This window comes from Streptomyces sp. NPDC031426 (assembly GCF_055581585.1).
The window spans coordinates 170,322-222,598 of sequence record NZ_JBVIJE010000013.1 but is presented as its reverse complement, the minus strand read 5'-3'; the positions used below and the strand labels follow the sequence as shown (position 1 = coordinate 222,598).

Here is a 52,277-nt window from a genome sequence, read left to right as displayed (position 1 = left end):
GCGGGGTCGTTGCCGTAGCCGCCCTGGTAGAGGGTGACCTTGCCGTCGTCCCAGACGACGATCAGGTCCATGTGACGGGTGCCGCCCGCGGAGTCACCGGCGTAGTAGCCGGCCGTGATCTGCACGGCGTGCTTCCACGGCGCGGCCGCGAAGACGGGGGCGTAGGCGACCTGCTGGACCCAGGAGGCGAGGTCGTCGACCCGCGCGGCCACCGCCCCCGTGCGGGTCTCCGCCGGATCGGCGCCCAGGCAACCGCCCTGCCAGGACAGACTGCTGACACCCACGATGGCTCCGGTGGCGCTCAGCACCCCACCGCCGGTGTCGCCCTTGCAGACCGCCGCGCCGTCGGATTTGCCGGCCAGGTCGAGGGTGGTGGCGGCGGTGTCCTGGACGGTGAACGCGGCCGCGTGGACCTGGTCGGGCACCCACTCCTCGTGCGTCCGCCCGAACCCGGCGGCCTGGACCTCGTCCCCGGCCACGGGCGCGGCCCCGGCCACCGGGATCGGGGTGATACCGCTGACGGGCTTGGCCAGTTGGGCCATCACCACGTCACGGTCCGTGCGCGGCACCAGGCTCACCACCTGCTGGGCGCCACCGCCGATGGTGGCGGTCGTCCTCAGCTTCGGCGCACCCGAGGCGAGCGTGCCGCCCGGGGTGTCGGTGAAGCAGCTCGCGGCGGTCAGCAGCCACTGCGCGGCCACCAGGGTGGCCGAACAGCCGCGCTCGCCGCCGACATCGAGGCGGGCGGTGGCGGCCGAGACCGTGGCAGAAGCGGTGGTGCCGGATACGGCGGTGGCGGGAGCGGCCGTCAGAGCGGCGGCGGCCAGGGAGGTGGCGGCGATCAGGCCGCCGGTCCACGCGGCGCGCGGACGAAACCCAGACATGAAGAATTCCTTGCTGTCGTGCGAGAAAGGGCGGGAGAGGCAGCGGAAGGCGGGGCCGGTCAGCCGGTGACCCGCAGTTCCAGCAGCACGCTCGGTGCCCCGCCCGCCGCGCCCTCGCCCACGCTCTGATAGCCGTTCTTGTCCACGGTCACCGTCTTCACCGGCGCCGAAGGATCCGCCTGCGGCCGCAGATCCGCGCTGATCGGGTGGTCGGCGGTCTCCAGCGCGAACACCCGCGCCACTTCCAGGGTGAGATACCCGGACTTCGCATTCGCCTTGAAGCAGTACGCGCCCTGGGGATTGCCGCTCTGCCCCTGCACGGTGAGGACCTTGATCTGCTGGGCGGAGTCGTCGCACTTGGCGAGGGTGATGTGCCCGTCGCCCTTGATCAGCTTGATGCCCTGGTCCCGCTGGATCTGATCCGCGTTCGGATACGCGTAGTCCTCCACCGCGGACGGCGGTGTGGCCCCGGCAGTTCCCCCTGTCGGCTGCGGGTCGGCGGACGCGAGCATCGGCGTGCCCACGATCGCCAGAAAGACAGCAACCCCCGCGACGGGGAGCATCCTGCGCATACGAGGAGTCACCCGAATTCCTTTCCAGGCACGGGTGACGGCATGACGAAGTAACATCTGCAGCCCCCCGTGCACACAGACGTAAAGCAAAAATAAGTGGTCGAGCCAGACCCTAAAGCAGCGTCAGATCGAAAACAACATGACCACCATCACAGGGAATTCACGGAACCTGCACAGTTGATTGGCGCTCAGGCGCCCCTCTCCCCCGGACAGCCCTACATGCGGTTCACCATGGTTTCACTATGAATGAGTTTAGCGAAGTCTTACTCAACACCAGGGTGGCGAAAAGGGCAGTCAAAAGTGCGAGAGGGTTGCCGCACGGACGTACTGCGGATCACCGTCGGGGCGACGGCGACCCAGTCCCACGACGAACGACACGGCCGGGCGCCAGCCCTTCGGCGGCGTGCGGGGCGAACGCGTCGGCCCAGCCTCGCCCCAGCCGTAGGGAGCCAGCGCGCGCTCACCCACCCGTGCAGGACGCCCCGTTGAGCGTGAAACCGTACGGCGTGCGGTTTCTGCCCTGCCAGGTGCCGATGAACCCCAGGGACAGCGTGCCGTGCGTGGCGACGGTCTTGTTGTAGTCGGCGGCGGTGGCGGTGACCCGGGCGCCGCTCTGGTGGACGGTGGCGTCCCACATCTGGCCCACCTGCTGCCCGTCGCGGAAGGCCCAGGACAGGGTCCAGCCGTCGAGGGGCCGGTCGGTGGTGACGGTGACGGCGGCCTGGAAGCCGTTGGACCACTGGTCGACGAGGTCGTAGGCGACCCGGCAGCCGGCCGTGGGGGCGCTGGAGCGGGCGGGGCCGGGGTGGTGCGCGGCCGAGGAGGTGCTGCCCTGGGGTTCGGGGTCGGGCTGCCGGTGGCCGGAGCCGGATGTGGCCCGCGTGGCGGAGGGGGTGGGGGCGGGTGCCGTCGGCGAGCCGGACGGGGTGCCGGTCCGGGAGACGCTGGGCTCGGCGGCGACCGGCTGCCGGTCGTCGCGGGCGGCGGCGCCGTCGTCGCCGGAGCCGCCGAACGGCATCATCGACACGCCGAGCGCCAGCGCGGAGAGCAGCACCGCGGCGGCGAGCAGGCCGCCGCGCAACGCACGGCTGCGGCCGGTGCCCTCCTGCGGATCACCGGCGGCGGGGTCGGCGGGGCGGCCCGCGCCGAGGCGGACCTCGGCGGCGCGGCGGCGGCGTTCCAGGTAGGCGAGGCCGCCCCAGCCGATGACCCCGCCGGCCAGCGCTGCGGGCAGCCCGCCGCCGTGCAGCCGCAGGCACGCGGCGGCCTCGGCGCACCGCACGCAGGTCGCGAGGTGCCGGGAGAGGTCTTCGGGGGTGTCGGCGGCCGGGGAGCGGGTGACCGCGTCCAGCAGACGGGCGTAGGAGCGGCACCGCGCGTCCATCGGGGTGTCGAGATGGGCGCGGTGGCAGCGGTCCCGGAACAGGGTGCGGACCTGGTCGAGTTCGTCGGCGACCGTGGCCGGGTCCAGGCCGAGCCGACGGGCGACGGTGGGCAGGGGCAGCGCCTCCACCTCGGCCAGCCACAGCAGCGACGCGTCGGCCTCCTGCATGTCCCTGAGGCCGCGCAGCGCGACCGGCCGCTCCAGCGGTGGTCCCGTATAGCGTGCGGCGCTGCCGGAGTTGAGCCACAGCCTGAGGTTGGGGTCGAGTTTGTGGCCCTGCCCGTCGGCCTCCCAGGCGGCGGCGGTGTCGCGCACGGCCGTGAGCAGCCCCGGGATCGTGGGCAGCCGGGCGGTGCGGCGGCCCGCGCCGCGCACATGGGTGCTCGCGGCGGCGCGGATCTCGCGCATGCCGAGCGCGAAGGCCTCGGTCGCCAGTTGATGGGCCGTCAGGGACCCGGAGGTGCACAGGTCCGCGTGACTGAGCACCGCGTCCCAGCCCTCCGAGAACAGCGCGGACTCGGTGGCGTCCTTGGGGGTCGGCAGGTCGGGCATGGGACTCCTGCATCCACGAGCGAGGTCAACTCACCACAGACGGAAGGGAGTTGCGGGGAACCTCGCGGCAGGGCACAGAGCCTTTCACGTCCTGGACACAACTGACAAGCGGCCTGTTCACATCCGGTTACCGATGGTGGCGGGACGGATGCGTGACGCGACGAGCCCACGACTCCGGCCTGAAGTACGGATGCGTACTCCGTCGCGCTCAACGCGGGACGGGCCCGGTGCGCGGGATCACATCTCGGCCGGCGTCTCCGCCTCGGCGGGTTCGACCGCGGGCAGGCTGTCCATGAAGGAGCTGACGGAGAAGACGGCGCGGCCGGGTCCGGGCGGGCCGTAGCCGGGCGGGGAGGAGAGCCCGAAGTCCTCCATCGTCTGCCGGTAGGCCTGGAGCAGCCTGATGTGGTACTCCAGTGGCGCGCCCTGGGGGTTGGCCTTGCCGAGCGGAGTGGTGGGCTCCGGGCACCAGGTGGTGAAGCGGGGCGTGATGCCGTGCGACATGAAGAAGCGCAGGCCCTCGGTGGTCGACGCGATCGCCTCGTCCACCGTCGTGAACCCGAACGGCTCGGCCATCTCCACGCCCGCCACGAAGTTCGGGATCACATTGCGCGCGCCGAAGACCTCGGCGGAGTCCAGGATGCGCTTGTGCCACTCGTCGCGGCCGACGTACCGCTCCTTGCCGGGGCAGTACAGCTCGAACAGCCGGCGGTCCCACACCTCGAAGTTGGGGTGGTAGATCTGCACGCCGTAGTCCTTGAACCGCTGCACGTCCGCCTTGGGCAGCGCCTGGGCGACGACCTTGCCGATCCAGCGGCCCGGGAAGCGCTCCTCGATGGCCTTGGCGTAGTGGCCGTAGAAGTCGGCCTCGTCGCGCCCGGCAACCGTTTTCGTAATGGCGCCGCCGGTCAGTGTGTAGGCGGTGGAGGCCTTCTGGGTGTCGTACCGGTCGATGATCTCCAGGGCCTCCAGGACCTCCTCGACGTCCTTGACGCCGGTGTACGGCCGGCCCGCCGCCTTGTGCTGGCGCCAGTTGTGGTTGATGTCGCAGTACTGGCACTCCTCCTTGGCGCCGAAGTACTGGCAGACCCGGAAAACGGTGAGATAGATCAGGTAACCCCACTGGATGGTCGGGGCCACCTCCATCACGGACTTCCCGTTGGAGAGGGTGTGCCGGTAGTACTCCGGCATGGGCGGCACGCCGACGTCCGCGATCCGCTTCCCGTCGAGGTAGAGCCCGAGCAGCCCCTCCTCGTCGGCCGCCACCCGGTACGGCGAGGCCGGGTTCACCCGTACGGAGACGACGGTACGACGCAGGTCGTACGGGCCGCCGGTGAGGATGATCTCCTCCGGCGGGCGCCGCAGCGCCGCCTCGCCGAGTTCGGGCAGGGTGCCGTGGTCGAAGGAGAAGATGAAGTACGACTTCGGCTTGACCTCGCCGTTCTCGTTGTCGCTGAGGGCGGACGGGTCGAAGGCGACGCCGCCGCGGAGCAGGTCCTCCTTGAAGACGGCTTCCCGTGGCACGTGCGGGAACCGCTCCATCAGATCCTCGACCAGCGCGGTACGACTGCCCATCCGTCTGTCTCCTCCCGGTTCAGGCGTACGTCTCACACCGTATGCCCCCGCCCGCGGCTCAGCCGTGCCGGGTCCCCGCCCGGCGCGCGATGTGGTCCGGTACGGCGGCCCGGGCCGGCAGCGCCGGGTCGGGCTCCGGAGTGCCCCAGACCGTGGTCAGCGGCAGGACCCCGGCCCACAGGCCGAGCGCCGCGTCGGGGCCGTCGCCGTCGTCCGGGGCGCCGGTGCGGATCTTGACGGAGGCCTCTTCGAGGGAGAGGGCGAGGAGGGTGGTGGCGGCCAGTTCCCTGCGGCTGGGGCGGCGGGCGTACGACCACTGGCCCGGCGCGGAGTGCTCGGTGAGCCGGCGCAGACCTTCCAGCTTCTCCTCGGGGTCGGTGACCTTGCGGGCGGTGCCGTGGACCATGGCGCTGCGGTAGTTGACGCCGTGCTCGAAGACGGACCGGGCGAGCACGAGCCCGTCCACGTGGGTGACCGTCACACACACTGGCGTGTCACCGGCGAGGCTGCGGCTGGCCACCGAGCCGTGCAGATACAGCCACCGCTCGTCCCGCCCGTACACCGTGGGCACGACGACGGGCCGCCCCTCGACCAGCACCCCGAGGTGACAGACGAAGGCGGCGTCGAGGATCGCCTCCAGCTCCACCCGGTCCCGGCTGCCCTGCTCGCGCAGCCGGCGGTGGCGAGTGCGGTCGGTGACGGGCAGGCGGGCGGGAAGCGGTTCCTGAGTCATGGAGCGAGAAGGTACCGATATCGCATTCATGCGAGCAATTGAATTTCGAATACGTCGATGAATGCGGTTTCGACAACGAAATCCGCAGTCGGCCTCCCTCCTGGGCCGTGCCGGATGAGAGGGTCGGGGCACACGGACTCTCCGGGAGGGACGCAACTGTGACAGGGACGGCCGAGACCGCCGGGACGGTCAGCAACTGGGCGCGCACCATCACCTATGCCGCGCGGAACGTCCACCGTCCGCGCGACCTCGACACGCTCGCGGCGCTGGTGGCGGGCAGTGCGCGGGTGCGGGTGCTGGGCAGCGGGCACTCCTTCAACCGGATCGCCGACCCCGGCGCGGACGGGGTCCTGCTGTCCACCGCGAGTCTGCCGCCGGTGATCGAGGTCGACACGGCCGCGCGCAGGGTCCGGGTCGCGGGCGGGGTCCGTTACGCCGAACTGGCCCGGACGGTCCACGCGCACGGGCTCGCCCTGGCCAACATGGCGTCCCTGCCGCACATCTCGGTGGCCGGGTCGGTGGCGACCGGCACCCATGGCTCGGGCGTCGGCAACGGGCCCCTCGCCTCGGCCGTGCGGGAGGTGGAGCTGGTCGTGGCGGACGGCTCGACGGTGACGATCGGCCGGGGGGACGAGCGGTTCGACGGTGCCGTGACCTCGCTCGGCGCGCTCGGCGTCGTCACCGCGCTCACGCTCGATCTGGAGCCGGCGTACGAGGTCGAGCAGCACGTGTTCACCGGACTGCCGCTGGAGGGGCTGGACTTCTCCGCCGTGGCCGCCGCCGGATACAGCGTGAGCCTGTTCACCGACTGGCGGGAGCCGGGCTTCCGGCAGGTGTGGGTCAAGCGGCGTACCGACCAGCCGGCGGTGGACTTCCCGTGGGCGGCGCCCGCGAAGGTGCCGCTGCACCCGGTGCCCGGCATGCCCGCGGACAACTGCACCGAGCAGCTGGGCGTGCCGGGTCCGTGGCACGAACGACTGCCGCACTTCCGGGCGGAGTTCACGCCGAGCAGCGGGGCGGAGATCCAGTCGGAGTATCTGCTGCCACGGACGGCAGCGGTGGAGGCTCTGGAGCGCATCGACGCCATCCGGTCGGCTATCGCCGGTGTCCTGCAGACCTGCGAGGTACGGACGGTCGCCGCCGACACCCAGTGGCTCAGCCCCGCCCACGCGCGGAACTCGGTGGCGCTGCACTTCACCTGGGTGCGGGACGAGGCGGCCGTACTGCCGGTGGTACGCCGGCTGGAGGAGGCGCTGGTCCGGTTCGATCCACGGCCGCACTGGGGGAAGGTGTACGAGATCCCACCGGCGGTGGTCCGTCGGCGGTATGCACGCGTCCACGATTTCCGCGACCTCGCCCGCTCCCTGGACCCGGCAGGCAAGTTCACGAACACCTTCGTACGGGATCTTCTGGACGACTGACGGCCCTCTTTCGCGACCTCGCCGCGGCGGACTTTCTCCAGCCCCTTTCCTAACTCCTTGTCGAAACTTCGTCCCGGCCCATAGCCTGGCGCCCGTGCCGGTGCCGATGTCGCCCCGGCCAGGTCCGGCTGGACCGGATGGGAGGGGCAGCCGCATTGAAGCGCACATCACGTGACATCCGCACCGCGAACCGCTACGAGGTGCTGCGCCAGATCATCGCCGAGTCTCCCACCTCCCGGCAGGAGTTGGCCGCCGCTACCGGACTGAGCCTGGCCACGGTCGCCACGCTGGTCGGCGAACTGCTCGACCTCCGCATGATCACCGAAGTGGGGTTCGAGGACTCCGCCGGCGGCCGGCCCCGGGGCCTGGTCGCCGTCAACGCGTCGGGGGGCGCGTTGATCGGCGTCGACATCGCGGAGACATACGTCCATGTCGAGCTGTTCGACCTGGCGTTGAACGTGCTGGCCCGGGCCGACGAGGACATGCGGCCCGGCGAGAGCCGCCCGGAACAGGTGGTCGGCCATGTGGCCGCGGCCGTCGGCTCGGTGGTGGCGCAGGCCGGGGTCGAGGCGGCCCGGGTGCTCGGCGTCGGGGTGAGCGTGCCGGGCCAGGTGGACCGGGACACCGGCGTCGCCGAGTACGCGCCCAACTGGGACTGGCACGACGTGCCGTTGCTCGACCTGCTCGCCGAACACATCGCGTACCCCCTGCACTTGGACAATCCGCTGCGCGCCTGCGCGGTGGCCGAGCTGTGGTTCGGAGCCGCACGGGGCCGCGGGGACGCGGTCGTGGTCAATCTGGGCACGGGGGTCGGCGCCGGTCTCGCCCTCGGCGGCGGCCTGCACCGCGGCGTGAGCAACAGCGCCGGCGAATGGGGCCACACCACGCTCGTGCTGGACGGGCGGCTGTGCCACTGCGGCAATCACGGCTGCGTCGAGACGTACGTCGGCGCGCCCGGCATCATGCAGAACCTGCGCGAACTCAGCCCGCAGTCCCCGCTGTTGCACTCCGAGGACCAGACCGCCACCGTCGACGCCCTGGCTCGCGCGGTCGCCGCGGGCGATCCGGTGGCCCTCAAGGTGGTCCGGGACACCGCCCGTTACCTGGGCGCCGGCATCTCCGACCTGATCAACCTCCTCAACCCCGAAGTGGTCGTGCTCAGCAGCTGGGTCGCCGCCCGGCTGGGCGAGCCGCTGCTCGGCGAGGTCCGCCAGGCCGTCGCCCGGCACGCGCTGCGCCGGCCGCTGGCCGCCACCGAGATCGTCCTCTCCTCGATCCCCACCGATCCGGTGTCCCTCGGCGCGGCCACGTTCGCGCTGGAGGGGGCGCTGCAGTCCGTCGGGCAGAGGTCAGCAAGAGGCAGCAACGCAAGGAGCCGTACCGCACCGCCTTCATGACGACGGAAGGGATGCACGTGTCTCACCCCCGCAAGAGATTCCTGCTGCTGACAGCCCCCGCCGCACTTGCGGTCACCGGGGCCCTCCTCAGTTCCCCGACCGCGAGTGCCGACGCCGCCGCCCCGGCCGCCGCCGAGGTCTCCCCCCACGCCGCGCAGACCATCGACAACATCGGCGCGTCGGGCGCCTGGTGGGTCAACGACCTCCAGCACTTCGACCCCGAGGTCCAGGCACGGGTCGGCCGACTCCTCTTCTCCCAGCAGGGGTTGGCCCTCAGCTCGTACCGGTACAACATCGGCGGCGGTGGTGTCGCGGTCACCACTCCGGCCCGCGCCGCCCAGGACTTCCTCGCCTCCGACGGCTCCTACGACTGGAGCAGGGACGACGGCGGCCGGACCTTCCTGAAGTACGCCGCGCGATACGGCGTGCGGGATCTGATCGCCTTCGTCAACAGCGCGCCCGCCCAGTGGACGACCAACGGCAAGAGCTGCGGCGGCCGGTTGAAGGCGGAGAACGAGAGCGACTTCGCGAAGTACATCGCCGACGTGACCGATCACTTCGCGCGGCAGGGCGTGCGGCTGGACTACATCAGCCCTTTCAACGAGCCGGACAACAGCTTCGCCGACTGCGGTCAGGAGGGCATGCCGGTGCCCGTCGACCAGCGCGACGACATCGTGCGCGCGCTGGGCGCCGAGCAGCGGGCCCGGCACCAGAAGACGGGCATCATCGCGGACGAGTCCAGCAAGACCACGCAGTTCACCAGCGAGGTCCCGCAGTGGATCACGCAGCCCGGCACCGCCCAGTACGTGTCCAAGCTGGCCCATCACACGTACAACAACCCGGACGACGGCCAGCTCGGAAACGTTTACGAAACGGCGAAGTCGGTCGGGAAGACGCCCTGGGCCACCGAGATCTGCTGCTTCGGCAAGGGCACCACGGGCTGGAACCAGGAGTACGACCCGACCATCGACAACGCCCTGCTGATGTCGCGGATCATCTACAAGGACTTCGCGGTCTCCCACGACTCGGCGTTCCAGTGGTGGGTGGCGCTCGCCAGCGGTTACGGCACCGATCCGAACACCAGGAACGACCAGGGCTGGAACGACGGCCTGATCTACTACGACCCCGACTACGCGACGAACGGCAACCAGAAGCTGTACTTCACCAAGCGGTACTACGCGCTCGGCCAGTACAGCCGGTTCGTCCGGCCGGGCGCGGTCGCGCACAACGTGACCGGCGCCCCGGACGGGGTGGAGGTGTCGTCGTACGACCGGAACGGGCAGTGGGTGGTCGTGGTGAACAACCACAACACCACCGACACCGCGCTGAACCTGCACTTCAACAGCGAGGCGCCGGTGCGGGCGACCCAGGCGGTGCGGACCTCGGCGGACGAGAACTGGGCGAAGGTCGCGAAGCCGGCCGTCAGCGGCGGAACGGTGTCCACGACCCTGGCAGCCCGCTCCGTCACGACCTACGTCCTCGACCAGAAGGGCCAGGGCAGTACGGCGCTCACCGGCTCCCTGGTCGGCAAGCAGTCCGGCAAGTGCCTGACCGCCGGCGCCTCGGGGGCCACGCTCGCCTCCTGCACGGGCGCGTCGGGCCAGTCGTGGTCGTACGACGCGAAGGGCACCCTGAAGGGCGCCAAGGGCTATCTGACAGCGAGCGGTTCGGGCCTGACCACCACCGCGGCCGCCAAGGACGACGGCTCTCAGCAGTGGCTGCTGAACAGCAACGGGCAGATCGTGAACGAGGCCTCGGGCAAGTGCCTGGACGTCAGCGGGCAGGCGACCGCCGACGGCAGCAAGGTGATTCTGTACAGCTGCAACGGCGGCGCCAACGAGGCCTGGGCCCGGGGGTAACCGCCACTCTTCCCTGACCGAGGGCCGCCGGCCACTCCCCTGCCCCGGCGGCCCTCGACAGACAAGGACGTCACCATGTCGGCACAGAGCAACAGCACCTGAGACCACCGCTCGATACTCCGGGCCGCCGCCGCACCGCTCGCTAGGAGACCGATGTCGTTGAGCAACCGCACCGTCGCCGATTACGTCGAGGACGTCTCGCCGGGCTCGGGGACGCTGCCACCCCGTGCCTGGTACGCGTCCTCGGACGCCAAGTCCCTCACCCTGAACGGCAGCTGGCGCTTCCGGCTGTCACCGACGGCCGACGCCGAGGACGACTCCTTCGCCGAGGAGGGATACGACGCCGGAGACTGGGCGGAGATCCAGGTCCCCGGCCACTGGGTCCTCCAGGGGCACGGCGCCCCGATCTACACCAACCACCTCTACCCCTTCCCCGTCGACCCGCCCCGCGTGCCGACCGAGAACCCCACCGGCGACCATCTGCGGGTCTTCGACCTGCCTCAGAACTGGCCGGACCGCACCGACGGAAGCGCGGTGCTGCGCTTCGACGGGGTGGAGTCCTGCGCCCGGGTGTGGCTGAACGGCACGGACCTCGGCGAGTTCAAGGGCTCCCGACTGCCGCACGAGTTCGCCGTAGGCCATCTGCTCAGGCCCGAGGGCAACGTCCTGGCGGTCCGGGTCCACCAGTGGTCGGCCGGCTCCTATCTGGAGGACCAGGACCAGTGGTGGCTGCCGGGCATCTTCCGTGACGTCACCCTGCTCCACCGCCCGGCCGGCGCCGCCCTCGACTTCTTCGTGCACGCCTCCTACGACCACCGGTCCGGCACCGGCACCCTGCACGTCGACTCCGACGTGGACGGCCGGGTAACCGTTTCCGGGCTCGGTATCGACATCGCGACGGGCGAGAGCGTGACCATGCCGGTCGAGCCGTGGTCGGCGGAAACACCCAGGCTGTACGAGGGGGAACTGGCCACCGAGGGCGAGCGGGTGCCGCTGCGCATCGGTTTCCGCACCGTCGAACTGTCGGACGGACTGATCAAGGTCAACGGCAGGCCGGTCCTCTTCAAGGGCGTCAACCGGCACGAGTGGCATCCGGAGAAGGGCCGCGCGCTGGACCTCGCCACCATGCGCGAGGACGTGCTGCTGATGAAACGGCACAACGTCAACGCCGTCCGTACCTCGCACTACCCGCCGCACCCGGCCTTCCTCGACCTGTGCGACGAGTACGGGCTGTGGGTGATCGACGAGTGCGACCTGGAGACCCACGGCTTCACCGAGCAGGGCTGGCGGGACAACCCCGTCGACGACGACCGCTGGACCCCGGCCCTGCTGGACCGGGCGTCCCGCATGGTCGAACGGGACAAGAACCACCCGTCGGTCGTCGTCTGGTCCCTCGGCAACGAGGCCGGCACCGGCCGCGGCCTGACCGCGATGGCCGAGTGGATCCGCGGCCGGGACTCCTCCCGGCTGGTGCACTACGAGGGCGACCACAACTGCCGTGACACGGACATGTACTCACGGATGTACGCCGGCCACGCCGAGGTCGAGCGGATCGGCCGTGGCCAGGACGGCGGCGCCCTCAAGCGACGCCGCCTCCCCTTCATCCTGTGCGAGTACGCGCACGCCATGGGCAACGGCCCCGGCGGGCTCGCGGACTACCAGCGGCTGTTCGAGTCGTACGACCGGCTGCAGGGCGCCTTCGTGTGGGAGTGGATCGACCACGGCATCGCCCATCCGGAGCTGGGCCACGCCTACGGCGGCGACTTCGGCGAGGAGCTGCACGACGGCAACTTCGTCTGCGACGGCCTGCTCTTCCCGGACCGGGAGCCGTCCCCCGGCCTGGTCGAGTTCAAGAAGGTGATCGAACCGGTGGGCATCGCCGGCGACTTCGGCGACGGCACGGTCCGGGTCAGCAACAAGCAGGACTTCGCCGATCTGTCGGCGCTGGCGTTCTCGTGGTCGTACGAGGTCGACGGGGAGACGGTGGAGTCCGGCACGCTGTCGGTGCCGGCGCTGGCGCCCGGCGAGTCCGCTGACGTCAAGCTGCCCGCGCCGCCGGCCGGGGCGCCGGCCGGCGAGGCCCTCTGGACGGTCCGGGCGGTGCTCGCGACGGACAGCGCCTGGGCGCCGAAGGGCCATGTCGTGGCCTGGGGGCAGGTGCCGGTGGCGGAGCGCCGGGTGCCCACGGTCGCGGCGACCGCCCGGCCGGTGTCGGGCGACCGGGTGATCACCCTCGGCCCCGGTACCTTCGACGCCCGCACCGGCGCCCTGACGGCCGTGGGCGACGTGTCCGTCTCCGGGCTGCGGCTGGACGTGTGGCGGGCCACCACCGACAACGACGACGGCGCCCCCTGGCAGCCCGACCTGCGCTACGGCCTGCTGTGGCGGGGGCTCGGCCTGCACCGGATGCGGCACCGGCTGGACGCGGTGGAGACCGGCGAACACACCCTGACGGTCCGTACCCGCGTGGCGCCGGCCGCACGGGAGCTGGGGCTGTCGACCATGTACCGCTGGACCTCGGACGGAGACCGGCTGCGGCTGACCGTGCGCACCACCCCCGAGGGCGACTGGACCGTCCCCCTGCCCCGGCTCGGCATCCGCTTCGGACTGTCCGCGGCCGACCGTGTGCGGTGGTACGGCGGCGGCCCCGGCGAGGCGTATCCGGACACCAGGGCGGCGTCGGCGGTCGGCCGCTGGCAGTCGACGGTGGACGGTATGCAGACGCCGTACGTCCGTCCCCAGGAGAACGGCGCCCGTATCGACGTCCGCTGGGCCGAGCTCGGCGGCCTGCGCATCGAGGGCGACCCGGCGTTCTGGCTCACCGCCCGCCGCTGGACCACGGAGCAGCTGGACGCCGCCGCGCACCGCACCGATCTCACCCCCGGTGACACGGTGTGGGTCAACCTGGACCACGGCCAGCACGGCATCGGCTCCCAGTCCTGCGGCCCGGGCCCGCTGCCCCAGTACCACCTGCGGGCCGAACCGGCGGAGTTCTCCTTCGTGTTCTCCACCGCCCCCGCCCCGGAGGCCGGCTGACCACACAACCCGGACACCCGGCCTCCTCGCCCGCGAGGAGTGCCTGTCGTGGGGCGTTCGCCCCGTCACCGGACCAGGCTCCGGGACGGGGCGTGCGCGCCGTGTGGGTGTCGTGAAGCGGGGTTCGCGGATCCGGCCCTCGCGGCCCGGCAGTTGTACGGGGGACGATCTCGATGCCGGGGCCGAGCAGGTCCGGCCAGCCGCGGAAGGCGCCCGCGCTGCCGCCGGCGTGGTGGAATTCCTGTTACGTCTAGGGTATAGCCTAGAGCGCCTAGGGAAGGGGGGCTTCCCATGGCCCGAGCTGGCCTCACCGCCGACCGTGTCGTCGCGGCCGCCGCCGAACTCGCCGACGAGGCGGGCTTCGAGAAGGTCACCCTGTCCGCGCTGGCCCGCCGCTTCGGCGTGAAGGACGCCAGCCTGTACTCGCACGTCCGGGGCCTCGCGGACCTGCGCACCCGGCTCGCGCTGCACGCGGGCGGCGAGCTGATCGACCGGATCGCGGCGGCCGTGGCGGGCCGCGCGGGCAAGGACGCGCTGGCCGCCTTCGCCGGCGCCTACCGCGACTACGCCCTGGAGCACCCCGGCCGGTACGCGGCCACCCAGATCCGCATCGACCAGTCCCTGATCGCCGGTTCCCCGGCGATGCGCCGCACCGCCGAGATCACCCACGGCATGCTGCGCGCCTACGGCCTGGAGGAGCCCGACCTGACCGACGCCGTACGCCTGCTGCGCAGCACCTTCCACGGCTACTGCGCCCTGGAGTCCGCCGGCGGCTTCGGCGCGGACCGGGACGTACGGGCCTCCTGGGACAAGGCGATCGACGCCCTGCACCTGGCCCTCACCCACTGGCCCCGGGAGAGGAACGATGACTGAACCACTGCACTACGACGTCTCGGGCCGCGGTCCGGTCTTGCTGGTCCTGCCGGGCGGGGCCGGGCATCCGATGGGGCTCGGGCCGCTGACCGAGCGGCTGGGCGCGCACTTCACCGTGGTGACGTACGACCCGCTGGGCCTCGCCCACGGCCGGCTCGGCCTGCCGGTTGCCGGGCAGCGGGTGGCGGACTGGAGCGAGGGCGCGCACCGGGTACTGGAGGCGGTGCTGCCGGAGGGCGGATCCGCGTATGTGTTCGGGACCAGCTCCGGCGGCATCACCGCCCTGGACCTGCTCGCCCGGCACCCCGGGCGGCTGGCGCACGTGGTCGCGCACGAGCCGCCGTGCGTGACGGTGCTGCCGGACGGTCAGGAGCGGCGGGCCGAGCTGATCGGGCAGCTGGACGGCCCCGGACGCCCGCCCGCGGAGGGCGAGTCGGCGACGCCGTTCGGCGTGTTCCTGGCCCGGGTGCTGCGCCCGTTCACGTCGTACGTACCGGCCTTCACCGCCGCACCGGGCACGCTCACGCTCGCCGCCGGCGCCGACTCGCGCGACGGGGTGCTGCACCGGACGGCCGTGTCGCTCGCCGGGCGGCTGGGCGGTGCGTTCACGGAGTTCCCGGGCGGGCACCTGGGCACGTTGGATCACCCGTCGGCGTTCGCGGGCCTCCTCGCCGACACGCTGCGCTCCAGTCCGCAAACCTCGGCGTAGGTGGGGGTGCTGCCGCCCGGGGCGCGTCCGGCGGCGATGTCGCTCACCGCGTCCAGGGCCGCGCCGAGCGCCCGCCGGCAGAGCAGCGAGCCGAGGCTGATTCGGCGTACGCCCAGGTCCGCGAGCTGGGCGACGCCGGGCCCGGTGGGCGAGTAGAGGATGTTGAGCGGGGCGTCGAGGTGCCGGACGAGCCCGGCGATCCGGTGGGGTCGGTCAGCGCGGGCACGAACACCCCGTCGGCACCGGCCTGTCGGTAGGCCTCCAGGCGGCGCAGGGTGTCCCTCCCGTCACCGTCGCCCAGCCAGCAGGTGTCATGGCGCGGCGGGCCGCTCACCAACCGGACTCCGGGGTCCGCCGGCGTTCGGCGTCGACTAGCGTCGTGACATGACCAGCGACACCTCCCCCAGCCTCGCCTCCGCCCTCGCCGCCGGGACGGTCGTGCTCGACGGCGGCATGTCGAACCAGCTGGAGTCGGTCGGACACGAGCTCAGCGACGAGCTGTGGTCGGCGCGGCTGCTCGCCGAACGGCCGGAAGCGGTGACGCAGGCGCATCTCGCCTACTTCCGGGCGGGCGCGGACGTGGCCATCACCGCGAGCTACCAGGCCACCTTCGAGGGTTTCGCACGGCGCGGGATCGGCCATGACGAGGCCGCGCGGCTGCTCGCGCTGAGCGTGGACCTCGCCCGAGAGGCCGCCCGGCGGGCCGGGGACGAGGGCGTCGACCGGCCGCTGTGGGTGGCCGCGTCCGTCGGGCCGTACGGCGCGATGCTCGCGGACGGCTCCGAGTACCGCGGGCGGTACGGGCTGAGCGTGGCCGAGCTGGAGCGCTTCCACCGGCCGCGGATGGAGGTGCTGGCCGCCGCCGCGCCGGACGTCCTCGCGCTGGAGACGGTGCCGGACGCCGACGAGGGCGCCGCGCTGCTCAGGGCGGTGCGCGGACTGGGGGTGCCGGCCTGGCTGTCCTACACGGTCGACGGTCGGCACACGCGGGCCGGGCAGCCGCTGGAGGAGGCCTTCGCCCTGGCCGCCGACGTGGACGAGGTGATCGCGGTCGGCGTGAACTGCTGTGCGCCGGAAGACGTGGAGCCCGCGGTCCGGATCGCGGCGCGGGTGACCGGCAAGCCGGTGGTGGTCTATCCGAACAGCGGCGAGGCCTGGGACGCCGAGGCGCGCGCCTGGACGGGGCGGACGAGCTTCGGCGCCGACCGGGTGAAGACGTGGCGGGATGCGGGGGCGAAGCTCGTCGGGGGGTGCTGCCGGGTGGGGCCGGAGGCGATCGCGTCGATCAGGCGGGCCCTGGGCACGGCCTGAACGTGACACCGGCCCCGCCTCCTTCCGGGCGCCCGCCTCCCGCGTGGGAACCGGTTTCTATGGTGTTGCCGCGGTTCCCGACGGTGCGGAGGGCTGGGCATGCCCAGGAGGAGCGAGGCCGCCGGGCGGAGCACGATCCGGGATGTCGCGGCGCGGGCCGGGGTGTCCGCGTCGACGGTGTCCCGGGTGCTGGGCGGGGTGTGTCCGGTGAGCTCGACGACCCGGACCCGGGTGATGCGGGCCGTGCGCGAGATGGACCACGTGGCCGACGCGCGCGCCAAGGCCGTCGCCGGGGTCGGCACGCCGACCCCGGCGTTCGTGCTGGAGGACATCACGGGGCCGTCGTTCGCGCACATGGCACGGGGGGTGGAGCGCGAGGCCGCGCGGCTCGGGCATCTGTGCCTGGTCTGCAGCACGGACGGTGGCCTGCGGCAGGAACTGGACTTCATCGAGACGATGCGCGCCCAGCGGGCGGCGGCGGTGATCCTGGTCGGCGGTGCGGCGGACACGCCCGAGTACCGGGAGCGCACACGTCGTATCGCCGGTGCCCTGACCAGACACGACCGACAACAGACGGCCGACAACCGCCGATCGGCGCCTGACAACCGGCCACGGTGGACGATCAGCTCGTCGCACCCCGCGTCGGTCGGCCGGCGACGACCGGCCGTCGCCCGTCGGCCATCACCGCCGCCGGGCCCCCACCGACCGCCGCAGGCGCCGTACCGCCCCCGCCAGCTCCGCTCCCGGGGCCCGGATGTCCGAGGCGGGGCCGGGTTCCGGGACGGTGGGGGCGGCCGACCAGAGGGCGATTTCCGCGTCCCGCGGACCGTGTGCGGTATACGGTTCGCCGTCGCCGAAGATCCGCACCGGATGGGACGCGTCCCAGGCCTGCCAGCCGGGGTCCCCGCTCGTCGCGAAGCGTACCCAGGCCGCGTGCATCGCCTCGGCCAGCTCCCGCGGGGCGCCCTCGCCCGCGAGTTTCTTCGACTCGGGCAGGTCACCGGAGTCGAAGACGAACCCCAGTTCCAGGGCGTGGCAGGCGCCGAGCTCGGGGACGTTGGACGGCCAGGCGAACTCGTACGCGTAGGAAGCGCCGGGGCGGGCGTCGGCGAGGCGGTGCAGCGGGAGGCGCAGCAGGTGGTCGGTGACCATCTGGCCGACGACCTCGGCGGCGCCGGCGTCGGGGCGCAGGGCCCGGTAGCCGCGGGGCACCTCGTGGCCGGCGCGGCAGCGGGCCATGGCTCCGGCGAGGGCGACGGGCCCGAGCCGGTCGACGCGTTCCAGCAGGCCGCCGGGCACGAGCCAGAGCCGGTACTCGTCCCGGGTCCAGCCCATGAGCAGCTCGACGCCCTGGGCCGCGTCGCCGTCGATCAGGGCCTGGAGGGGGTCGCGGGGCACGAGGTCGCCGTCCACGACGATGCCGAACGCGGGTCCGCCCAGGACCGGGCTGCTGAGCCGCCCGACCTCGGCCTGGGTGCGCAGCAGCAGGTCGCGGTCGACGGCGGCGAAGGCCTCGGCGGTGGCGGGGATCTTCAGCCGGGTGGCCATGCGGCGCACCATGCGCCGTACCTTGTCGCGTTCGGACGCCTCCGGTGGCCCGCTCTGCAGCACCGCGCGCCGGATCAGGCCCCGGCTCGCGGGTGCGGCGAGCAGGGCACCCGCACTGATGGCGCCGGCCGACTGACCGCACAGGGTGACCTGGTCCGGGTCGCCGCCGAAGGCGCCGATCGCGTCGTGCACCCAGCGCAGGGCGGCGAGCTGGTCGCGCAGGCCGGGGTTGGGCGGTGCGTCGGGGAAGAGCCCGTAGCCCTCGACGCCGAGCCGGTAGTTGACGGAGACACAGATGACGCCGTCCCGGGCGAAGGTGGCGCCGTCATAGACGGGCACGGCGGAGGATCCCCTGGTCAGGGCGCCGCCGTGGAGCCAGACCAGGACCGGTAGGCGGGCGCCGGGGTCCGGCTGCGGGGTCCATACGTTGAGGTTGAGGCAGTCGTCGCCGGGGATCTCCAGGTCGGACAGGTACTGGGCGAACGCCTCGGAGTACGGCGGTTTCGGCGCGGTGGGACCGAAGGCGCCGGCGTCGCGCACCCCGTCCCAGGGCTCGGGCGGCTCGGGCGGACGGAACCGCCGGGGGCCGAAGGGCGGGGCGGCGTACGGGATGCCCCGGAACACCGCGACACCCTGCTCGTACCGGCCGCGTACGGCCCCGTACGGCGTTCTGACCACGGGGTTCGCCTGGTCCGCCGTCATCGCCCACCAGCCCTTCGCCGCGCGCTCGTGCACCGTGCACCATCAGAGCATCACAAGAGCGCCCGGTATTCCGGCGCACGGGCGCGCGGGAGGGCCGTTCGGGCTATCCCGGTACGGTAGGTGAGGGAGCTGTCGCTTTCCGTGCGGCGGCCAGCTGGGCGCCGGTGCCGCCGGCGACGATGGCCCCGGCCGCCTGGTCGAAGGGTGACGGGGACTTGGCCATGAGCAGCCCGACCCGGTCGCCGCTCGCCCCGCTGCGGTAGACCAGCCGGGCGGTGATCTCGCAGTCGCCGGTGACGGGCCGCCGTACGAACTGGCCGGTCATGGCACGGTCGTTGACGCTGAGGTCGGTCCAGGCGCCCCGCACCACGAAGTCCCGTCCTGGTGGGCGGTGCTGCCGGGTGTCCGGACGGCGACCACGCCGAGCGTGCCGTGGGCGCGGTCGTCGAGGATCACGTCGCCGAGGTCGCCGTAGGTCCACGGCGCGGGCGGCGGGGTGCCGACGGTGAGGGTGAGGGCGCCGCCGGTGTCGCCGGCCGCGTTGCCCGCCGTGGTGGTGACGGTGAACTCGCCGGTGCCGGTGGGTGTTCCGGAGATCAGGCCGGTGCGGGAGTCGAGGCGCAGGCCGTCGGGCAGACCGTCCGCCGTGAACCGGGTAGGTTCGCGCGGCCCGCAGGAGGTGCCGGAAGGGAACTCCCTTGCCGGCGAAGGAAGTTGTGGCAGAGGTGAGTCGGGGTACCGACGAGGTCGGCATGGCGGCGGAGGCGGTCTGCGACAGCGGGCCATGGCCGGCGGTGTTGGTCTTCGCGACGAGGAGCGGCCCACTGCGTGATGTGCGGCGCCCTTTCGGGCGCAGGACGGTGACGGCGTCCCGGGCGGAATCGTTTCCCGGGCATGGACCTCACCACGCGCACCGCAGCGGGCCTCGCCGTGGCCGCAGTCGCCCTGGTCACCGCCTACGGCGCGGCCCACGCCGCCTGCCACACCGTGGCTCCCGGACCGCACCGGGCCACCGTGGCCGTACCCGGCGACGAGCAAGACCCGAAGGAGGACGTGGAGCTCGACCAGACCGGTCGGCCCGACCTCGGCGAGGACTGAACAGACCCCGGCCCGCCGGGACCGCACCACGGCGACGGCCGGACACCTCCCGCAGGGGTGCCCGGCCGCTGTCGTATGCCGTCTGCCGTGTCCGGTCGTGGTGAAGGAGTGACGGGCGCCGGTCAGTCCTCCCCGCGGTGGCGGTGGGCGGCGCCGACGAGGGCCTCGATCGCGTCCACGGCGCTGCCGTCGTGGTCGCTGCCGGCGGTGCCCTCGCCGGTCTGGACATTGGCCGTGCGGTCGACCTCCAGCCAGGAGTCGGCGCGCGAGTTGTCGATCACGGTGATCAGGCTGCCGGACGCGGCCGCCGGTGCCGCACCGGCCCCGAGCACCGCGGCGGCGACCGCCGCCACCATCCCGAGCCGGGATACGGCGCCGGTCACACGCCCACCCCCTCGGGGGTGAGCCGCTCGCGGGCGATGTTGCGCTCCAGCAGGGTGGTGGAGGCCTTCACCCCGATCCCGCTCGCCGGGTCCACCTCCGGCAGCCGGCCGTCGGCCGCCTTCAGGCCGGCGAGCGCGGAGTCCATCGCCTGGTGCGCGGCGAACAGGCACGGGGTGCTGTAGATCGCGACGTCCACGCCGAGGTCGGACAGCTCACCGAGGGACAGCCGGGGTGACTTGCCGCCGGCGATCTGGTTGAACAGCAGCGGCTTGTCTCCGACGACCTCCCGGATGCGCTTGATCCACTCGACGCTGCGCACCCCGTCGACCAGCACCACGTCGGCGTCGGTCGCGGCCAGCCGCTCGGCGCGGTGCAGGATGTCGTGCTCGTCGGTGGCGTCCGTACGGGCGACGACCACCAGGTCCTTGCGGGTCCGCAGGACCTGGTGCAGCTTCTCCAGGTACTCCTCCAGCGGCAGTACCTGCTTTCCGTCGGCATGGCCGCAGCGGCGGGGCCGTTTCTGGTCCTCGAGGATCACACCGGAGGCGCCGATGCGCTCCAGCCCCTCGACGACGTGACAGGCGACCTCGGGGTCGACATACCCGTCGTCGATGTCGACCAGCAGGTGATGGTGCGGGAACGCGCCCCGCAGCCGCTGGACGAAGGCCACCATGTCGGGCCAGGCGATGAAACCGATGTCCGGCAGCCCGTAGTACGAGGCCGCGAAGCCGAAGCCCGAAACGAACATCCCGTCGTAGTGCTTGGCCGCGATCGACGCCGAGTACATGTCGTACACGCCGATCAGCGGTGTGGTCCCGGGCCCGGCGATGCGCTCGCGCAGCTTCTTACCGTAAGTCAAGGTCCGGCTCCTCCTGTGGGTGGGTGACGCTGGGCCGGATGGCCGACGCGTCTCGACGCCCTTTGCCAAGACAAGAGCATCTCTAGATATCCACGTGACTCTCTGCGTACGCGAGCTTTACTCACCCCAATGGTCGAACCGGTTCACCGGAGAAACGTCACGCATGGAGCCGTCCCGCCCATTCCGCCGCCGTCGTACGACGCCGGCGGGCGTTGAGGAGTTCGCCGTAGTACGGCCGGCCGTACTCGGTGCAGGGCGCCGCCGTGGCGGTAGTCCGTGGTGCGGGTGCACAGCAGCAGTCGCGCGGCCAGGCGACGTCCCCAAGCCGCCGTCGCCCGCGTCCGCTCCAACTCCCCTTGAAGCGCAGGGCGGCTGACCGTAGCCTCGCCGGGCATGAGCGCCGTTCCCCCGTTACTGGACCATCTCGTCCTCGCCACGCCCGATCTGGCGGCGACCGTCGCCGACTTCGCGCGGCGGACCGGGGTGACGCCCGTGCCCGGCGGTGCGCATCCCGGCCTCGGCACGCGCAACCATCTGGTGGGGCTGGGCGGCCGCAGCTATCTGGAGATCCTCGGCCCCGATCCCGAGCAGCCCGGGCCCGACGGTCCCCGGCCGTTCGGGGTCGACGGGCTGACCGGCCCGCGCACACTGACCTGGGCGATCAGCCCGCCCGACCTGGACGCGGCGATCACGACGGCCCGCGAGCGGGGCTACGACCCCGGGCCCGCACACCCGATGAGCCGCCGCACCCCCGACGGCACCGTACTGCGGTGGCGGCTGACCGACGGCGGACCCGCGCACTCCTCCGGTCCGGTCCCGTTCCTCATCGACTGGGGCGAGTCCCGCCACCCCACGGCCTCGGGGCTGCCGGTCACCCCGCTGCTGGCGGTCTCCGCCACGGTGCCGGACCCGGAGGAGGTACGCGGCCGGCTCGCGGCCCTGGGCACGGCGCTGGCCCTCACCGCGGGCCCCCTCGCACTCTCCTTCACGGTGGACACCCCCAACGGTCCGGTCACCTTCGGCTGAGGCGGGCCGCGTGTCCGATTCCTTCAAGACCGGCCGGTGGCCGCCCGCCTACGGTGACGGCATGACTCCACGATTCGCGCTGATCGGCGTGGTGACGTCCGACATGGCCGCCGCGCTCGCCTTCTACCGTCGCCTCGGACTCGTCTTTCCCGAGGGGTCCGAAGAACAGCCGCACGTCGATGCCGAGCTGCCCGGCGGGCTGATCTTCGCCCTGGACACCGAGAAGACCGTCCGCTCCTTCCACTCCGGCTGGCAGCCGCCCGAGCGCGGTGGCCGCGTCGGGCTCGCCTTCCGCTGCGACTCGCCCGCCGAAGTCGACGCCCGGTACGAGGACCTGGTGGACGCCGGCTACCACGGGGAGCTGAAGCCCTGGGACGCCTTCTGGGGCCAGCGGTACGCCACCGTGCACGACCCCGACGGCAACGGCGTCGACCTGTTCGCCCCGCTAGCCACCGCCGAGTAGCTCGCCGAGCGGCATGCCGGTCAGCTCCCGCACCTCGCGGGCGAGGTGGGGCTGGTCCGCATACCCGGCGCGCACGGCCGTCTCGGCGTACGGCGTCCCGGAGCGGGCCAGTGCCAGCGCCCGCTGCAGTCGCAGGATGCGGGCCAGGGTCTTCGGGCCGTAGCCGAACGCGCCCAGGCAACGGCGGTGCAAGGTCCTTGTGGCGATGCCTAGTTCGGCGGCCGTGGCCGACACCGGGCGGCCCTCGTCCAGGCGTTGGACCAGCCGGTGCAGCAGCCGGTCGGGGGCCGCGGTCCGCGCTGCCCGGTCCAGGGCGATGTCCTCCAGCACCGTCGCCGGGTCGGCCGCCGCCTCGAGGCACTCGCGCAGCCGCCGGACCCGGGCGGCGGGCCAGAGGTCGGCCAAGTCGACGCGCAGGTCGAGCAGTTCGTGCGCGGGTACGCCGAGCAGGGCGGGCGCGGTGCCGGGGAAGAAGCGGACGCCGGCCCAGGAGCGGGGCGGGCCGCCGGGGACGTACGGGCCAGTGTCGGGGCCCGCGACCAGCAGCCGGCCCTCGCTCCACAGCAGGTCCATGCAGCCGTCGGGCAGTACCGGCCCGCCACCGGCCCCGTCCGGGGTGTTCGTCCACACGACCGCGCCGGTCAGCCGGGACGCCCGCTCCCTGTACACGGGGGCCAGCCTACGTCGCCGACGCCGCCGGGCCCCACCTCCCGCATCAGCCCGGCCCGGTGCTCCTGCCGGCTCACTCCGTACTCGCGCTTGAACGCGGTGGACAGGGCGAAGGCGCTGCCGTAGCCGACCTGGCGGGCGATGCTGCCGAGGGTGAGGTCCGTGTCGCGCAGGCGGTCGGCAGCGAGCGCGGCCACCGTCCACGGGTGCGCCGGGTCGTCCTGCGGCAGGCGCACTTCGCCAGGGAGGCGGCGGCCGGGGCATGTCAGGCCTGACGCCGGCGGGCGCGGGGCCTCTCGGCCGGTACAGGCGCACGCCTCCCTCTCACATGCCCACCCCTACGCCCTGCCCTGCCGCCCTGCACACCCCGGACCCGCGCCCCGTACACCCGGATCCCCTCCCCGACGACCCGCGGGCCCCTCCCCCCACCAGGTCAGTACTCCTACCGCGCCGTCCCGCCGTCGCCGTTGGTCTCGTGCGGATGCCGGTCGTCGGTCTTGTGCGGCGGCCTGCCGCCGTCGGCCTCGTGCGGGTCCCGGCCGTTCGCCTTGGGCGCCTGGTGGGTGTGCTTGGCGTGGGTGCGCAGGCGGGCCGTGACGTCCTCCGGGGGCAGGAAGCGGGACCAGCGCTCGGGAAACTCGGAGGGCATGTCGGGGTCGTCGGGGTCGGCCTCGCGGGCCGCCGCGGCCCGGGCGACGTACTCGGCGACCTGCACCTCCCGCAACCGTTCGTTCGCGGCACGGGCGGCCGCCGTGGCCGCGGCGGGCCAGACCCGGTCGATGGCGGCGTTCACCGCCGCGCCGACAAGGACCGCGAAGGCCGACACGCCGATCCACAGGAGCACGGCGACGGAGGCGGCGAGGGAGCCGTAGATGGTGGCGCCCTCGATGGTGTGCACGAGGTAGATCCGCAGCAGGAAGCTGCCGAGGACCCACATGGCCAGGGCGACGAGGGCGCCGGGCACGTCCTCGATCCACGGGGAGCGGACCGGCACGGACACGTGGTACAGGGTCGTCAGGAAGGCGATGGACAGGACGATGACGACCGGCCAGTACAGGACCTGCACCAGCGTCGCCGACCATGGCACCACCCGCACCACCGCGTCCGGGCCCGCCACCATCAGCGGCAGGGCCACCGAGCCGATCAGCAGCGCCACGATGAACAGCAGGAACGACATCATCCGGGTCTTGACGATGCCCCGGACGCCGTCGAGGCCGTACATCACGGTGATGGTGTCGATGAAGACGTTCACCGCGCGCGATCCCGACCACAGGGCGAAGACGAAGCCGATGGAGATGACATCGGGCCGGCCCTTCATCACGTCGTGCAGGATCGGTTCGGTGATCTCCTTCACACCCTTGTCGGACAGGACCGTCCGGGAGGCGTCGAGGATGTTGTTCTCGAGGCTGCTGATGGTGTGGGCACCGGTCCAGGTGTCCACGTAGGCGAGCAGCCCGATGAGGCAGAGCAGCAGCGGCGGCACGGACAGCAGCGTGAAGAACGCCGCCTCGGCCGCCAGGCCCAGGATGCGGTATTCCATGCAGGAGTTGACGGTGTCCTTGAGCAGCAGCCAGGCCGTCCTGCGCTTGGAGACGTTCCGGTAGAGGGCTCTGGCCCGGTGGAGGCGACCGGCGGGCCGCTCGGGGGGTTCACTTGCTGGCTGCACGACCCAAAGGTATCCGCAGCACCGGACCGCCCTCACCTTCCGGGGCCGGCGAGCAGATCGGGCGCGCCCGGCGGGGCCGCTGTGCCACTCTGGAGTCCATCACCGCCGCTGTCCCGGGTAGGTTCGCAATCATGGCAGGCACCTCCACCCACACCGTGACGAACCAGCCGCCTCCCCTGGTCGGCTACGACGTCTTCGCCGCCGACCGGGCCCTCGTGGCGGCCGTCGAGCGGCACACCGCTCCGGACGTGCTGGACGAGGTGCGCTCGGAACTGTCGGCGCTGGGCCGCGCCGCGGGCTCGGCGCAGGTGCAGGAGTGGGGGGTGCAGGCGAACGAGCACCCGCCCCGGCTGCGCACCCACGACCGCTACGGCCACCGGATCGACGAGGTCGACTTCCACCCGGCCTGGCACCGGCTGCTCGGCAAGGGGGTCTCGGCCGGGCTGACCGGCGCCTGGACCCGGCCGTCCGGGCACGTCCGCCGGGCGGCCGGCTTCGTGCTCTGGACCCAGGTCGAGGCGGGCAACTGCTGCCCGCTGTCGATGACCCACGCGGCGGTGCCGGCGCTGCGGACCGACCCGGTGCTCGCCGCCGAGTGGGAGCCGCGGCTGACGTCCACGGTGTACGACCGCGAGCTGCGGCCCGCCGTGCGCAAACCCGGTGTGCTCTTCGGCATGGGCATGACCGAGAAGCAGGGCGGCAGCGATGTCCGCGCGAACACCACCGAGGCCCGGCCGCTCGCCGAGGCGGGCACGTACGAACTGACCGGGCACAAGTGGTTCTGCTCGGCCCCCATGTCGGACGCCTTCCTGGTGCTGGCGCAGGCCCCGGAGGGCCTCACCTGTTTCCTGGTGCCGCGCGTCCTGCCGGACGGCAGCCGCAATGTGTTCCTCATCCAGCGGCTGAAGGACAAGCTGGGCAACCGGTCCAACGCCTCGGCCGAGGTGGAGTTCGCCGGCACCTGGGCGCGCCGGGTCGGCGACGAGGGGCGCGGGGTGCGGACGATCATCGAGATGGTCGCGGCCACCCGGATGGACTGCGCGCTGGGCTCGGCGGGCCTGATGCGGCAGGCGGTGGCGCAGGCGGTCCACCACTGCGCCCACCGGGAGGCGTTCGGCGGCAAGCTGATCGACAAGCCGCTGATGCGCAACGTCCTCGCCGACCTCGCGCTGGAGTCGGAGGCGGCGACGGCGCTCACGTTCAGGCTGGCGGCCGCCTACGACGACGGTGGTGAACCGGAGCGCGCCTTCCTGCGGCTGGCGGTGCCGGCCGCCAAGTACTGGATCAGCAAGCGCTGTGCGCCCGTTGCGGTCGAGGCCGCGGAGTGCCTGGGCGGAAACGGCTATGTCGAGGAGTCGGGCCTGCCCCGGCTGGTACGGGAGTCGCCGCTGAACTCGATCTGGGAGGGCGCCGGAAACGTTCAGGCACTGGACGTGCTCCGGGCGCTGCAACGCGAGCCGGGCGCACTCGACGCCTGCCTGACCGAGATCGGCCGCTCACACGGCGCCGACCACCGTCTCGACCGCGCCGTGAAGGACCTCTTCACCGAACTCGCCGACCTGGACGCGGTCGAGGGCCGCGCCCGGCGGATCGCGGAACGCCTCGCACTGGTGCTCCAGGGTTCGCTCCTGGTCCGGCACGCCCCGCCGGAGGTGGCGGACGCGTTCTGCGCGTCCCGCCTGGGCGGGGACCACGGAGCGTCTTTCGGCACGCTGCCAACAGGCCTGGATCTGGCGCCGATTGTGGAACGGGCGCGCCCGGCACTGTGAAACGCGGCCTGCCGAGCCGAGCGAAGGCGGCCGAGCCCCCGGTGGGGGTGGTGCTGCGCCGACACGGCACCACCCCCACCTCATGGGCCCGTTAAGCCCGCGGACGCGACACCGCGTCGGGGTCAAGTCTCGGCCACCCCCCGACCGTCCACCAGGGTTGCAGGGGGTTGCAACTTGTGGGGGCACGTGCGCGGAGTGTGTGCCTCCGGCCTGCCCGGAGCGGCAGTATGGGAGATAGCAGCCGGACCGGAAACCGCCGCCAGGACGGCTTGACAAAATATGTTCGACGCCCCGACCGGGAGGACCCCCGTGGTGAACCCGCCGATGAACGTGGCGCGCCTGGCCGCCGTGGACGCGGCACAGGCGGCGCGGCTGCTGAGCGAGGTACGTGACGCCACCCTTGCCGGTCAGCGGGCGAGAATCGCGCCCCGGCCGGTGATCGAGCAGTCCTGGGGACGGATGCTGCGCAGCGGTGTCGATCCCGACCACGACTTCAGATCCGGGCTGCTGCCCTCCGACGAAGTGCTGCGCAGGCGCGAGGAGTCGCCGCTCAGGCACGTCCTGCCGGTGCTGCGGCAGGGTCTGCTTTCGGTCGCCGACATAGCCCAGCACATCATGGTCGTCGCGGACGCCGACGGCCGGGTGCTGTGGCGGGAGGGGGCCTCGCCGGTGCTGCGCAAGGCGGACGGCCTGGGCTTCGAACTCGGCGCGGACTGGCGGGAAGACGTCGTCGGCACCAACGGGGTGGGCACTCCGGCGGTGGTACGGCGGCCCGTGCAGGTCTTCGCCGCCGAGCACTTCGTCCGCTCGCACTCCTCCTGGACCTGTACCGGCGCGCCGATCACCGACCCCAGGGACGGCCGGCTGATCGGTGTGGTGGACGTCAGCGGCCCGCTGGAGACCATGCATCCGGCGACCCTCGCCTGGGTGGACTCGGTGGCCAAGCTGGCCGAGGCGCGGCTGCGGGAGTTGCACCGGGACTCGCTGGAGCGGCTGCGGTCGGTGGCGGCGCCGGTGCTGGCCCGGCTGGACGGACGGGCGCTGGTGGTGGACCGGGACGGCTGGTCGGCGGCGGTGTCCGGGATGCCGTATGTGCGGCGGGTCGCGCTGCCCAAGTCGCTGGCGCCGGGCCGCCGGTGGCTGCCGTCGCTCGGGTCGTGCGCGGTGGAGCCGCTGGCCGGGGGCTGGTTGCTGCGCGCGGCCGAGGAACCGGCCGGCACGGCTCCCCGGATCGTGCTGGATCTGGCCAGGCCGGGACGCAGTACGCTGACGGTGTCCGGTGCGGCGGGGTCCTGGTCGCATGAACTCAGTCCCCGGCACGCCGAGTTCCTGTATCTGCTCGCCGCGCACCGGGCCGGACGCGGGGCGGCGGCCCTGGCCGAGGACCTGTTCGGGGACTCCTCACGCACGGTGACGGTGCGGGCGGAGATGTCCCGGATCCGGCGGTACTGCGGGGAACTTCTGCAGCATCGGCCGTATCGTTTCCGCGAGGACGCGGAGTTCGAGGTGCTCCTCCCCGACGACCCGCGTGACCTGCTGCCTTCCTCGACGGCGCCGGCGATCGCGCGGATGCGGACGGCCGCGCAGCGCGGCGGTCCCGCGGACCGGTGAGCGTGTCTTCCGCATATTTGCGGGGTCTTCGCCCTGCGCGGGCCGTTGCTGCCGTAGCATCCCATGAGGGCCTCCCCAGCCGCTTCTCGCGTCAACATAAAGATCATCAGGCGCAGTTGGCCCGCCACCGGCCGGCGAGCCCCGGCGGCGAAGGAGCCCTGGAGAAGGGGACGAGATGAAGCATCGCGGCAGACACCGCCGGCGCAGGCGGGGCGCTGCACTGCGCGCGGTCCTGACCGGGACCGCCTTGGCGCTCACCGCGGCCGCCACCCTGATCAGCGTCTCCCAGGCGGACGTCACCGACAGCCCCGGCGCGCTCAGGCCGCTCTCCTCCCCCACGGACACGGGCCGGCTGCGGCTCCAGGAGCGGCTGGTCCCCGCCCGCACACTCGACCGGCTCTCCGCCGCGATGGGCCGCCCGGTCGGCGTGGACGCCGTGCTGGCGAGCGCCGACCGCGGGATGCGCGCGTCCGCCGACTGCTCCTCGGCCGACCGCGCGTCCCTGCCCGTCACCCCGGCCGCCACCCGCGCCTACTGCTGGGACCCGGCCGACTCCGCCGGCACCGCCTGGCGGCCGGCGTCGGTGACCACGTCCGGGGACGCCGACGACGACGGTGTCTGGGGCGCCCACCGGGTCGTGCTGGCCGGCTGGACCCACAGCACCACCGCCGGCCCGGCCGCCGAGCGGGGGCTGGCCCGGGTCGCCTTCGTGAACGCCGACGACCCCGCCCGGCTCGCCTACCGCTGGGTGCTGCTGGTGGTGCCGGTCGACGGCGGCCGTGACTACCGGGGGCTGACCTCGGGGATCTCCGGGATAGTCTGGTACCAGGACAAGCTGCTGGTCACCGCCAGGACCGGCGGCGCCGACGCGCTGTACGTCTACGACCTCGACCGGATCCAGCGCGCCGGCGTCGACGGGCCCGCGATCGGCCGGGTGCCCGGCGGCTGGTCCGCCGACGGCTACCGCTATGTGATGCCCGCGGTCGGCTCGTACCGCTTCACCGGGGGCCGCTGCCATCGCTCGGGCCCGCCCTGTCCCGGCGCGCTCGCCCTCGACCGGAGCAGCGTGCCGGACAGCCTGGTCGCCGCGGAGTGGACCGCGCCGGACGGGGAGCGGAACGCCCGGCTGTGGCGGTATGCGTTCAGCACGGATCCGGCGCGCGAGGGACTGCTCGCCACGGACGCCGTGGGGCGGGTGACGGCGATGGACGCCTACCGGACCCGGGCGGCGGGGATCCGGGGCGTGCTGTCGTACCGGCAGCCCGGCGCGCAGGACGCGTCCTGGTATGTGGGACGCCTGCCCGGCTCACGGGACGGACATGGCGGGTTGTGGCGGCAGGACGCCGGCGGCGCGAAGGCGGCACACTGCGGCGCGGACGGCTCGCATCGCTGCTGGGCGGAGGCGGCGGGCTCCCTGTCGTACTGGCAGGAGACGGGCGAGGTCTGGTCGCTGTCGGACCGGATGCTCTTCGCCGTGCCCCTGGCAGGACTGGACCGGTCGCTGGGCTGACCCCGCAGCCCTGAAGGCGACCGGCTGTCCACAGGGTGCCCGGGGCGATCGACAGACCGGGCGGTGGGATGATTCCCTGGCCCGCATGAGCAGCGTCCCTGTCACCACCTGGTCCCTGGAGCAGACCTCGCCGGCCGACCTCCGGTCGGCCGCCGCGCCCGAGGGCGATGTCCGGATCGTTCGCGCCGAGGTTCCCTCCCCCGAGTTCAGCCGCTTCCTGTACGCCTCGGTCGGCGGCGACATCCGCTGGACCGACCGGCTGGGGTGGACGTACGCCAGGTGGCAGGAGTACCTGGACCGGCCCGGCGTGGAGACCTGGGTGGCCTACGACCGCGGCACCCCGGCCGGCTATGTGGAGCTGGACCCGCAGGACGAGGGCACGGTCGAGATCGCCTACTTCGGGCTGGTCCCCGCCTTCCGCGGCCGGCGCATCGGCGGCCATCTGCTGTCGTACGGCACGGCGCGCGCCTGGGACCTGGCCGAGCGGTGGCCCGAGCGGACGCCGACGAAGCGGGTGTGGCTGCACACGTGCAGCAAGGACGGCGAGTTCGCCATGGACAACTACCAGCGGCGCGGCTTCAAGCTGTTCGACACCAAGGTGGAGCTGGAGCCGGACATGGCGGAGCCCGGTCCCTGGCCAGGCGCCTACCCGGCCTGACCTGCCGGGACAAGCCTTCCCGCACGGCATGTGAGCGATGCCACCCTTGTCCCAAGATTCGGGACAAGGGTGTCCGCATATTGGATAAAGCTGGACTGTGTCCAGATCGCCATGACACGCTTCCGTCATGTCTGGAACTGGAATTGCCTTGGTGAGTCGGCGGCACGTCGACCTCGGCCGCATGTCCAGCGCCATCTGTCCGGCGAGCTGACCGCCCCAGCACCGCCGCGAACCCCCCCTACCTGATGTTCCTTGCGCAATGACGCGCACGCCTGCCCGCGTGCGCGCATCTGTGCAGTTCAGAGCCGATTCCCACCGGTCCCGAAGGACGTAGAACCATGGCCGCCACTCCGCCGAACCCCGCCGCCTCCGCGCCCCGCCGCAAGGTGAGCCGTCACCGTGGTGAGGGTCAGTGGGCGGTGGGCCACTTCACTCCGCTGAACGGCAACGAGCAGGTCAAGAAGGACGACGACGGTCTCAATGTGCGGACACGCATTGAGACGATCTACTCCAAGCGCGGTTTCGACTCGATCGATCCCAGCGACCTGCGCGGCCGGATGCGCTGGTGGGGGCTGTACACCCAGCGCAAGCCCGGGATCGACGGCGGCAAGACGGCGGTGCTGGAGCCGGAGGAGCTCGACGACCGCTACTTCATGATGCGGGTGCGCATCGACGGCGGTGCGCTGACCACCCAGCAGCTGCGCGTCATCGGGGAGATCTCCCAGGAGTTCGCGCGCGGCACCGCGGACATCACCGACCGGCAGAACGTGCAGTACCACTGGATCCGGGTCGAGGACGTGCCCGAGATCTGGGAGCGGCTGGAGGCCGTGGGCCTGTCCACCGTGACCGCCTGCGGTGACACCCCGCGTGTGATGATCGGCTCCCCGGTGGCGGGCATCGCCGAGGACGAGATCATCGACGCGACGCCGGCGCTGGAGGAGATGAAGCGCCGCGTCCTGAACAACAAGGCGTACTCGAACCTCCCCCGGAAGTTCAAGACGGCCATCTCGGGTTCGCCGCTGCTGGACGTCGTGCACGAGATCAACGACGTGGCGTTCGTCGGCGTACGGCACCCCGAGCACGGCCCGGGCTTCGACCTGTGGGTGGGCGGCGGCCTGTCCACCAACCCCAAGCTCGGTGTGCGACTGGGCGCCTGGGTGCCGATCGACGAGGTCCCGGACGTCTACGAGGGCGTCATCTCGATCTTCCGTGACTACGGCTACCGCCGGCTGCGCAACCGCGCCCGGCTGAAGTTCCTCGTCGCCGACTGGGGCGCGGAGAAGTTCCGTCAGGTGCTGGAGGACGAGTACCTGGGAGGGCGCAAGCTGATCGACGGGCCCGCTCCCGAGCAGCCCGTGCAGCAGTGGCGCGACCACATCGGCGTGCACCGGCAGAAGGACGGCCGTTACTACGTCGGTTTCGCCCCGCGGGTCGGCCGCGTCGACGGCGCCACGCTGACGAAGATCGCCGAGCTCGCGGAGGCGCACGGCTCGGGCCGGGTGCGCACCACCGTCGAGCAGAAGATGATCGTCCTCGATGTCGCGCAGGACAAGGTCGACTCGCTGGTCGAGGGCCTGGAGGCGCTGGACCTCACCGCCCGGCCGTCCTCCTTCCGGCGCGGCACCATGGCCTGCACCGGCATCGAGTTCTGCAAGCTCGCCATCGTCGAGACCAAGCAGCGCGGCTCGTCGCTGATCGACGAACTGGAGCGCCGCCTGCCGGACTTCGACGAGCCGATCACCATCAACCTCAACGGCTGCCCGAACGCCTGCGCCCGTATCCAGGTCGCGGACATCGGTCTCAAGGGCCAACTGGTCCTCAACGACCGGGGCGAGCAGGTCGAGGGCTACCAGGTGCACCTCGGCGGCGCGCTCGGCCTGGAGGCGGGCTTCGGCCGCAAGGTGCGCGGACTGAAGGTCACCGCGGAGGAGCTGCCCGACTACGTCGAGCGGGTCCTGAAGCGGTTCCAGGCCGAACGCGAGGACGGCGAGCGGTTCGCCACCTGGGCCGCGCGCGCGGACGAGGAGGCACTGTCGTGAGCGAACGTGCCGCACCCTTCTACTGCCCCTACTGCGGCGACGAGGACCTGCGTCCGCACGAGCAGAGCCACGGCGCCTGGGAATGCGGGGCGTGCAACCGCGCATTCCAGCTGAAGTTCCTCGGGCTGCTCGCCCGGGGCCTTCAGCGAGCCGACAACGGAGGGGACCCACAGACATGACGACGGCTCAGGAAGACCGCACGACCGACGAGTTGAAGGCGCTCGCCGAGCAGGCGGGCCGCGACCTGGAGGACGCCTCCGCGCTGGAGATCCTCCAGTGGGCGGTCGACACCTTCGGCGCGAAGTTCTGCGTCACCTCGTCCATGGAGGACGCCGTCGTCGCCCATCTCGCCTCGCGCGTGCTCAAGGGCGTGGACGTCGTCTTCCTCGACACCGGTTACCACTTCCCGGAGACCATCGGCACCCGTGACGCCGTCGAGGCCGTGATGGACGTCAACGTCATCACCCTCACGCCGAAGCAGACGGTCGCCGAACAGGACGCGGAGTACGGCCCGAGGCTGCACGACCGCGACCCCGACCTGTGCTGCGCGTTGCGCAAGGTGAAGCCGCTCGAAGAGGGGCTGAAGGGCTACCAGGCATGGGCGACCGGCCTGCGCCGTGACGAGTCCCCGACCCGGGCGAACACACCGGTCGTCGGCTGGGACGAGAAGCGGCGGAAGGTCAAGATCTCCCCGATCGCCCGCTGGACGCAGGACGACGTGGACGCCTACGTCACCGAACACGGCGTGCTCACCAACCCGTTGCTGATGGACGGCTACGCCTCCATCGGGTGCGCCCCCTGCACCCGCCGGGTCCTGGAGGGCGAGGACGCGCGCGCCGGCCGCTGGGCGGGCCGTGCCAAGACCGAGTGCGGGCTGCACGGATGACGACGAACACAGCCGCCCGCACGGCAGCCACAGCTCCCGCTGCTACTGCTGTGCCGGAAGCGAACAATGCGACCCAGGAGAACCACGTGACGACCGGAGCCACCGTCTGGCTCACGGGTCTGCCGAGCGCCGGCAAGACCACCATCGCGTACGAGCTGGCCGGCCGGCTGCGCGCCGAGGGCCACCGCGTCGAGGTGCTCGACGGCGACGAGATCCGCGAGTTCATCTCGGCGGGCCTCGGCTTTTCCCGCGAGGACCGGCACACCAACGTGCAGCGCATTGGTTTCGTCGCCGAACTGCTCGCCCGCAACGGCGTCAAGGCGCTGGTGCCGGTGATCGCGCCGTACGCGGACAGCCGGGAGGCGGTGCGGGGGCGGCACGCGGAGAACGGGACGTCGTACCTGGAGATCCATGTGGCGACCCCGGTCGAGGTGTGCAGCGTGCGCGATGTGAAGGGGCTGTACGCCAAGCAGGCCGCGGGTGAGCTGTCCGGGCTGACGGGTGTCGACGACCCGTACGAGGAGCCGCGGACGCCGGATCTGCGGATCGAGTCGCAGCACCAGACCGTGCAGGAGTCCGCGGCGTCGGTGTACGCCCTGCTGAGCGAGAGGGGACTGGCATGACGACGACCGTGGCGAAGACCGAGGAGGGCACGGACAGCCCGTACGCCCTCTCCCACCTGGACGCGCTGGAGTCCGAGGCGGTCCACATCTTCCGCGAGGTGGCGGGCGAGTTCGAGAACCCGGTGATCCTGTTCTCCGGCGGCAAGGACTCGATCGTCATGCTGCACCTGGCGCTGAAGGCGTTCGCCCCGGCTGCGGTGCCGTTCTCGCTGCTGCACGTGGACACCGGGCACAACTTCCCCGAGGTGCTGGAGTACCGCGACCGTACGGTGGCGAAGCACGAGCTGCGGCTCCATGTGGCCTCCGTCCAGGACTACATCGACCGCGGTGTGCTGAAGGAGCGTCCCGACGGCACCCGCAACCCGCTGCAGACGCTTCCGCTGACGGAGAAGATCCAGAGCGAGAAGTTCGACGCGGTGTTCGGCGGCGGGCGCCGGGACGAGGAGAAGGCCCGTGCCAAGGAGAGGGTGTTCTCGCTGCGCGACGAGTTCTCCCAGTGGGACCCGCGCCGCCAGCGCCCGGAGCTGTGGAACCTGTACAACGGCCGGCACGCGCCCGGTGAGCACGTCCGGGTGTTCCCGCTGTCCAACTGGACCGAGCTGGACGTGTGGCAGTACATCGCCCGTGAGGGCATCGAGCTGCCGCAGATCTACTTCGCGCACGAGCGCGAGGTGTTCAAGCGCAGCGGCATGTGGCTGACCGCCGGCGAGTGGGGCGGCCCGAAGGACGGCGAGGCCGTCGAGAAGCGCCAGGTCCGCTACCGCACCGTCGGTGACATGTCCTGCACCGGTGCCGTCGACTCCGACGCCACCACGCTGGACGCCGTGATCGCCGAGATCGCCGCCTCCCGGCTCACCGAGCGGGGCGCGACCCGCGCCGACGACAAGCTGTCCGAGGCCGCGATGGAAGACCGCAAGCGCGAGGGGTACTTCTAAGCATGAGCACGACCACGACTGAGGCGCTCTCGGCCACCACGCTGCTGCGGTTCGCCACCGCCGGCTCCGTCGACGACGGCAAGTCCACGCTGGTGGGACGGCTGCTGCACGACTCCAAGTCGGTCCTCACCGACCAGCTGGAGGCCGTGGAGCGGGCCTCCGCGAGCCGTGGCCAGGACGGCCCGGACCTCGCGCTGCTCACCGACGGCCTGCGCGCCGAGCGGGAGCAGGGCATCACCATCGACGTCGCCTACCGCTACTTCGCCACCCCGCGCCGCCGGTTCATCCTGGCCGACACGCCCGGGCATGTGCAGTACACCCGCAACATGGTCACCGGCGCCTCCACCGCCGAGCTGACCGTGATCCTCGTCGACGCCCGCAACGGCGTGGTCGAGCAGACCCGCCGGCACGCGGCCATCGCGGCCCTGCTGCGGGTCCCGCACGTGGTCCTCGCAGTCAACAAGATGGACCTCGTCGGCTACGCGGAGTCCGTGTTCGCCGCGATCGCCGAGGAGTTCACGGCGTACGCCACCGAGCTGGGCGTGCCGGAGGTCACCGCGATCCCGATCTCGGCGCTCGCCGGTGACAACGTGGTGGAGCCGTCCGCGAACATGGACTGGTACGGCGGCCCGACCGTCCTGGAACACCTCGAAACCGTTCCCGTCAGCCATGACCTGGCGCACTGCCACGCCCGGCTGCCCGTGCAGTACGTGATCCGGCCGCAGACCGCCGAGCACCCGGACTACCGGGGCTACGCGGGCCAGATCGCGGCCGGCACCTTCCGGGTCGGCGAGGAGGTCACGGTCCTGCCGTCCGGGCGGACCACCCGGATCTCGGGCATCGACCTGCTGGGCGAGCCGGTGGACGTGGCGTGGACGACGCAGTCGGTGACGGTCCTGCTCCAGGACGACATCGACGTCTCGCGCGGCGACCTGATCGTGCCGACGAAGGACGCGCCGGCCACCACCCAGGACGTGGAGGCGACCGTCTGCCATGTGGCCGACGCGCCGCTGACCGTCGGTCACCGGGTGCTGCTCAAGCACGGCACCCGCACGGTCAAGGCGATCGTGAAGGACATCCCGTCCCGGCTCACGCTGGACGACCTGTCCCTGCACCCGCACCCGGGGCAGCTGGTCGCCAACGACATCGGCCGGGTCAAGATCCGTACCGCCGAACCGCTGCCGCTCGACTCCTACGCCGACTCGCGGCGCACGGGCTCGTTCATCCTGATCGATCCGAGCGACGGCACCACGCTCACCGCGGGCATGGTCGGCGAGTCGTTCGCCACCCCCGAGCCGGTCAAGGACGACTCCGCGGACGACGGCTGGGACTTCTGAGCATGAGGACGACCGACGTCTACTCGACGTTCGCCAAGGAGGGCGGCCGCATCGGCAGCGGCGCTCTCGGCAGCGGGCAGGGCGGGGTGGCGCGATGTGTGTGCTGACGTACGCGCACCGCTTGCGCGCCCTCACCCCCCACCGCCGTAGACGAAGACCTGCCGACCTCCCGGCCACGACCTGAGAGACGTGACCGCCGGGCCAACGAGAGGAACCCCTCCCGTGCCTGCCAACCGCTCGAAGCTTTTCCGAGGCGGCATAGCCGCGCTCGCCGCACTCCCCCTCCTCACGCTGGCCGCCTGCGGCTACGGCTCCCAGGCCAAGAGTGACGACACCACCAAGGTCGCCGCCGGCGCGAAGAAGATCGACGGACTCGACTCCGTCAAGATCGGCTACTTCGGCAACCTGACCCACTCGACCGCGCTGGTCGGCCGGGAACAGGGCCTGTTCCAGAAGGAACTGGGCGCCACCAAGGCGGACTACGCCACCTTCAACGCCGGTCCGTCCGAGATCGAGGCGCTCAGCTCCGGTTCCATCGACATCGGCTGGATCGGCCCCTCCCCCGCGATCAACGGCTACACCAAGTCGAACGGCAAGAGCCTGAAGATCATCGGTGGTTCGGCCTCCGGCGGGGTGAAGCTGGTCGTGAACCCGAAGAAGATCTCGTCCCTCAAGGACGTCAAGGGCAAGCGGATCGCGACCCCGCAGCTGGGCAACACGCAGGACGTGGCGTTCCTCAACTGGGCCGCCGAGCAGGGCTGGAAGGTCGACGCGCAGAGCGGCAAGGGTGACGTCACGGTCGTCCGCAGCGACAACAAGGTCACCCCGGGCGCGTTCAAGGCCGGCTCGGTCGACGGCGCCTGGGTGCCGGAGCCGACCGCGTCCAAGCTGGTCGCCGAGGGCGGCAAGGTGCTGCTGGACGAGTCGGCGCTGTGGCCGGACAAGAAGTTCGTGATCACGAACATCATCGTGCGGCAGGCCTTCCTGAAGGAGCACCCGAAGGCGGTCGAGGCGGTGCTGAGGGCCTCGGTCGAGGCCAACAAGTGGATCAACGCCAACCCGGACCAGGCGAAGGCCGCGGCGAACAAGCAGCTTGCGGCGGACTCCGGCAAGGCGCTGCCGGCGAACGTCCTGGACCCGGCGTGGAAGTCCATCCAGTTCACCGACGACCCGCTGGCCGCCACCCTCAGCACCGAGGCGGCGCACGCGGTCAAGGCCGGACTGCTGGACAAGCCGAACCTCGATGGCATCTACGACCTGACGATCCTCAACAAGGTCCTCAAGGCTTCAGGTGACAGCCCGGTCGACGCGGCCGGTCTCGGCACCAGCTGACGCCTGTTCCCGATGAGTTCCCAGGAGGTGACGACCATGGCGACAACCCTGGCCAAGGCCGCTGAGTCGGTCGACTACGCCGCACGCCTCGAGCATGTCTCGAAGTCCTTCGCGACACCCGGCGGGCAGCAGCTCGTCCTGGACGACATCAGCATCGATGTCGCGCCCGGCGAGTTCGTCACCCTCCTGGGGGCCTCGGGCTGCGGCAAGTCCACGCTGCTCAACCTGGTGGCGGGCCTGGACCGGCCCACCGCCGGGTCCATCACCACCGACGGGCGCCCGGCCCTGATGTTCCAGGAGCACGCCCTGTTCCCGTGGCTGACCGCGGGCAAGAACATCGAACTCGCGCTGAAGCTCAGGGGGGTTGCCAAGCCCGAGCGGCGCGGCAAGGCCGAGGAGCTGCTGGAACTCGTCCGGCTGAAGGGCGCGTACGGCAAGCGCGTCCACGAACTGTCCGGCGGTATGCGGCAGCGGGTGGCGATGGCCCGCGCGCTGGCACAGGAGAGCAGTCTGCTGCTGATGGACGAGCCGTTCGCGGCGCTCGACGCCATCACCCGGGACGTGCTGCACGACGAGCTGACCCGCATCTGGTCGGAGACCGGGCTGTCCGTGCTGTTCGTGACGCACAACGTGCGCGAGGCGGTGCGGCTCGCGCAGCGTGTCGTACTGCTGTCCTCCCGTCCGGGCCGCATCGCCCGGGAGTGGGAGGTCGACATTCCGCAGCCGCGCCGCATCGAGGACGCGCCCGTGGCGGAACTGTCCCTGGAGATCACCGAAGTACTGCGTGGGGAGATCCGCCGCCATGGCCAGCACTGAGACGACGACCTCTCCCGAGACGGGGAGCGTGGAGGCGGGCCTCGACGCGCTGGAGACCGCGCAGCAGGGCCGTACGCCGTTCCGCAAGACCCTCGTCGACAAGATCGTCCCGCCGACCACCGCGATCGTCGTGGTCCTGGTGGTCTGGCAGGGTCTGATCGCCCTGAAGATCGTCGACGATCCGACCAAGCTGCCGTCCCCGTCGGCCGTCTGGCAGGCGGTCCGGAAGGACTGGCTGGAGGGCAATCTCCTCGGTTACATCTGGACCAGCATCTCGCGCGGTCTGCTCGGCTTCTGCTTCGCCCTGCTGATCGGCACCCCGCTGGGCCTGCTGGTGGCGCGGGTGAAGTTCGTGCGCGCGGCCATCGGCCCGATCCTGTCCGGTCTGCAGTCGCTGCCGTCGGTGGCATGGGTGCCGCCCGCGGTGATCTGGCTGGGCCTGAACAACTCGATGATGTACGCGGTGATCCTGCTCGGTGCCGTGCCGTCCATCGCCAACGGTCTGGTGTCCGGCGTGGACCAGGTGCCGCCGCTGTTCCTGCGGGCGGGCCGCACGATGGGCGCCACGGGTCTGAAGGGCACCTGGCACGTCACCCTGCCGGCCGCCCTGCCCGGGTATGTGGCGGGCATGAAGCAGGGCTGGGCCTTCTCCTGGCGTTCCCTGATGGCCGCGGAGATCATCGCGAACTTCCCCGACCTGGGCACGGGGCTCGGCCAGCTGTTGGAGAACGCCCGCACCGCCGGCGACATGGCCATGGTGTTCGAGGCCATCCTGCTCATCCTGTTCGTCGGCATCGCCGTCGACCTGCTGATCTTCAGCCCGCTGGAGCGGTGGGTGCTGCGCAGCCGCGGCCTGCTGGTGAAGGGCTGAGGCACGACATGCACGAACCGGTCCTGATCGTCATCGCCCACGGCAGCCGCGACCCGCGGCACGCCCAGGCCGTGCACGCCCTCGTGGAGCGGGTACGGTCGCAGCGGCCCGGGCTGCGCGTGGAGACCGGCTTCCTGGACTTCAACGTCCCCTCGGTTCCCGTGGTGCTGGAGTCACTCGCGGCGCAGGGAGTGCGGGACGTCGTCGCCCTGCCGCTGCTGCTGACCCGCGCCTTCCACGCCAAGGCCGACATCCCCGCCGTGCTGCGGGAGGCGCCGGCCCGGCTGCGGATCCGGCAGGCGGATGTGCTGGGTCCGTCGCCGCTGCTGCTGTCGGCGCTGGAACGGCGGCTGTACGAGGCGGGGTTGACGCCCGCCGACAAGTCCTCGACCGGGGTCGTGCTGGCCTCGGCGGGGTCCACCGACCCGGAGGCGATCGCAGTGATCGCCGACATCGCGCGGGAGTGGTGGCACACCGGTTGGTGCGCCGTGCGGCCTGCGTTCGCCTCCGCATCTCTCCCCCGCACGGAGGACGCCGTACGGGAGCTGCGCTCCCTCGGCTGTGAGCGGGTCGCCGTCGCGCCGTACGTCCTGGCCCCCGGCTTTCTGCCGGACCGCATCGCGCGGGGCGCGGCCGGGGCGGACGTACGGGCGGACGTGCTGGGTCCGGCGCCGGAGGTGGCGCGGGTGCTGCTGGAGCGCTACGACGCGGCACGCCGGCCGGCGCTGACGGCCCTGGGCGCCTGACCGTTCCCCGGCTCTCCCGGGGTCACAGGTCGAGCGCGTGCAGGAGGTGCTGGGTGAAGGTGAGGCTGGCGGTGCCCGCGCCCGCCGTGATGGCGACGTTCTCCAGTGCCGTGCGGATACGGCCCCGGTTGGGCGGCAGGCCGTCCTCCGCGGACAGCGCCAGCTCCGCCTGGACGACCTCCCCGTTCCCGGCGATCCGCGGGTACTCGGCCCGGAGTGCCTCGGTGAGCCGGTCGGCCACCGCCATGAGGGTTTCGAGGTCGGGGGTGCCGTTCCTGGGGTCGATACGGGCGAAATCGATGGGCCCGTTCCCGAAGTTGTAGGTGCTCATGTCCTGTCCTCGCTTGTGATCCGAAGGAGCCTTCGGGGATGGGGGCTACGGCTTCGGCGCGGGCGACCAGGCTCTGGTTGCCGAAGTTGCCGGTGCGGCTGAGGTTACCGACGTCGAGTAGGCCGAAAATCGCCACCCATCCGGGTGACCGGTGTCCCTTGACCGGGCTCCGGAGGGCGACGTGGGCGGTCTCCGGCGAACGGATCGCCGCGGTGGGCGAGGACGTCGCCGGGGCACACCGGGGCGCCCGGTCGCCGGGGCGCTCCCTCCCCGCGGTGCCGCACCGGGCCCGGCGACCGGCTGCCCGCGCGGTACAGGGGCAGTGCCCGCGATGCTCTGCCCGTCACGCTCATCCGTCCCCTCGCCCCTTCCGGCCGTCTGCGCGCTTCACCCTAGGGACAACGGGACGAGTTTGTCGCGAGGTTCGGTGAGGGCTGGCCCTGGGGGACGGGCATGTGGTAGAGGGCCGCCGGGGTCCGGCGCTCCCCTGTGACGTCGGACCGCGGCGGCTCTTGGTTCTGCGTCGATCCCGACCCGCGTGTCACACGAGCGGCGACTTCGACGGGGGCGAGCGATGCATATCGGCCAAGCCGGTTCCTGGTCAGTCGAAGCGGAGGGCTCCGGTGCGGGTGCGCTTGAGTTCGAACAGGTCGGGGTGGCGGGCCAACACCCGGAAGCTGTCGAAGAGTTCGGCCGCCTCCTCGCCTCGCGGGACGGCGCGCAGCACGGGACCGAACCACACCGTGCCGTCGACGTGCAGGGTCGGCGTGCCCACGTAGCCGCCCGTCTCCGGCTCGGCGCCGGCCACGTGACTTCGCCGCACCGCCTGGTCGTACGACGGGTCGTGGGCTGCGGCCGACAGGTCGGCGGGGAGCCCGAGTTCGGCCAGCGCCTCGGTGACCACCCGGTCGAAGTCCTCGATGCGGCCTTCGTGGATCCGGGTGCCGAACGCCGTGTACAGGTCGCGCAGCACCTTGTCGCCGTGCCGTTCGGCGGCGGCCACGGCGACCCGTACCGGGCCGATCGAGCGGTCCACCAAGTCCCGGTACCAATCAGGGAGTTCGTTGCCGATGTTGTGCAGGTACAGGCTCATCACCCGGAACCGGAGGTCGAGCGGGCGCAGGCGCTCGACCTCCAGCAGCCAGCGGGAGGTGATCCAGGCGAAGGGGCAGGCCGGGTCGAAGAAGAAGTCGACCCGGGTCGGGGCGGACTCGGTGGCGGTGTCGCGGTGCGTCATGCCAGTGACCCTAGGGCCGCATTGGTGCACTGTCCCGGCCCAATTCCATCTCATTTTACTGGTCCAATTCTACGTCGGCGCCCCGGCCCCGGTCCGCCCCGGGTCGACCGCCGCGATCTCCGTCGCGCGCAGGCGTTCCGGTTCCGCCACGACGTCGATCCGGGCGATCCGGCCGTCCGCGCCGAAGGCGAAGGCCCGGACCAGCCGGAGCCGCCCCCGCTCCGCCATGACCAGGCCGAACTCGCCGTCCAGCAGGGCGAGCCCGGTGAGCTGGGCGCGCGCCACGGCGGCCATCGCACCCTGGGCGACGGGTGCGGCGCCCCGCACGGTGATCGGTTCGGGGTGGGTGCGACCAGCGCGTCGGCGTGCAGCACCACGTCCGGGTCGAGCAGCGCGACCAGGGCCGTGAAGCCGCCGCCGCGGGTGGCGGCCAGGAACGCCTCGACGGCCCGGCGACGGCGTACGGCGTCGGCGGCGGGCGCGGCCGGCCGGCCCTGGACACGGCGCCGGGCCCGGCCGGCGAGCTGCCGGGCGGCGGCCTCGGCGGCCGAGCCGAGCAGCCGGTGGGCCACGGCCGTGAGATGCCGCCGGTCCGCCCCGAACCGCTCCGCGAGCCGCCGCCCCGTGTCCTCCGTGACGTCGTCCGCGCCGGTCCCGCCCAGGACGTCGTCCACCGTTCCCCCGCCCCTCGCCCTTACGCTCCAGGTCCTACGAAGCGCCGAACCGCTCGGGAGATCAACTGCCGTGCGGTGCACCGGCGTCGGCCGCCACCGCACCCTCGGCCGCGTCGGCCCTGCGCACCAGTTCCGCGACCGGCATCGACCCGGCGGCCCGGCGCTCCCGTGCGAACCGGTCGGCGAGCCGCTGGAGCAGTTCGTTCAGCGGCGTCGGTACGCCGTGCAGCCGGCCGAGGAGCACGATCTCCCCGTTGAGGTAGTCGGCCTCGATGGTGCCGGTGCCCCGGACGAGGGACTGCCAGGAGGAACCGCCGCCGCGCGGGGCCCCGTCCAGCGGCACCAGGGTGACCTTGTCGCCGCGGGCCGCGCGCTGCTCCTCCAGGCTCGTGTACGCGATCCCTGCGGCGTCCAGCACGGCCTCCCCCTCGGCCCGCACGCGCTTGTACAGCGCCTGGGCGGCCCCGGTGTCGCGGGTTCCGGTCAGCGCCTCGACGGCGTTGCTCAGGTTCGCGAGCAGCTTGGCGTACTGCCAGCGGGCCACGTCGGGCACCACCGGCGCCTCGAAGTGGGAAGCCTCCAGGTCGGCGGCGATCCGGTGGGCGGTGTCGTCGGTGCCGTGCGGGAGGCGCCCGAGGTGGAGGATGCCGGTGAGCGGAGTGCCCGCGGCGGAGACGACGCCGGGCTCCACGAAGGTCGAGGGCAACCAGACACAGACGCCGTACACATGACGGAAGCGGCGCAGCGCGAGCCGTCCGCCCTCGACTCCGTTCTGCAGCAGGACGAGCGGCAGCCGCTCGGCCGCGGTGCCCCCGCCGGCCACGGGCACGTCGCCCCAGGTGTCCAGGACGGCCAGGGCGTCCTGGGTCTTCACGGCGAGCACGAGGACGTCGTCGGGGCGCAGTTCGCCGAGCGGACCCGGCCCGTCGACGGCCGTCAGCCGGTACGTCAACTCGCCTTCCGGCACCCGCAGTCGCAGCCCCCGCTCCGCCAGTGCCGCCAGATGCTTGCCGCGTGCCACGAGGACGACCCCACGCCCGGCCTGGGCCAGCCGTCCGCCCACGGTCCCGCCGACCGCTCCGGCCCCGATGATGATGTAGCGAATGGGGTAGGGCCTCGCACAGGCGTACGCGGCCCTTCCGGTGCGGTCCATCACGCTCCCGGAGCGGTCAACTCGACCAGTTTGACCACCGTGTTCCAGTTCCGGCTCGTGGCGATCAGGCCCTTGGTCCGGGGGCGGCGGGACAGTACCTCGGCGAGCTTGGAGCGGCCGAGCCCCTCGGGGGCGTACAGGTACAGGCAGCGGTCGCCGAGGCGGAACTCCTCGGGGAGATGGACGGCGGGATCGATGTCCGCGAAGCGGTCCGGGGTGACCGGTGCGGAGAAGTACGTGACGTGCAGCTGCTTGGGCGCCAGGTCGGCGGCCGGGAACGGGCAGGCCTCGGCGACCGCCTTCAGATAGGCGTGGTCGCGCACGATCACGTCGACCGGAAAGCCGAACCGCTCCTCGATCGCCCGGCTCAGCTCCGCCGCGAGCGACTCCTCGTCGCCGTGACCGGCGGTGAACACGGCCTGGCCGCTCTGCAGATGGGTCCGTACGCCGGTGTGGCCGAGGCCGGTCAGCAGCGTACGGAGGTCGGCCATCGGCAGCTTCTTGCTGCCGCCGACGTTGATTCCGCGCAACAGCGCCGCGTAGGTCGTCATCCGGCCAGCGTAGAGCGGCCGTCGTGCCCCGTGGGGGTGGGCACGACGGCCGGGCCCGCACAGGGCGGGGCTGCGCGAAACTCTCGCTGATCGGCGGGCGGCGGATCAACCTCTACACGCAGCTGTGACTTGTTCAACAAGGTTTCGTAATCACAAACCGCCGCGCCGGCGGCAGAACGGACAACCCATGTCCGGCGGTGAGCGGGACAGGCCGGTGAACCCCGAGACGCGCCCCCGAGAAGTGCGGATAGGTGTAAGGGGCCGCTGTCCTCCCCAGTGCTGACCGGCGGGTCGCCGAGTTCACCGGGCAGCACGAGGAGACGCGTTTATCCGGCTCATACGGTCGTACCGGAGCAAGCGCAGACGTGGTGGCAGGGGGCCGCCACCGCACACGAGGGGTAGGACCCGCGATGGGGAACAGGGACGTGCCGGTGCGGGGGCTGGCCGCCCGCGCCGGTGGCTGGAGCGCCCGGCACCGCTGGGCGGCCGTCGGCATTTGGGTGTTGTTCGTCGTGCTGGCCATGGGGCTGGGCTCGGCGGCGGGCCGGGTCGACGTCGACGAGAACAACCAGCTCAAGGGCGAGACGCACACCGCCGCCCAGATCATCGACGACGCGGGGATCAAGGAGCCGGCCGGTGAGACCGTCCTGATCCAGTCCAAGGACACCGGCGTCACGGCGACCGGCACCGAGTTCCACAAGGCCGTCGCCGACGTGGTGAAGGCGGTCGAGGGCACCGGGAAGGTCACGGCCGTGACCTCGCCGTACGACACGCACACCATCTCCCGGGACGGCCGCAGCGCGCTGGTGCAGTTCGACATGCGCGGTGACGCCAAGACGGCCGTCGACCGGATCGAGCCGGTGCTGAACGCGGTCGCCGGGGTGCAGAAGGCGCATGACTCGCTGCGGATCGAGGAGATCGGCGGCGCCAGCATGCAGAAGCAGTACAAGGACGCCTTCGGGAACGACTTCAAGCAGGCCGAGTACTCGGCGGTGCCGGTGGCCCTCGGCATCCTGCTGATCGCTTTCGGGGCGCTGATGGCCGCGCTGCTGCCGGTGGCCCTCGCGATCACCGCGATCATGGCGACGATGGGTCTGATGGGCCTCGTCAGCCATCTGCAGCCAATGAGCGACACCGCCAACTCCGTGATGCTGCTGGTCGGTATGGCCGTCGGCGTGGACTACTGCCTGTTCTATCTGCGCCGTGAGCGCGAGGAGCGGCAGGCCGGCCGGGACGCGGGCACCGCTCTGCGGATCGCCGCCGCCACCAGCGGCCGGGCGGTCATCGTCTCCGGGGTCACGGTGTGCGTGGCGATGGCGGGCATGCTCTTCACCGGGCTCGCCCAGTTCGAGGCGATGGGCCTGGCCTCGCTGATGGTGGTCGCGGTCGCCATGGTCGGGTCGGTGACGGTCCTGCCGGCGCTGCTGTCGCTGCTCGGCGAGCGGGTGGAGAAGGGCAAGATCCCGTTCCTGAGCCGCCGCGACCGGAGCCGGAAGCGGGCCGCGGGCGAGGGCAGCCGGGTGTGGACCGCCGTCCTGCGCGCGGTGCTGGCCAGGCCGCTGGTCTCCGTCGTCGTGGCGGCCGGTGCGCTGCTGGCTGTGACGGCGCCCGCGCTCGGCATGAAGACCCAACAGCTCACCCTGGACCAGGAGTTCGGAAAGTCGCTGCCGATCGTGCAGACGTACAACCGCGTCAACGACGCCTTCCCGGGCGGCAGTGAGCCGGCCCAGGTCGTCGTCAGGGCCAGGGACATCAACGCACCCGAGGTGCGGCAAGCGCTGGCCGACTTCAAGAAGGAGGCGATCGCCTCCGGCGCCTCGCGCGGCCCGGTCGACATCCGGGTGCACGACGCGCAGAACGTCGCCCTGGTCTCCGTGCCGCTGGTCGGCGGCTCCGACATGGACCGGGCGGTCAAGAGCCTGGACAAGCTGCGCGAGGAGGTACGGCCCGACACGCTCGGCAAGGTGGCCGGCCTGCAGGCGCCGGTCACCGGGCAGGTGGCCGGCAACCACGACTTCAACGACCAGCTGCTCGGCTCCGTCGTCCCGGTCTTCGCCTTCGTGATCGCGTTCGCCTTCCTGCTGATGCTGCTGTCGTTCCGCTCGCTGACCGTGGCCATCACCTCGATCGTGCTCAACCTGCTGTCGGTGGGCGCCGCGTACGGCATCCTCGTCGCCGTCTTCCAGCACGGCTGGGGTGCCTCGCTGGTGGGCGCGGCGGGGGTCGGCGCGATCGTGACCTGGCTGCCGCTGTTCCTGTTCGTGATCCTGTTCGGGCTGTCGATGGACTACCACGTGTTCGTGGTGTCCCGGATCCGCGAGGCCCGCATGAACGGCCGTACGACGAAGGACGCGATCCGGCACGGCGTGGTGACCACGGCCGGCGTCGTCACCAGCGCCGCGGTCATCATGGTCGCCGTGTTCGCGATCTTCGGCACGCTGTCGATGCAGTCCATGAAGCAGATGGGAGTGGGCCTGGCCGCGGCGGTCCTCATCGACGCGACGGTCATCCGCGGTGTGCTGCTGCCGGCCGTGATGGCCCTGCTCGGCGAGCGCAACTGGTACCTGCCGAGGTGGCTCCACTGGCTGCCGGACCTGACGCACGACGAGACGCCGGCCGCGGTTGCTTCCCCGCCGGCGCGCGAGGAGGGGGAGCGGCTGCCGGTCTGATCCGGCGAGCCGGATGGGCGCCTACCCGACGGGCGGTTGAGAGCGCGCGGGTGCGGGGGCGCGGGGAGCTGGTCGCACAGTTCCCCGCGCCCCTTCGGGCGCTGCTCCCCCGTACGAAGCGGCAGTTCGGCCTCGATCGGGTCCCCGCGCCTCAGGTGCCGCATCCAGGGCCGGCGGGAGCCCGGGCGGTGACGGGTCGCGGTCGGCCGACCCGGGCGAATGCGAGACTGGCCGGAGCGACCCGCCCGGCACCGGCATGCGTCCGGCACCCGCACGGCGGCGGCCGGGTCCGCTCAAGGCACGAAACGACAGTGGGGCACGGAGGGACGATGGACGAGGCACGGGCACGGGACGTACTGGCCACGGCGGGAGTGCTGCCGGGCCGCGCCCGGGACGCGGCTCTCCTCGCCCTCGGGGAGAACGCGGTGTTCGCCGCCGGTGATCTGGTGGTGAAGGTGGGCCGCGACGCCGAGCTGCTCGACCGGGCCCGGCGCGAGCTGGACATCGCCGGCTGGCTGGCCGAGGCCGGCGTGCCGGCGGTACGGGCGGCCGAGCCGAAGCCGCGGCTGGTCGAGGGCCACCCGGTGACGGTGTGGCACCGGCTGCCCGACCCCGTACGGCCCGCCGAGCCGCGGGACCTCGCGAGGCTGCTGCGGATGGTGCACGCACTTCCCTCTCCTCCCTTCGCTCTGCCGCCCCGCGAACTGCTGGGCGGTGTGGAGCGCTGGCTGCGGCTCGCGGGCGACGCGATCGACCCCGAGGACGCCGCCTGTCTCCGCGCGCGCCGGGACGGGTTCGCGACGGCCGCGGCCGCGCTGACGCCCCATCTGCCGCCGGGGCCGATCCACGGGGACGCGCTGCCCCGCAATGTGCACATCGGCCCGGACGGGCCGGTCCTGGTCGACCTGGAGACCTTCTCCGCCGACCTGCGCGAGCACGACCTGGTGGTCATGGCCCTCTCCCGCGACCGGTACGGGCTGCCCGCCGAGGCCTACGACTCGTTCACCGAGGCGTACGGGTGGGACGTGCGGGAGTGGGACGGGTGCGGGGTGCTGCGCGGGGCCCGGGAGACGGCCAGTTGTGCCTGGGTGGCCCAGCATGCGCCGAGCAATCCGAAGGCACTGGCTGAGTTCCGGCGGCGGGTGGGGTCGTTGCGAGATGGCGACGAGACGGTGCGCTGGTACCCGTTCTGAGGCTGTTCCGCGGCCCTGAGGGACGGGCTAAGCGGGCTGGCTCTGCGTCAGCTCCCGCAGCGGCCACGCCCCGTCCACCACCGCCCCCGCCTCCCCCTTGCGGCGCAGGAACGCCTGGAAGTCCGCCGCCCACTCCGCATACCACTCGATCTGCCGCTGGTGCAGGTCGGCCGGAGCCAGGGACGCGATCTTCGGATGGCGGTCGGCTATCGCGGACGCGAGGCGCGCGGCAGCGAGGGCGTCGGCCGGGGCCGTGTGGGCCGCGTCGAGGACTATGCCGTACTCGGCGCAGACCGCTTCCAGGTTCCGTTTGCCACGGCGGTAGCGGTCGACCCAGCGGTCGATGGTGTAGGGGTCGACGACCGGGGCGGGGGCGGCGCCGCCCAGGCGGTCGGCCAGGGACGGCAGGGTGTGGCGGCGCAGCTCGGCGGAGAGCAGGGTGAGGTCGAACGCGGCGTTGTAGGCGACGACCGGGACGCCCGCCTTCCAGTACCCCACCAGGACGTCGGCGATGGAGTCGGCCACCTGGTCGGCCGGACGGCCCTCGGCCGTCGCCCGCTCGTTGCTGATGCCGTGCACCGCCACCGCGTCCGCCGGGATCTCCACGCCCGGATCGGCCAGCCATTCCCGGCGTCCCATGGGCTCACCGGCCCTGACCTCGATCACCGCGCCGGTGACGATGCGCGCCTCCCGCGGATCGGTCCCGGTCGTCTCCAGGTCGAAGCCGATCAGCAGCTCCCGGTGCCAGCCCATGGGCGGCCCCCCTTCTTGGTGGTGCTTTCCCCCAGTGGCCTCCACCCTCGCATGCGGCACTGACAACCAGGGGATCGCGTTCCGCTTGCGCCGGCGGACAGTTCAGGACACGGGGCGCGAATCCGCCCAGGCGAGCTCGAACTCCTCGCGGTATGTCGGGAAGAGACCCGCTTCACCCACGTCGTCCGACTTGACCAGCTTGCTGCCGTTACGCAGCACCAGTACCGGCGACTCCATCCCCCGCGCGCCTCGCAGATAGGACTGCACCACGCCGATGCCGTCGGCGCCGTCGGCGTCCACCAGGTAGGCGGTGAAGCGCGGCGTCTCGTCGTAGACCTGGATCTCGAAGGCACCCGGGTCGCGCAGCCGGGCGCGGACCCGGCGCATGTGCAGGATGTTCATCTCGACGGACCGGCTCAGTTCACCCCGTTTCATCCCGAGTTCGCGCTCGCGGCGCTTGACCGAGCTGGAGGCGGGGTTGAGGAAGAGCAGCCGTACCCGGCAGCCGGTCTCGGCGAGCCGGACCAGACGGCGGCCGGAGAAGTTCTGCACGAGCAGGTTCAGGCCGATGCCGATGGCGTCGAGCCGGCGGGCGCCGCCGAACAGGTCCTCGGCGGGAAACTGGCGCATCAGCCGCACCCGGTCGGGGTGGACCGCGACGACATCCGCGTACCGGTCGCCGACCAGGTCCTCGACCGCGTCCACGGGCAGCCGGCGCGCCGAGGGGACGTCACCGCCCGCGCCGAGCGTCTCCAGCAGCCGCGCGGAGGCGCGCTCGGCCTGGCTCAGGACCGCCTCGGACAGCGCCCGGTTGCGGGAGACGACATTTCGGGTCACCTCCAGCTCGTCCAGGGCGAGTTCGAGGTCGCGGCGCTCGTCGAAGTACGGCTCGAAGCACGGCCAGTGCTGCACCATCAGTTCGCGCAGCTGGGGAAGGGTGAGGAAGCTGAGCACATTGTCGTCGGCCGGGTCGAGCAAGTAGCCCTTTCGACGGCTGACCTCACGGACGGCGACCGCGCGCTGCACCCATTCCTGCCCGGCCGGGCCGGCCGCGGCGACCACCCAGTCGTCCCCGTGGACGGGTTCGTAGATGGGCCGCAGTACTGCGGCCACGACCGCGCGCAGCCGCTGCTCGACGAGGTTCAGCCAGATGTAGGCCCGGCCGGCCCGCTGGGCGCGGGTGCGCACCTCGCGCCAGGCATCGGCGTCCCAGTCCAGCTCCGGCCCGATGGACCCCGCGTCCATCGGGCGGGCCAGGGACACCGCGCCGGGCGGGACGTCTGTGGAGTTCCCCTCGTGACCCTCGTCACCAGGGGGCAGCTCCAGGCCTCCCGAGCCCACCCGCGCACCGCCTTCCGATCCCCCGGGCCTTTCCCGTCTCAACGATCAAGGAAGGGTACTCCGCGAGGGGTGGGCGGTGCAGCCGGATGGACAGGTCGGTTTCCCGGTTGTTCTCGTCAACTGCGCGGTTCCCAATGACCGTTCTGCCATGCCAGGTCACCCGGAGTGAGCGGATTCATAGCGGTCACGTCCCGGGGGGCGATGGCGAAGCCCTGCCAGTGCACCGGCATGGGCTGCTGGTCCTCGTCCCGCGCGATGTGGTGAAAACCGACATTCATCCAGATCACCGGGTGGGTCAGGGTCTGTCCGCCGACCCATCGGTCGACGGATGCGGGGTGCCCGCGGTCGCACTTCGGGTTGTTGCTGGCGAACAGTTCGCAGGGGTTGTACTCGGTGACGTAGAGGTCGTGCCCGGTGAAGCCGCGGCCGGGGTATTTGGTGGTGGGTCCGGGGAGGATCTCGTACGAACGTGCGTGTTCGTCCTTGTTGTTGCCGGTCGCGCTGACCACCCGCCACCAGCGGTAGTCCTTCAGGTCGCCGGCGAGCTCCCTGCCCACCTCGGTGCGCGCGGTCTTCGTGGTGGGGCCCTGCTGTCCGCCGGTGCGCGGGCTGACTGTCGAGTCGTACTGCTCGACCTTCGTCTTCGACGAGCCGTCGAGGCCGAAGTCCAGCCGCCAGAAGACGTTGTGGCTGTGGCTGGTGGCATAGGCCCTGGCGCCCTTGCCGATGGGCCAGCCGCGTCCGTCGCCGGAGTCGTAGTCGTCCCAGGAGAGGCTGCCGGTCGCGCCGACGTTCATGGCGATCAGGCCGTCGTCCTGGAAGCGCCACTCGGTGATGTACTCGTACCAGCCGACCTGGTTGACGGTGTAGACGAGGAAGTCCTGGCCCTGGGCCTGGTGGACCTTGTCGGTGCCGAAGTCGCGCATGCGGTAGGCGTGGCCGCGGGCACGGGTGGTCGTGCACAGTCCCTTGACGTCGGGGTGCTGGGGGTCCACGGCGTCGGGGACCTGGACGGTCTTGATGGTGCCGCCGGGGCATTCGGCGGGCGACAGGTTCTGCAGCGACTGGGCGAAGTCCTCGTCCGTCAGGTCGCTGTACTCGTTCCTGCCGTCGTCGTAGGGGACATGGATCTGGGCGAGTCGGGCGCTGTTCAGGACCTTGATGGGCTTCGGTTCGCCCTTGGGCTGGTAGCTGATGTCCTCCAGGACGAGACCGGCCTTGCTGTCGTAGTGCCAGCACATGCGCCAGGTCGTGCCGCCGGAGAGCTTCTGCTCGATCCGATAGGCGGGGCTGCAGTCGGCGGCGGGCGCGGCGGCGGCCGTTGCCGGCCGGGCGGCGGCCGGTCCGGCGGCGGTCGTCGCGCCGGCGGCCAGCGCGGCCACGGTCAGACCGACGGCCACGGCTCCGCGGGCCCGGCGGATTCCGTACTCGGGCATGACGAAATGGCTCCCTGTCAGGAGATACAGGTCTGGGGAAACGTTCGGTCAGCCGCGGTCGAGGGCCGCGACCTTGCGCACACTCAGGTCGATCACCAGAGACCTGGTGTCGATCCACGGGCCATTCCTGACCTTGGTGAACAGCCGGACGCACCGGTGCAGACCGCACTGGCCGAGGACCGCCGGCCGGGCGCCGGGAGCGGCCCGGTAGATGCCGCCGCTCAGCAGCAGCTGGTCCGGGGAGGTGAGCTGCTTGCCGGTGGCGTCCCTGTAGTCCGCCTTCAGGCCCGCGCCGAGCGGGGAGGCGATCAGAAGCCGGGCTGCCTCGGTGTTCTCGTCCCGGCTCGGCGGCGGCTGGACGCCGCGCTGGGTGCCGGCCCGCTCGACCTTGCCGGTGTCCAGGTCGACGGTCCTGGTGACGAGGGTGTCGTTCCTGTAGTCGTAGAAGGCGATGTCGGCCCGTCGCGGCGCGTGCGGGTCGTCCGCCTCGCCGGGCTCGGGTTCGGCGAGGTCGACGCTCAGGCGCTGCGGTCCGCGGCCGCCGTCGACGTTCTCGCCCGTGGTCAGCAGCTGCTGGTTCAGGGCTGCCTTCCCGGCCCGCCGGATCTCGTCGTCGGTGAGCGGATCCCGGCCGGTGCCCCTGCCGCGCTCGGGGGGCGCCTGTTCGACGACCCCGGGCCGGACCGCGTCCGGGCCCTGCCCGGCCCGCGCACCGGCGCCTCGCGCGCCCGCCGGGGTGTCGGCCCCCGCCGTGCCCGGCAGGGTGATGGCGACCATCGCGGCGGTCCCCACCGTCGCGAGGGCCACTCCCGCCACTAACTTGCCCAGATGGCGATGCACTGTCTCACGCACATTGTCCCCCTGCTCCCCGCGGTGCTCCGGGAGTACGTGTTGCCCCACTGGTTCGGCACACGGCCGGTACGAGAGCCGCCGTGTGCGCCGGTCGGTGGGTAAGAGGGACGCAAGACACATGAAGTTCCGTCGATTCGGGGCGACTCGGGCGCAAACGCGGCCCCGGGGCGGCGGCACACCTGGGAGAGTCATAGCCATGCAGGTCTGGCCTGGACAGGCGTATCCGCTCGGCG

At 72.1% G+C, this 52,277-nt stretch carries 47 protein-coding genes and 4 pseudogenes (1 of these 51 only partly in view); 29 read left to right on the top strand and 22 right to left on the bottom strand.

What is annotated here, in order from left to right:
* The 5 genes from ACZ5NH_RS27020 to ACZ5NH_RS27000 form a co-directional block, all read right to left on the bottom strand.
* Window positions 1-884: S1 family peptidase (locus tag ACZ5NH_RS27020; protein ID WP_468778770.1), on the bottom strand; the 884-nt coding region annotated here is incomplete at its 3' end.
* Window positions 885-943: 59 nt separating this feature from the next.
* The gene (locus ACZ5NH_RS27015; protein ID WP_468778769.1) at window positions 944-1,468 is read right to left on the bottom strand and encodes a hypothetical protein; all 525 of its coding nucleotides are present in this window, start codon (window positions 1,466-1,468) and stop codon (window positions 944-946) included.
* Window positions 1,469-1,916: 448 nt separating this feature from the next.
* Window positions 1,917-3,392 (bottom strand): cellulose binding domain-containing protein, encoded by a 1,476-nt coding sequence (locus ACZ5NH_RS27010; protein ID WP_468778767.1) that lies wholly within the window; start codon window positions 3,390-3,392, stop codon window positions 1,917-1,919.
* Window positions 3,393-3,629: 237 nt separating this feature from the next.
* On the bottom strand, window positions 3,630-4,967 hold the full coding sequence (locus tag ACZ5NH_RS27005) for a radical SAM protein (RefSeq protein ID WP_468778765.1): 1,338 nt from the start codon (window positions 4,965-4,967) through the stop codon (window positions 3,630-3,632).
* 58 nt (window positions 4,968-5,025) lie between these two features.
* Window positions 5,026-5,700, bottom strand: coding sequence for a pyridoxamine 5'-phosphate oxidase family protein (locus ACZ5NH_RS27000; protein ID WP_468778763.1), 675 nt, complete (start codon window positions 5,698-5,700; stop codon window positions 5,026-5,028).
* A gap of 158 nt (window positions 5,701-5,858) precedes the next feature.
* Here ACZ5NH_RS27000 and ACZ5NH_RS26995 point away from each other — a divergent pair, with 158 nt between their 5' ends.
* From ACZ5NH_RS26995 to ACZ5NH_RS26970, 6 genes are all read left to right on the top strand, one after another.
* Window positions 5,859-7,121 (top strand): FAD-binding protein, encoded by a 1,263-nt coding sequence (locus tag ACZ5NH_RS26995; RefSeq protein ID WP_468778761.1) that lies wholly within the window; start codon window positions 5,859-5,861, stop codon window positions 7,119-7,121.
* Between the two features lie 155 nt (window positions 7,122-7,276).
* Window positions 7,277-8,518 carry an ROK family transcriptional regulator gene (locus ACZ5NH_RS26990; RefSeq protein WP_468778759.1) on the top strand — a complete coding sequence of 414 codons (1,242 nt, stop codon included), beginning with the start codon at window positions 7,277-7,279 and terminating at the stop codon, window positions 8,516-8,518.
* 11 nt (window positions 8,519-8,529) lie between these two features.
* Window positions 8,530-10,377, top strand: a complete 1,848-nt coding sequence (locus ACZ5NH_RS26985) for a glycoside hydrolase (RefSeq protein WP_468778757.1) — start codon at window positions 8,530-8,532, stop codon at window positions 10,375-10,377.
* Window positions 10,378-10,536: 159 nt separating this feature from the next.
* Entirely contained in the window at window positions 10,537-13,413 is a 2,877-nt protein-coding gene (locus ACZ5NH_RS26980) for a glycoside hydrolase family 2 TIM barrel-domain containing protein (protein ID WP_468778755.1), read from the top strand.
* Window positions 13,414-13,704: 291 nt separating this feature from the next.
* The gene (locus ACZ5NH_RS26975) at window positions 13,705-14,286 is read left to right on the top strand and encodes a TetR/AcrR family transcriptional regulator (RefSeq protein ID WP_468778753.1); all 582 of its coding nucleotides are present in this window, start codon (window positions 13,705-13,707) and stop codon (window positions 14,284-14,286) included.
* Window positions 14,279-14,995, top strand: a complete 717-nt coding sequence (locus ACZ5NH_RS26970; protein ID WP_468778751.1) for an alpha/beta fold hydrolase — start codon at window positions 14,279-14,281, stop codon at window positions 14,993-14,995. The genes ACZ5NH_RS26975 and ACZ5NH_RS26970 overlap by 8 nt, the downstream gene beginning before the upstream one ends.
* Here the strand turns inward: ACZ5NH_RS26970 and ACZ5NH_RS26965 are convergent.
* Window positions 14,929-15,314, bottom strand: a pseudogene (locus ACZ5NH_RS26965) (isocitrate lyase/phosphoenolpyruvate mutase family protein); the annotation flags it as partial. The gene ACZ5NH_RS26970 and the pseudogene ACZ5NH_RS26965 sit on opposite strands and share 67 nt — an antisense overlap.
* Before the next feature lie 65 nt (window positions 15,315-15,379).
* Between ACZ5NH_RS26965 and mmuM the strand changes: the two are divergent.
* Together mmuM and ACZ5NH_RS26955 are read left to right on the top strand one after the other, a co-directional pair.
* Entirely contained in the window at window positions 15,380-16,306 is a 927-nt protein-coding gene (mmuM, locus tag ACZ5NH_RS26960) for a homocysteine S-methyltransferase (RefSeq protein ID WP_468778749.1), read from the top strand.
* A 99-nt stretch (window positions 16,307-16,405) separates the two neighbouring features.
* Window positions 16,406-16,555 (top strand): annotated as a pseudogene (locus ACZ5NH_RS26955) (LacI family DNA-binding transcriptional regulator); the annotation flags it as partial.
* A 432-nt stretch (window positions 16,556-16,987) separates the two neighbouring features.
* Here ACZ5NH_RS26955 and ACZ5NH_RS26950 read toward each other — a convergent pair.
* Both ACZ5NH_RS26950 and ACZ5NH_RS26945 read right to left on the bottom strand, forming a co-directional pair.
* The gene (locus ACZ5NH_RS26950; RefSeq protein ID WP_468778779.1) at window positions 16,988-18,556 is read right to left on the bottom strand and encodes a carboxylesterase/lipase family protein; all 1,569 of its coding nucleotides are present in this window, start codon (window positions 18,554-18,556) and stop codon (window positions 16,988-16,990) included.
* Between the two features lie 151 nt (window positions 18,557-18,707).
* Window positions 18,708-19,367: pseudogene (locus ACZ5NH_RS26945) on the bottom strand (putative Ig domain-containing protein); the annotation flags it as partial.
* An 83-nt stretch (window positions 19,368-19,450) separates the two neighbouring features.
* Between ACZ5NH_RS26945 and ACZ5NH_RS26940 the strand changes: the two are divergent.
* Entirely contained in the window at window positions 19,451-19,654 is a 204-nt protein-coding gene (locus ACZ5NH_RS26940; protein WP_451553171.1) for a hypothetical protein, read from the top strand.
* A 122-nt stretch (window positions 19,655-19,776) separates the two neighbouring features.
* On the opposite strand, the gene ACZ5NH_RS26935 is transcribed toward ACZ5NH_RS26940, so the two are convergent.
* Both ACZ5NH_RS26935 and ACZ5NH_RS26930 read right to left on the bottom strand, forming a co-directional pair.
* A complete protein-coding gene (locus ACZ5NH_RS26935) occupies window positions 19,777-20,037 on the bottom strand; it encodes a hypothetical protein (protein ID WP_388624146.1) in 261 nt (86 codons plus the stop codon).
* Window positions 20,034-20,897 (bottom strand): isocitrate lyase/PEP mutase family protein, encoded by an 864-nt coding sequence (locus tag ACZ5NH_RS26930; protein ID WP_468778747.1) that lies wholly within the window; start codon window positions 20,895-20,897, stop codon window positions 20,034-20,036. The genes ACZ5NH_RS26935 and ACZ5NH_RS26930 overlap by 4 nt, the downstream gene beginning before the upstream one ends.
* A 393-nt stretch (window positions 20,898-21,290) precedes the next feature.
* Between ACZ5NH_RS26930 and ACZ5NH_RS26925 the strand changes: the two genes are divergently transcribed.
* Both ACZ5NH_RS26925 and ACZ5NH_RS26920 read left to right on the top strand, forming a co-directional pair.
* Window positions 21,291-21,923, top strand: coding sequence for a VOC family protein (locus tag ACZ5NH_RS26925; protein ID WP_468778745.1), 633 nt, complete (start codon window positions 21,291-21,293; stop codon window positions 21,921-21,923).
* A 61-nt stretch (window positions 21,924-21,984) separates the two neighbouring features.
* Entirely contained in the window at window positions 21,985-22,386 is a 402-nt protein-coding gene (locus tag ACZ5NH_RS26920) for a VOC family protein (RefSeq protein ID WP_468778743.1), read from the top strand.
* On the opposite strand, the gene ACZ5NH_RS26915 is transcribed toward ACZ5NH_RS26920, so the two are convergent.
* The 3 genes and pseudogenes from ACZ5NH_RS26915 to ACZ5NH_RS26905 form a co-directional block, all read right to left on the bottom strand.
* Window positions 22,369-23,055, bottom strand: coding sequence for a helix-turn-helix domain-containing protein (locus ACZ5NH_RS26915; RefSeq protein ID WP_468778741.1), 687 nt, complete (start codon window positions 23,053-23,055; stop codon window positions 22,369-22,371). The genes ACZ5NH_RS26920 and ACZ5NH_RS26915 overlap by 18 nt on opposite strands.
* Window positions 23,028-23,291: pseudogene (locus ACZ5NH_RS26910) on the bottom strand (AraC family transcriptional regulator); the annotation flags it as partial. The gene ACZ5NH_RS26915 and the pseudogene ACZ5NH_RS26910, both read right to left, overlap by 28 nt.
* A gap of 206 nt (window positions 23,292-23,497) precedes the next feature.
* A complete protein-coding gene (locus tag ACZ5NH_RS26905; protein WP_388624158.1) occupies window positions 23,498-24,721 on the bottom strand; it encodes a YihY/virulence factor BrkB family protein in 1,224 nt (407 codons plus the stop codon).
* A 131-nt stretch (window positions 24,722-24,852) separates the two neighbouring features.
* Here ACZ5NH_RS26905 and ACZ5NH_RS26900 point away from each other — a divergent pair, with 131 nt between their 5' ends.
* The 15 genes from ACZ5NH_RS26900 (at window position 24,853) to ACZ5NH_RS26830 (ending at window position 39,854) form a co-directional block, all read left to right on the top strand.
* A complete protein-coding gene (locus ACZ5NH_RS26900; RefSeq protein ID WP_468778739.1) occupies window positions 24,853-26,490 on the top strand; it encodes an acyl-CoA dehydrogenase family protein in 1,638 nt (545 codons plus the stop codon).
* 324 nt (window positions 26,491-26,814) lie between these two features.
* On the top strand, window positions 26,815-28,101 hold the full coding sequence (locus tag ACZ5NH_RS26895) for a GAF domain-containing protein (RefSeq protein ID WP_468778737.1): 1,287 nt from the start codon (window positions 26,815-26,817) through the stop codon (window positions 28,099-28,101).
* A 175-nt stretch (window positions 28,102-28,276) separates the two neighbouring features.
* Window positions 28,277-29,611, top strand: coding sequence for a hypothetical protein (locus ACZ5NH_RS26890; protein ID WP_468778735.1), 1,335 nt, complete (start codon window positions 28,277-28,279; stop codon window positions 29,609-29,611).
* Between the two features lie 85 nt (window positions 29,612-29,696).
* Window positions 29,697-30,269 carry a GNAT family N-acetyltransferase gene (locus ACZ5NH_RS26885; protein WP_468778733.1) on the top strand — a complete coding sequence of 191 codons (573 nt, stop codon included), beginning with the start codon at window positions 29,697-29,699 and terminating at the stop codon, window positions 30,267-30,269.
* Between the two features lie 127 nt (window positions 30,270-30,396).
* Window positions 30,397-30,480: a putative leader peptide gene (locus tag ACZ5NH_RS26880; protein WP_309486338.1), complete on the top strand. Its 84-nt coding sequence runs from the start codon at window positions 30,397-30,399 to the stop codon at window positions 30,478-30,480.
* Window positions 30,481-30,607: 127 nt separating this feature from the next.
* A complete protein-coding gene (locus ACZ5NH_RS26875; protein WP_468778732.1) occupies window positions 30,608-32,308 on the top strand; it encodes a nitrite/sulfite reductase in 1,701 nt (566 codons plus the stop codon).
* Complete coding sequence (locus tag ACZ5NH_RS26870; RefSeq protein ID WP_388624171.1) at window positions 32,305-32,487, top strand: hypothetical protein; 183 nt, start codon at window positions 32,305-32,307, stop codon at window positions 32,485-32,487. The genes ACZ5NH_RS26875 and ACZ5NH_RS26870 overlap by 4 nt, the downstream gene beginning before the upstream one ends.
* Window positions 32,484-33,194, top strand: coding sequence for a phosphoadenylyl-sulfate reductase (locus ACZ5NH_RS26865; protein WP_468778730.1), 711 nt, complete (start codon window positions 32,484-32,486; stop codon window positions 33,192-33,194). Before ACZ5NH_RS26870 ends, ACZ5NH_RS26865 begins: the two co-directional genes overlap by 4 nt.
* Window positions 33,195-33,280: 86 nt before the next feature.
* The gene (gene cysC / locus ACZ5NH_RS26860) at window positions 33,281-33,817 is read left to right on the top strand and encodes an adenylyl-sulfate kinase (RefSeq protein ID WP_388624176.1); all 537 of its coding nucleotides are present in this window, start codon (window positions 33,281-33,283) and stop codon (window positions 33,815-33,817) included.
* Window positions 33,814-34,752, top strand: a complete 939-nt coding sequence (gene cysD, locus ACZ5NH_RS26855; protein ID WP_468778728.1) for a sulfate adenylyltransferase subunit CysD — start codon at window positions 33,814-33,816, stop codon at window positions 34,750-34,752. The genes cysC and cysD overlap by 4 nt, the downstream gene beginning before the upstream one ends.
* A gap of 2 nt (window positions 34,753-34,754) precedes the next feature.
* Window positions 34,755-36,089 (top strand): sulfate adenylyltransferase subunit 1, encoded by a 1,335-nt coding sequence (locus ACZ5NH_RS26850; RefSeq protein ID WP_388624182.1) that lies wholly within the window; start codon window positions 34,755-34,757, stop codon window positions 36,087-36,089.
* A 222-nt stretch (window positions 36,090-36,311) separates the two neighbouring features.
* Complete coding sequence (locus ACZ5NH_RS26845; RefSeq protein ID WP_468778726.1) at window positions 36,312-37,421, top strand: aliphatic sulfonate ABC transporter substrate-binding protein; 1,110 nt, start codon at window positions 36,312-36,314, stop codon at window positions 37,419-37,421.
* A gap of 12 nt (window positions 37,422-37,433) precedes the next feature.
* Entirely contained in the window at window positions 37,434-38,237 is an 804-nt protein-coding gene (locus ACZ5NH_RS26840) for an ABC transporter ATP-binding protein (protein WP_468778724.1), read from the top strand.
* Window positions 38,224-39,108: an ABC transporter permease gene (locus ACZ5NH_RS26835; RefSeq protein ID WP_388624189.1), complete on the top strand. Its 885-nt coding sequence runs from the start codon at window positions 38,224-38,226 to the stop codon at window positions 39,106-39,108. Before ACZ5NH_RS26840 ends, ACZ5NH_RS26835 begins: the two co-directional genes overlap by 14 nt.
* 8 nt (window positions 39,109-39,116) lie before the next feature.
* Complete coding sequence (locus ACZ5NH_RS26830; protein WP_468778721.1) at window positions 39,117-39,854, top strand: sirohydrochlorin chelatase; 738 nt, start codon at window positions 39,117-39,119, stop codon at window positions 39,852-39,854.
* Between the two features lie 22 nt (window positions 39,855-39,876).
* Here ACZ5NH_RS26830 and ACZ5NH_RS26825 read toward each other — a convergent pair whose 3' ends face one another.
* The 5 genes from ACZ5NH_RS26825 to ACZ5NH_RS26805 all read right to left on the bottom strand — a co-directional run bounded on the left by ACZ5NH_RS26825 (window position 39,877) and on the right by ACZ5NH_RS26805 (window position 43,800).
* Window positions 39,877-40,185, bottom strand: coding sequence for a hypothetical protein (locus ACZ5NH_RS26825; RefSeq protein ID WP_388624194.1), 309 nt, complete (start codon window positions 40,183-40,185; stop codon window positions 39,877-39,879).
* A 601-nt stretch (window positions 40,186-40,786) separates the two neighbouring features.
* Window positions 40,787-41,422 carry a mycothiol-dependent nitroreductase Rv2466c family protein gene (locus ACZ5NH_RS26820; RefSeq protein WP_468778719.1) on the bottom strand — a complete coding sequence of 212 codons (636 nt, stop codon included), beginning with the start codon at window positions 41,420-41,422 and terminating at the stop codon, window positions 40,787-40,789.
* Window positions 41,423-41,491: 69 nt separating this feature from the next.
* Window positions 41,492-41,749 (bottom strand): hypothetical protein, encoded by a 258-nt coding sequence (locus ACZ5NH_RS26815; RefSeq protein WP_468778718.1) that lies wholly within the window; start codon window positions 41,747-41,749, stop codon window positions 41,492-41,494.
* A gap of 408 nt (window positions 41,750-42,157) precedes the next feature.
* Window positions 42,158-43,201 (bottom strand): ketopantoate reductase family protein, encoded by a 1,044-nt coding sequence (locus ACZ5NH_RS26810; protein WP_468778777.1) that lies wholly within the window; start codon window positions 43,199-43,201, stop codon window positions 42,158-42,160.
* Between the two features lie 47 nt (window positions 43,202-43,248).
* The gene (locus ACZ5NH_RS26805; RefSeq protein WP_451553190.1) at window positions 43,249-43,800 is read right to left on the bottom strand and encodes a DUF1697 domain-containing protein; all 552 of its coding nucleotides are present in this window, start codon (window positions 43,798-43,800) and stop codon (window positions 43,249-43,251) included.
* A gap of 410 nt (window positions 43,801-44,210) precedes the next feature.
* Between ACZ5NH_RS26805 and ACZ5NH_RS26800 the strand changes: the two genes are divergently transcribed.
* Both ACZ5NH_RS26800 and ACZ5NH_RS26795 read left to right on the top strand, forming a co-directional pair.
* Entirely contained in the window at window positions 44,211-46,469 is a 2,259-nt protein-coding gene (locus tag ACZ5NH_RS26800; protein ID WP_468778716.1) for an MMPL family transporter, read from the top strand.
* A 329-nt stretch (window positions 46,470-46,798) separates the two neighbouring features.
* On the top strand, window positions 46,799-47,662 hold the full coding sequence (locus ACZ5NH_RS26795; protein WP_468778714.1) for a phosphotransferase enzyme family protein: 864 nt from the start codon (window positions 46,799-46,801) through the stop codon (window positions 47,660-47,662).
* 27 nt (window positions 47,663-47,689) lie between these two features.
* Here ACZ5NH_RS26795 and ACZ5NH_RS26790 read toward each other — a convergent pair whose 3' ends face one another.
* The 4 genes from ACZ5NH_RS26790 to ACZ5NH_RS26775 all read right to left on the bottom strand — a co-directional run bounded on the left by ACZ5NH_RS26790 (window position 47,690) and on the right by ACZ5NH_RS26775 (window position 52,044).
* The gene (locus ACZ5NH_RS26790; RefSeq protein ID WP_468778712.1) at window positions 47,690-48,415 is read right to left on the bottom strand and encodes an exonuclease domain-containing protein; all 726 of its coding nucleotides are present in this window, start codon (window positions 48,413-48,415) and stop codon (window positions 47,690-47,692) included.
* 102 nt (window positions 48,416-48,517) lie between these two features.
* Window positions 48,518-49,756 (bottom strand): SAV2148 family HEPN domain-containing protein, encoded by a 1,239-nt coding sequence (locus ACZ5NH_RS26785; RefSeq protein ID WP_451553193.1) that lies wholly within the window; start codon window positions 49,754-49,756, stop codon window positions 48,518-48,520.
* 116 nt (window positions 49,757-49,872) lie between these two features.
* Window positions 49,873-51,192 carry a copper amine oxidase gene (locus tag ACZ5NH_RS26780; RefSeq protein WP_468778709.1) on the bottom strand — a complete coding sequence of 440 codons (1,320 nt, stop codon included), beginning with the start codon at window positions 51,190-51,192 and terminating at the stop codon, window positions 49,873-49,875.
* A gap of 48 nt (window positions 51,193-51,240) precedes the next feature.
* Entirely contained in the window at window positions 51,241-52,044 is an 804-nt protein-coding gene (locus tag ACZ5NH_RS26775) for a Tat pathway signal sequence domain protein (protein ID WP_468778708.1), read from the bottom strand.
* Between the two features lie 196 nt (window positions 52,045-52,240).
* On the opposite strand from ACZ5NH_RS26775, the gene glgX reads away from it, so the two are divergent.
* On the top strand, window positions 52,241-52,277 hold the beginning of the coding sequence (gene glgX / locus ACZ5NH_RS26770) for a glycogen debranching protein GlgX (RefSeq protein ID WP_468778706.1). The gene runs 2,075 nt beyond the window's last position; only the first 37 of its 2,112 coding nucleotides appear in the window; its start codon is at window positions 52,241-52,243; its stop codon lies beyond the right edge, outside the window.

Coding starts and splice junctions, on each gene's coding strand:
- ACZ5NH_RS27010 (WP_468778767.1), bottom strand. CDS start 3,392: ATGCCCGACCTGCCGACCCCCAAGGACGCCACCGAGTCCGCGCTGTTC.
- ACZ5NH_RS27005 (WP_468778765.1), bottom strand. CDS start 4,967: ATGGGCAGTCGTACCGCGCTGGTCGAGGATCTGATGGAGCGGTTCCCG.
- ACZ5NH_RS27000 (WP_468778763.1), bottom strand. CDS start 5,700: ATGACTCAGGAACCGCTTCCCGCCCGCCTGCCCGTCACCGACCGCACT.
- ACZ5NH_RS26985 (WP_468778757.1), top strand. CDS start 8,530: ATGCACGTGTCTCACCCCCGCAAGAGATTCCTGCTGCTGACAGCCCCC.
- ACZ5NH_RS26975 (WP_468778753.1), top strand. CDS start 13,705: ATGGCCCGAGCTGGCCTCACCGCCGACCGTGTCGTCGCGGCCGCCGCC.
- ACZ5NH_RS26970 (WP_468778751.1), top strand. CDS start 14,279: ATGACTGAACCACTGCACTACGACGTCTCGGGCCGCGGTCCGGTCTTG.
- mmuM (WP_468778749.1), top strand. CDS start 15,380: ATGACCAGCGACACCTCCCCCAGCCTCGCCTCCGCCCTCGCCGCCGGG.
- ACZ5NH_RS26950 (WP_468778779.1), bottom strand. CDS start 18,556: ATGACGGCGGACCAGGCGAACCCCGTGGTCAGAACGCCGTACGGGGCC.
- ACZ5NH_RS26940 (WP_451553171.1), top strand. CDS start 19,451: ATGGACCTCACCACGCGCACCGCAGCGGGCCTCGCCGTGGCCGCAGTC.
- ACZ5NH_RS26925 (WP_468778745.1), top strand. CDS start 21,291: ATGAGCGCCGTTCCCCCGTTACTGGACCATCTCGTCCTCGCCACGCCC.
- ACZ5NH_RS26920 (WP_468778743.1), top strand. CDS start 21,985: ATGACTCCACGATTCGCGCTGATCGGCGTGGTGACGTCCGACATGGCC.
- ACZ5NH_RS26900 (WP_468778739.1), top strand. CDS start 24,853: ATGGCAGGCACCTCCACCCACACCGTGACGAACCAGCCGCCTCCCCTG.
- ACZ5NH_RS26895 (WP_468778737.1), top strand. CDS start 26,815: ATGAACGTGGCGCGCCTGGCCGCCGTGGACGCGGCACAGGCGGCGCGG.
- ACZ5NH_RS26890 (WP_468778735.1), top strand. CDS start 28,277: ATGAAGCATCGCGGCAGACACCGCCGGCGCAGGCGGGGCGCTGCACTG.
- ACZ5NH_RS26885 (WP_468778733.1), top strand. CDS start 29,697: ATGAGCAGCGTCCCTGTCACCACCTGGTCCCTGGAGCAGACCTCGCCG.
- ACZ5NH_RS26880 (WP_309486338.1), top strand. CDS start 30,397: ATGTCTGGAACTGGAATTGCCTTGGTGAGTCGGCGGCACGTCGACCTC.
- ACZ5NH_RS26875 (WP_468778732.1), top strand. CDS start 30,608: ATGGCCGCCACTCCGCCGAACCCCGCCGCCTCCGCGCCCCGCCGCAAG.
- ACZ5NH_RS26865 (WP_468778730.1), top strand. CDS start 32,484: ATGACGACGGCTCAGGAAGACCGCACGACCGACGAGTTGAAGGCGCTC.
- cysD (WP_468778728.1), top strand. CDS start 33,814: ATGACGACGACCGTGGCGAAGACCGAGGAGGGCACGGACAGCCCGTAC.
- ACZ5NH_RS26850 (WP_388624182.1), top strand. CDS start 34,755: ATGAGCACGACCACGACTGAGGCGCTCTCGGCCACCACGCTGCTGCGG.
- ACZ5NH_RS26840 (WP_468778724.1), top strand. CDS start 37,434: ATGAGTTCCCAGGAGGTGACGACCATGGCGACAACCCTGGCCAAGGCC.
- ACZ5NH_RS26835 (WP_388624189.1), top strand. CDS start 38,224: ATGGCCAGCACTGAGACGACGACCTCTCCCGAGACGGGGAGCGTGGAG.
- ACZ5NH_RS26830 (WP_468778721.1), top strand. CDS start 39,117: ATGCACGAACCGGTCCTGATCGTCATCGCCCACGGCAGCCGCGACCCG.
- ACZ5NH_RS26825 (WP_388624194.1), bottom strand. CDS start 40,185: ATGAGCACCTACAACTTCGGGAACGGGCCCATCGATTTCGCCCGTATC.
- ACZ5NH_RS26820 (WP_468778719.1), bottom strand. CDS start 41,422: ATGACGCACCGCGACACCGCCACCGAGTCCGCCCCGACCCGGGTCGAC.
- ACZ5NH_RS26805 (WP_451553190.1), bottom strand. CDS start 43,800: ATGACGACCTACGCGGCGCTGTTGCGCGGAATCAACGTCGGCGGCAGC.
- ACZ5NH_RS26800 (WP_468778716.1), top strand. CDS start 44,211: ATGGGGAACAGGGACGTGCCGGTGCGGGGGCTGGCCGCCCGCGCCGGT.
- ACZ5NH_RS26795 (WP_468778714.1), top strand. CDS start 46,799: ATGGACGAGGCACGGGCACGGGACGTACTGGCCACGGCGGGAGTGCTG.
- ACZ5NH_RS26790 (WP_468778712.1), bottom strand. CDS start 48,415: ATGGGCTGGCACCGGGAGCTGCTGATCGGCTTCGACCTGGAGACGACC.
- ACZ5NH_RS26780 (WP_468778709.1), bottom strand. CDS start 51,192: ATGCCCGAGTACGGAATCCGCCGGGCCCGCGGAGCCGTGGCCGTCGGT.